This window comes from Desulforegula conservatrix Mb1Pa (assembly GCF_000426225.1).
GTDB lineage: Bacteria > Desulfobacterota > Desulfobacteria > Desulfobacterales > Desulforegulaceae > Desulforegula > Desulforegula conservatrix.
In genome coordinates this window covers 1-46082 of record NZ_AUEY01000027.1, presented here as the reverse complement: position 1 = coordinate 46082, position 46082 = coordinate 1, and the positions used below count along the sequence as shown (strand labels likewise).

44 protein-coding genes are annotated in these 46082 nt (G+C 41.6%); 24 read left to right on the top strand and 20 right to left on the bottom strand.

The features are described from left to right. From K245_RS27260 to gspG, 11 genes are all read right to left on the bottom strand, one after another. Positions 1-216, bottom strand: a 216-nt coding sequence (locus K245_RS27260; RefSeq protein WP_027358070.1) for a transposase, incomplete at its 3' end; no start/stop codon positions are given. A gap of 495 nt (positions 217-711) precedes the next feature. Then, positions 712-3030, bottom strand: a complete 2319-nt coding sequence (gene gspD, locus K245_RS24045) for a type II secretion system secretin GspD (protein WP_051284051.1) — start codon at positions 3028-3030, stop codon at positions 712-714. A 217-nt stretch (positions 3031-3247) separates the two neighbouring features. Further along, positions 3248-4138, bottom strand: a complete 891-nt coding sequence (gene gspC, locus K245_RS0111315; protein WP_027359380.1) for a type II secretion system protein GspC — start codon at positions 4136-4138, stop codon at positions 3248-3250. Between the two features lie 13 nt (positions 4139-4151). Continuing rightward, positions 4152-5003, bottom strand: coding sequence for a type II secretion system protein GspN (gspN, locus tag K245_RS0111310; protein WP_027359379.1), 852 nt, complete (start codon positions 5001-5003; stop codon positions 4152-4154). A gap of 7 nt (positions 5004-5010) precedes the next feature. Then, complete coding sequence (gspM, locus tag K245_RS0111305; protein WP_027359378.1) at positions 5011-5520, bottom strand: type II secretion system protein GspM; 510 nt, start codon at positions 5518-5520, stop codon at positions 5011-5013. Then, positions 5520-6977 (bottom strand): GspL/Epsl periplasmic domain-containing protein, encoded by a 1458-nt coding sequence (locus K245_RS0111300; RefSeq protein ID WP_027359377.1) that lies wholly within the window; start codon positions 6975-6977, stop codon positions 5520-5522. Before K245_RS0111300 ends, gspM begins: the two co-directional genes overlap by 1 nt. A 246-nt stretch (positions 6978-7223) precedes the next feature. Continuing rightward, on the bottom strand, positions 7224-8372 hold the full coding sequence (locus K245_RS0111290) for a type II secretion system minor pseudopilin (protein ID WP_027359376.1): 1149 nt from the start codon (positions 8370-8372) through the stop codon (positions 7224-7226). Further along, positions 8344-9114, bottom strand: a complete 771-nt coding sequence (locus K245_RS0111285; RefSeq protein ID WP_269545274.1) for a PulJ/GspJ family protein — start codon at positions 9112-9114, stop codon at positions 8344-8346. The genes K245_RS0111290 and K245_RS0111285 overlap by 29 nt, the downstream gene beginning before the upstream one ends. Positions 9115-9315: 201 nt before the next feature. Further along, positions 9316-9702, bottom strand: coding sequence for a type IV pilus modification PilV family protein (locus K245_RS0111275; protein ID WP_027359374.1), 387 nt, complete (start codon positions 9700-9702; stop codon positions 9316-9318). After that, the gene (locus K245_RS0111270; RefSeq protein ID WP_027359373.1) at positions 9703-10194 is read right to left on the bottom strand and encodes a type II secretion system protein; all 492 of its coding nucleotides are present in this window, start codon (positions 10192-10194) and stop codon (positions 9703-9705) included. It abuts the gene before it with no gap. 168 nt (positions 10195-10362) lie between these two features. Then, positions 10363-10815 carry a type II secretion system major pseudopilin GspG gene (gene gspG, locus K245_RS0111265; RefSeq protein ID WP_027359372.1) on the bottom strand — a complete coding sequence of 151 codons (453 nt, stop codon included), beginning with the start codon at positions 10813-10815 and terminating at the stop codon, positions 10363-10365. Positions 10816-11098: 283 nt separating this feature from the next. Here gspG and K245_RS0111260 point away from each other — a divergent pair, with 283 nt between their 5' ends. The 4 genes from K245_RS0111260 to K245_RS0111245 all read left to right on the top strand — a co-directional run bounded on the left by K245_RS0111260 (position 11099) and on the right by K245_RS0111245 (position 14949). Next, positions 11099-11728 carry a hypothetical protein gene (locus K245_RS0111260; RefSeq protein WP_027359371.1) on the top strand — a complete coding sequence of 210 codons (630 nt, stop codon included), beginning with the start codon at positions 11099-11101 and terminating at the stop codon, positions 11726-11728. A gap of 6 nt (positions 11729-11734) precedes the next feature. Beyond that, positions 11735-13396 carry a fatty acid CoA ligase family protein gene (locus K245_RS0111255; RefSeq protein WP_027359370.1) on the top strand — a complete coding sequence of 554 codons (1662 nt, stop codon included), beginning with the start codon at positions 11735-11737 and terminating at the stop codon, positions 13394-13396. Continuing rightward, positions 13363-14388 carry an NAD-dependent epimerase/dehydratase family protein gene (locus tag K245_RS0111250; protein WP_198013879.1) on the top strand — a complete coding sequence of 342 codons (1026 nt, stop codon included), beginning with the start codon at positions 13363-13365 and terminating at the stop codon, positions 14386-14388. Before K245_RS0111255 ends, K245_RS0111250 begins: the two co-directional genes overlap by 34 nt. A 213-nt stretch (positions 14389-14601) precedes the next feature. Beyond that, complete coding sequence (locus K245_RS0111245) at positions 14602-14949, top strand: flagellar basal body rod protein FlgC (protein ID WP_027359368.1); 348 nt, start codon at positions 14602-14604, stop codon at positions 14947-14949. A 30-nt stretch (positions 14950-14979) separates the two neighbouring features. On the opposite strand, the gene K245_RS0111240 is transcribed toward K245_RS0111245, so the two are convergent. Then, positions 14980-15408 (bottom strand): hypothetical protein, encoded by a 429-nt coding sequence (locus tag K245_RS0111240; protein ID WP_027359367.1) that lies wholly within the window; start codon positions 15406-15408, stop codon positions 14980-14982. Between the two features lie 351 nt (positions 15409-15759). Here K245_RS0111240 and K245_RS0111235 point away from each other — a divergent pair, with 351 nt between their 5' ends. The 5 genes from K245_RS0111235 (at position 15760) to K245_RS0111210 (ending at position 19249) form a co-directional block, all read left to right on the top strand. After that, positions 15760-16107 carry a phenylpyruvate tautomerase MIF-related protein gene (locus K245_RS0111235; RefSeq protein WP_027359366.1) on the top strand — a complete coding sequence of 116 codons (348 nt, stop codon included), beginning with the start codon at positions 15760-15762 and terminating at the stop codon, positions 16105-16107. 4 nt (positions 16108-16111) lie between these two features. After that, positions 16112-16903, top strand: a complete 792-nt coding sequence (locus tag K245_RS0111230; RefSeq protein ID WP_027359365.1) for a DUF1189 family protein — start codon at positions 16112-16114, stop codon at positions 16901-16903. A 90-nt stretch (positions 16904-16993) separates the two neighbouring features. Then, entirely contained in the window at positions 16994-17803 is an 810-nt protein-coding gene (locus K245_RS0111225) for a M48 family metallopeptidase (RefSeq protein ID WP_027359364.1), read from the top strand. Positions 17804-18081: 278 nt separating this feature from the next. After that, positions 18082-18345, top strand: coding sequence for a DUF4405 domain-containing protein (locus K245_RS0111215; RefSeq protein ID WP_027359363.1), 264 nt, complete (start codon positions 18082-18084; stop codon positions 18343-18345). 358 nt (positions 18346-18703) lie between these two features. Next, positions 18704-19249, top strand: coding sequence for a tetratricopeptide repeat protein (locus K245_RS0111210; protein WP_027359362.1), 546 nt, complete (start codon positions 18704-18706; stop codon positions 19247-19249). A 198-nt stretch (positions 19250-19447) separates the two neighbouring features. Here the strand turns inward: K245_RS0111210 and K245_RS0111205 are convergent, their stop codons facing one another. Further along, positions 19448-20110 (bottom strand): L-fuculose-phosphate aldolase, encoded by a 663-nt coding sequence (locus tag K245_RS0111205; RefSeq protein ID WP_027359361.1) that lies wholly within the window; start codon positions 20108-20110, stop codon positions 19448-19450. A gap of 186 nt (positions 20111-20296) precedes the next feature. Between K245_RS0111205 and rsmA the strand changes: the two genes are divergently transcribed. From rsmA to K245_RS0111185, 4 genes are all read left to right on the top strand, one after another. After that, positions 20297-21163 carry a 16S rRNA (adenine(1518)-N(6)/adenine(1519)-N(6))-dimethyltransferase RsmA gene (gene rsmA, locus K245_RS0111200; protein ID WP_027359360.1) on the top strand — a complete coding sequence of 289 codons (867 nt, stop codon included), beginning with the start codon at positions 20297-20299 and terminating at the stop codon, positions 21161-21163. Between the two features lie 104 nt (positions 21164-21267). Next, positions 21268-22698 carry a two-component system sensor histidine kinase NtrB gene (locus tag K245_RS0111195; RefSeq protein WP_027359359.1) on the top strand — a complete coding sequence of 477 codons (1431 nt, stop codon included), beginning with the start codon at positions 21268-21270 and terminating at the stop codon, positions 22696-22698. 129 nt (positions 22699-22827) lie between these two features. Further along, the gene (locus K245_RS0111190; protein WP_027359358.1) at positions 22828-23790 is read left to right on the top strand and encodes a tetratricopeptide repeat protein; all 963 of its coding nucleotides are present in this window, start codon (positions 22828-22830) and stop codon (positions 23788-23790) included. Between the two features lie 93 nt (positions 23791-23883). Then, complete coding sequence (locus K245_RS0111185) at positions 23884-24270, top strand: hypothetical protein (protein ID WP_156906775.1); 387 nt, start codon at positions 23884-23886, stop codon at positions 24268-24270. A 130-nt stretch (positions 24271-24400) separates the two neighbouring features. Here the strand turns inward: K245_RS0111185 and K245_RS0111180 are convergent, their stop codons facing one another. From K245_RS0111180 to K245_RS0111155, 6 genes are all read right to left on the bottom strand, one after another. After that, a complete protein-coding gene (locus K245_RS0111180) occupies positions 24401-25270 on the bottom strand; it encodes a bifunctional UDP-sugar hydrolase/5'-nucleotidase (protein WP_027359356.1) in 870 nt (289 codons plus the stop codon). Between the two features lie 48 nt (positions 25271-25318). After that, the gene (locus K245_RS27730; protein WP_156906774.1) at positions 25319-25459 is read right to left on the bottom strand and encodes a hypothetical protein; all 141 of its coding nucleotides are present in this window, start codon (positions 25457-25459) and stop codon (positions 25319-25321) included. Then, the gene (locus K245_RS0111170; protein WP_156906773.1) at positions 25456-27870 is read right to left on the bottom strand and encodes a hypothetical protein; all 2415 of its coding nucleotides are present in this window, start codon (positions 27868-27870) and stop codon (positions 25456-25458) included. The genes K245_RS27730 and K245_RS0111170 overlap by 4 nt, the downstream gene beginning before the upstream one ends. Positions 27871-27877: 7 nt before the next feature. Next, entirely contained in the window at positions 27878-28540 is a 663-nt protein-coding gene (locus tag K245_RS0111165) for a hypothetical protein (protein WP_027359354.1), read from the bottom strand. 154 nt (positions 28541-28694) lie between these two features. Continuing rightward, entirely contained in the window at positions 28695-30560 is a 1866-nt protein-coding gene (locus tag K245_RS0111160) for a hypothetical protein (protein WP_027359353.1), read from the bottom strand. A gap of 196 nt (positions 30561-30756) precedes the next feature. Continuing rightward, a complete protein-coding gene (locus K245_RS0111155; protein ID WP_156906772.1) occupies positions 30757-32169 on the bottom strand; it encodes a CAP domain-containing protein in 1413 nt (470 codons plus the stop codon). A gap of 287 nt (positions 32170-32456) precedes the next feature. Here K245_RS0111155 and K245_RS0111150 point away from each other — a divergent pair, with 287 nt between their 5' ends. From K245_RS0111150 to K245_RS0111090, 11 genes are all read left to right on the top strand, one after another. Continuing rightward, positions 32457-33053, top strand: a complete 597-nt coding sequence (locus K245_RS0111150) for a TetR/AcrR family transcriptional regulator (protein ID WP_027359351.1) — start codon at positions 32457-32459, stop codon at positions 33051-33053. Between the two features lie 297 nt (positions 33054-33350). Next, positions 33351-34346 (top strand): HlyD family secretion protein, encoded by a 996-nt coding sequence (locus tag K245_RS0111145; RefSeq protein WP_027359350.1) that lies wholly within the window; start codon positions 33351-33353, stop codon positions 34344-34346. A gap of 137 nt (positions 34347-34483) precedes the next feature. Beyond that, positions 34484-35413, top strand: coding sequence for an ABC transporter ATP-binding protein (locus tag K245_RS0111140; protein WP_027359349.1), 930 nt, complete (start codon positions 34484-34486; stop codon positions 35411-35413). 124 nt (positions 35414-35537) lie between these two features. After that, positions 35538-36506 carry an ABC transporter ATP-binding protein gene (locus K245_RS0111135; protein ID WP_198013878.1) on the top strand — a complete coding sequence of 323 codons (969 nt, stop codon included), beginning with the start codon at positions 35538-35540 and terminating at the stop codon, positions 36504-36506. Further along, positions 36503-37636 (top strand): ABC transporter permease, encoded by a 1134-nt coding sequence (locus tag K245_RS0111130; protein ID WP_027359347.1) that lies wholly within the window; start codon positions 36503-36505, stop codon positions 37634-37636. Before K245_RS0111135 ends, K245_RS0111130 begins: the two co-directional genes overlap by 4 nt. Positions 37637-37828: 192 nt before the next feature. Beyond that, on the top strand, positions 37829-38935 hold the full coding sequence (locus K245_RS0111125) for an ABC transporter permease (protein ID WP_027359346.1): 1107 nt from the start codon (positions 37829-37831) through the stop codon (positions 38933-38935). Between the two features lie 11 nt (positions 38936-38946). After that, positions 38947-40518: a TolC family protein gene (locus K245_RS0111120; protein WP_027359345.1), complete on the top strand. Its 1572-nt coding sequence runs from the start codon at positions 38947-38949 to the stop codon at positions 40516-40518. Positions 40519-40740: 222 nt separating this feature from the next. Next, positions 40741-41847: an NAD(P)/FAD-dependent oxidoreductase gene (locus tag K245_RS0111115; RefSeq protein ID WP_027359344.1), complete on the top strand. Its 1107-nt coding sequence runs from the start codon at positions 40741-40743 to the stop codon at positions 41845-41847. Between the two features lie 269 nt (positions 41848-42116). Further along, positions 42117-42734, top strand: a complete 618-nt coding sequence (locus K245_RS0111110) for an outer membrane protein (protein WP_027359343.1) — start codon at positions 42117-42119, stop codon at positions 42732-42734. Positions 42735-43087: 353 nt separating this feature from the next. Then, complete coding sequence (locus K245_RS0111100) at positions 43088-43513, top strand: GNAT family N-acetyltransferase (RefSeq protein ID WP_027359342.1); 426 nt, start codon at positions 43088-43090, stop codon at positions 43511-43513. A gap of 266 nt (positions 43514-43779) precedes the next feature. Then, positions 43780-45618, top strand: coding sequence for a M48 family metallopeptidase (locus tag K245_RS0111090; protein ID WP_027359341.1), 1839 nt, complete (start codon positions 43780-43782; stop codon positions 45616-45618). Positions 45619-45791: 173 nt separating this feature from the next. Here the strand turns inward: K245_RS0111090 and K245_RS24040 are convergent. Then, on the bottom strand, positions 45792-46082 hold a 291-nt coding region (locus K245_RS24040), incomplete at its 5' end, for a transposase (RefSeq protein WP_035276808.1).

The following is a 46082-nucleotide window of genomic DNA, read 5'->3' as shown; positions in this document are numbered from 1 at the left end:
GGCCTTTACCGACGCCTGATGGTGACACTTGTGGCATTGGTACAGATCTCTTGATTTGAGCTCGCAAAATTTCGAACCGCCGCAATTCGGACAACTAAAACCATGCGGCCATCTAAGTCTGAATAATGAGTCTTGGCACTTATCTTCGGTCCCATATTCGGACAGGAATTCGTGAATACTCTTTCCTTTTTGAAATTGGATCATATTTTTTGCCATGCTACACCTCCATCATATCTGGATAATCTTTCACATGCCTTAAGATAAGCATGGCGGAGTAAAAATGGTAATCAAATAAAATAATGTAGTTATGCCTCAGGCGGTTCGCTTTTTGAAAAAAGCTCCGCAAAAACTTTATGATTATGTGCTTAAAAAAACAAAAGTTCTGTTCCCCTTTAAGTGAGGAGAAGGATATATACAATAACCTTTTGATATTCAAATCTAAAAAGCTGACTCCGGCGGGTCGCTTTTTGGAAAAAGCTCGGCAAAAACTTTCAATGATATAAATAATGGGCTGTTATCATAAAAAAAACATAAAGTTTTTGAGGGGTTTGGGTATCTTTTTGCAAAAAGATACCCAATAAAATAAACTTAAAACAATTTATTCTACATATTTCGACATTTAACCAGATCAAGTCGGCATGACGCCGACGCCTTTTTTGGACTTTTTACGACCTTGTCATAAATAATCCGCTCGAAAATTTAAAAATCCGGCTACTCGTCCTTTTTGTTGTCCAGTATCTTTTGGTGATCTTTTTTCTTGCTCTCAAAAAGTTTCTCTTTCATTCCGGCTGCTTCTTCAAAGCCAGGATCAAGATACATCTCAATTTTGCCTCCCTGGACGTTATTTATATATTTTTTCTTTCTGTCATAAATGGCTTTTGCATCCTTGGTATCCCTGAGAATATGCGGAGTGAGGAACACGAAAAGATTGGTTCTTTCATTGCCGCTTGCAAGGGTTTTAAAGAGCCAGCCAAGTCCGGGAATATCACCAAGACAAGGAACCTTGTATTCGGTCTCAGAAAAACTGTTGTCTATCAACCCCCCGATTACGACAGTATTCTTATCCTCAACTATTACATTGGTATCAATTGTTCTTTTAAAAGTTGTCGGAGTAGTTGCCATCGTGGAAGACTTGGAAAGTTCATCAAGCTTTGTGACTTCCTGATAGATCTTCATTTTCACCCTGCCGTCCTTACTTATCTGAGGCTCAATCTTTAAGGTTATACCAACGTTTTTGTATTCGTAGTTTGCATAGGGAAGATCACCCTGGGTTGTTACCTTGGTCTGGTAAGGAACGTTTTTCCCCACATGTATTTCAGAAACCTGATTATCAGTGCCAAGCACATGTGGAGCAGAAAGAATATTAACATCCCTGTCCTTTTTATAGGCCTGGATGATTGCTGCTATATTCGGAAACTTTACGCCGCCTATGCTTACAAATTCCTCGCTGAAAATACCAAGGGAAGTTCCCTGGGGCAGAACGCCTGTTTTCACGGTATTGGTCAGATTATTATACCCTGCTCCTCCGAAACCGCCGCCTATACCGACCTTGTTCCCGTCTATGGATGTTTCTCCCATGACCATCCATTCGGTTCCAAGCGAAAATTCCTTTTCTACGCTCACTTCCATGATCAGACATTCGATGAGAACCATTGCCCTCGGGATATCTAACTTTTTGATGATTTCTTCAAGAACCGCGTAATCCTGCCTGTCTGCCATTATAATCAGACTGTTTGTGGATTTGTCAGCAGTTATCTTAACATCTCTTGATATGGGAGAACCGCCTCCTGATGCTGAAGCCGAAGAATTTGTGGAGGGTCTGTTAAAAGTCTGCTCTTTTTTCTCTTCGCCGTCAGTTGGAGTTGCGCTTGAACCGAAGGATGAAGTTCCTGAAGAACTGCTGCCTGATGATGAAGGCATGAACTGGAGAACCCTTGCCATCTCTTCTGAAGAGGCATGTTCAAGATAATATACATGCACTTTTTCGTCGCCTCTTGGCACCTCCTTGTCAAGCATGCTTATGAGCTTCCTGATCCTCTTGGTCTCAATCTCACTTGCCATGACAATAACCGTATTAACCCTCTCGTCTGCCACAAAACGGGGAGAATATTCCCCAAGTTTTTTTATTTGTGGTTGATTAGCTGTTTTAGGATCCTTGAAAATATTATCAAGGGTCTTTACAAGCTTGCCGGCTTCAGCGTTTTGAAGCGGAATTATGCTAATCTCCTGGCCAACGTCAGGAACATCGACATTATTTATTATCTTGAGGATTCTCTGGATATTTGAAGAAACATCAGTAACGATCAAAGTTCCTGTGGGTGGGTACGAAATCATGCTGGCGCCACCTGAAACAAGGGAAGCCAGAACCCTTTTAAGCTCCTCGGGGTTTGCATATTTGAGAGGAATTATCTGGGTCACGACCTTGTCTTCAGGATTTTTCTGGGATGTCCCCACAAGGGTCTCGACATTCTTGGTCCTTGCTTCGTTCACAGGGATAATTTTCAGATAATCACCATAATCCACCGTGGTATAACCATTAACCTCAAGAACGGATTCAAAAACCTGGTAAGCCTCATCCTTGGTTACTGGCTGGGGAGAATGAACAGTTACAAAGCCTTTGACTTTCTCATCTATTATAAAATTTTTACCGGTATGTTCACTAATGTATTTAATAAAGACCCTTATATCCGCCTTATTGAAATCAAGCTTCAGCTGTCCTTTGCTTTCCTTTACTGAAGCCGTGCCAGGCCCCGAGCTTTTTTCAATCGGAGCCGGGGTTGGCTGAACTGCCTTTGCTTCATCATTCATGACAGCTTCGGGAGGCCCTGCCGCATCAGGGTCTTCATTCACAACAGCTTCAGGCGGAATGGACGGTTCTTCCTGTATTTGCTTCTCATCCGCAGAAAAAGAAGTTCTATCAAGGAAAACCGAAGATGAAATCAGGACTATTAAAAGAAAAAAACATGACTTTTTCATCAAAAAAGCAAAAGCTCCTCTTTTGCCTATATTCCCACCGCAGAATTTATACATTGGAATTCATCTCTTTCTTTAATATTTCAAGCATGGAAAAAATTTGCTGTATATTTGACAAAGTCGCAAAAATCCGATTCCCGTCATTCCGGAGGGGCCTGTCCCTGTTATAACCGGGAGCCGGAATCCAGAAGTATCTATTAATACTAAAGATGCCGGGTCACGTTCGTCATGACGCTTACTTTTTTATGTGCATTTTTGCGAGGACTACATATTTTTATTCACTCAGATTGTACACAAGCGACACTGGTGTATCGCCTCTTTTGACCTGCATTTCAATACGGCTCGATGTTTTAAGGGATTCATACATTCCCATGACATCCTCAAATGTTTTTATTTCTCTGCCATCAATGGAAAGAATGACATCTCCGCTCTGGAGCCCTGCTTTCTTGAAGATGGAATTGGGCTGCACGCTTGATACAGCTATTCCGTCCGGCTTCCCGTCCGTAATATGCGGCTTCACGCTTATCTGGCGCATCAGGTTGTTGACATCTCCCATGGCTGACTCGACTTCTTTCCGATCAATGGGGATTTCTTTTCCATCACCTAATCTGGGCGGCATATCCAGCCGAATACCCGGCCTTCCTGAAGCAGTATCTTTTGAAGGGCCAGGGCTTTTATCAATTTTTTCCATCTGAAGGATTTCATCTGCGCCATCAACGGTCAGAACAACCTTTTCCCTTAAGATCATCTTTACAACAGAATTATTTATTTTGTCTCCTGTCTTGTATAACTGCTGGCTCTTGGATGATGAATCCTCAATTATTGCGCATGAATCACCATCAGTGGAATGGACCGTTCCCCAAAGTTTCAGGTTCAGCCCGGTATCCTTAAGATTTGAAACGTCTATTTTTTTATCGGTATTAGACTTTGAAGCAGCCTTAAAAAAATTTCTCTTCCCTATCTCAGAGTATGAAGTCAATGAGTCCATTTTTTTGGGGGCCTTTACAGCGGTCTTTCCAGAAGCATTTCCAGCCTTACTGTTTTTTGGGGCTTGATCACCGTAAAAACGGCTTTCAAAAAGGCTGTAGAAAGACTGAACTGAAAAAAAAGCCATCAGTGTTATAAATATTATGTTCAGGCCTATTTTGATGAATCTTTGATTCATAGCTCGCATTTCTTCAGTTAAATGAATATTTCGGATTGTCGATCGTTCCGGTCACAACAATCTTTTTTTTGCTTCCTGATTTAAAAACAGCGTCAATCATCATGTTTGGGGTGGAATCGGGATTGCTTTCCTTCCGGTTGATATTCAAAGTCAGATTAAGTCCTGACTTGCCTATATTGTTTGATATATTTATTTTCCCGATAGCATCACCGGAAAAATCACCGGCTGTAAAAACACATTTTTTAATATCTGCCACACCACCTGCTATTACTCCATCCGTAACCAGAGTGGCAGGGCTTAAATCAAGCCCGGACAAAAATGGAACAGAAATTCCGCCACCGCCCACATTAATGGAAAATTCACCGTCAAAGCCTTTTTCTCCTGATTGCAGAAGAATATCTGAGTCAACAATTCCTTTGACATCATATCCCTTGAAAACAGACTTCGGCATCTTTGAAAGATCCAGTTTTTTAATACTTGCCTTAGCTGCTTCAAGACTCTTTAAATCCTTGAAACCCGCATCTATCGACAAATTTCCGCCAAAAGCCGTGACCTCCGAATGGATTTTTTTTGAAATACCGATGATGGAAAGAATGGAGGGTCTTATTCGGACAAGTTCGGCATTTATTTCATCCATGCCCTTTATCGAAAAAACAGGATTAAGAAGCTCGATTCCGGGAGGAAAACTAATCTTTATCTTTTCTGCCGAAAGTCCTGATCCGGGAAAAGTTTCGGAGAACTTCTGGGTTACAAAAGAAGATACGATCCTGTCAGGAAAAAACAAAACAAGAAAAAAAAGAACCGCTGCCAACGCATAAACAAGATAAGGCCAAATACGTTTAATTTTATAGAAAATCCCTGACATCTTTTTCCTAATTAGAGACTATGAGCATGTTTGTATTAAGGAAGGCTTTTTCGCCTGTTGATCTTGTTACCGTAATATTTTCTATGACTCCCTGCCCTGATGTTTCAATTTTATGGAGAAAGAGAACAAGCTGATTAGCATCAATGGACTGAAATCTTACATCCACCCTCGATTTTTTCTTTCCGGTCTGGGGATCACTTATTTCAGAAGGATTGATAGACGCAAGACTTTCCTTGAGCCCGGTCTCCCTTGCGGTTTTCTCAACAAAGGAGAAGATGGATTCTCCGGTAATTGGGGCTTGATTGCCCTTTACTGAAAGAGTCCGGTATTTTTCCTGAAGTTCCCTCATCTCTCTTACAATGCCTGACTTGGCTTTTATTGCCTTGGCGGTCTTTTCCCTGTGACTCAAAAATGGTGAAATTATGGCGACCCAGAAAATAAAAATCAAAAAAGCACCGGCAGCTGCCGAAACAGCATATTTTTCCCTTTTGGCAAGCCTTGTCCAGAAAGCAGTCATTAAGTCTGAAGCCCCCTTTTAAGATTAAGTTTAAAAACAACCTTGCCGGTCTTGCTGTCGGAATTGACAGAATCAACTTTCACATCTGAAAATAGTTTTGACTCTGAAAGTGCTTTTCTTGCTGTTTCAGCCAGATCAAAGGAAGTCGCCTCTCCATGCAGCTGAATTTCATCAGAGAGTATAGTAACAGACGTCACTGTGATATCTATGTCAGTTTTTATTTTCAGGGATATTTCCTTTAAAATATCAAGTATCAGCCCTTTATCAGAATCTGCGCCCTGATTTTGCATAAGTGACTTCACTTTTACGGACATCTGCTGGTAAGGATCAACTATTTTTCTTGTATCAGGAAACGTTTCCATGAAAATGCTCTTGGTCTCTGCATCAAGTCTGTTAAGGGTCTTAAAGGCCGAGTATTCAGACACTCCAAGATAAAAAAACGACGTAAAAAAAGTAAGACAGGCGACAATAAAAGTATCTGACCAGCTTTTTCTCAGGCTTTTTAAAACCCCTGCCTTGAAAAAACCGGATCTTGCAAAATTAAGCAGCCCTTTTCCTGATGAATAGATAGACACCGCAGACAAAATATTCAAATATGCGGGAGATTCGGAGCATATTTTCCTGCATGAAAGCCCCCGGACAGAAAATGCCTGTTCAAGCATTTCCGTCCATGAGGCATCAAGCCATACAGGGTCAGTCATCCCTGATACTGAATACACAAAATCAGAAACTTCAAATTCTGAATCATGGTAATCACAATAATATGTGACGGTTCTAAACGACTCTTCGGAAATGAATGAAGGAAGAGGCATGCCTCCCTTTTTAATTGCAACTGATCTTACAAAAACGACTTCCCCTGATTTGATTATTGAAATTATTATGGAATCTGGGGAAGCATCAGCATAAACAAGACTTTTAGCCGAATTGATGCCAAAACCGACACCAAAATAATCTGACACCCCGCAAGCAAAAGCCGCGGCTGATGCATACCCGGAAACAGTCAAAGCGACAATCTCCATGCCATATTTCTTGAATAAATCAGTAACAGCATCAAGAAATTCACCGTCAATGCAGCACGCAAGAACGGAAGATGAATCTTTTCCTGATCCGGAAAAAAGCCTTACAAAGGACGACTGCATATTCTCTGTCTGAAACGGAACAAGAGTCTCCATTTCAAGATCAATCACCTGACGGATCTTGCTTTCTGATGTAAATGGAAGCTCAACCAGTCTGAATGAGGCCATAAGGGGTGAGATGGATAGTATGACAGGTCTTGGAACATGCTTAACGTCTGATAAAAGGTCCGGAAGAGATTGCTCAAGAATCTCAATGGAAAAAGAATCAGCAAGATCCAGAAACCTGTCTTCAATTATCTCGACATGGTTTCTGTCCGCTTCAATGACAGCAAGCCCTATTCTCTGCCGTCCGATTTCAATACCTATATATTCAGAAGTCATTATTCAGTTAGCTCATAAAGAAAACTTAAAGCAAAAATTGTCAGATAAAAGGATCAAAAGCCATAATCATTGATTGTCTATCAAAAAATCAGAAAAAGGCATAGGCGTCATGCCGGAGTTGATCTGGCATCCAGCATTTTCAGCCACTTCTGGATTCCGGCCTGCGCCGGAATGACCGAAATCGGACTTTTTGCGGCCTTGTCAATTCTATATTCACTTTTTTAAAGATGTGGATCTGTGCCTGTTTTAAGACTCGTCATTCTTTGGTTTAGCGGCTCCGTGAATCCACAGTGGCATGTCATGGCTGAACCATCTTGACAGAACGCGGCATTCAATTGAGCCCTGCTTATCATTGTTTTTTACTCTCTGCACGATGACGCTCTCGCACAATCCCTGTCCGCCTTCCATTTCTGCTGCTGCGTCTATCCTGAAAAAATCGCTTGAAAGTGTTATCAATTCGGGCTTTATGGTCAGATCTTCACATCCAGGAACGCTCTTGTACCAGTTTGCTTTTTCAAGATCATTTACAAAGCTGCCTTCTATCTTGTCATTCCTGAAAGAGGCAATCTCGGCTGCAAGCCCTTCCTTGCCTTCAGGAAGAATTCCGGCTATCACGACCTGGGAAGCTGTATTTATATTTATTTTTCCGTCAAAGGTCAAACCCTCATTATTCTGCCCAGGGATACCGCAATGGACTGAAAAAATTTCGGACGGATCAGAAAGCCCTGATTTCGTCAATTTTTCCCTCCCAAGATTCTTTACGAGAAAGATCTCGTCAACATAGGCAAGTCTCCCGTTCTTACAGGGATAAGGATTCTCAAGAGATCTGTAGTATGCATCCTCAGCTCCTTCAGTCCCTGTTATGGCCTCGTCATCTCCTGAATCCAGCCAGTCTTTGAGTGGCTCGATAAAACTTTCCGGTCTTGTTGATTCCGGGGAATCAGGGTCACTTTTAATGGCAAGGTCAAGAAAATGAATCCAGAATGCCTGTTGGGTCTCGTTGAAATACCTTGCCTCCGGATAATTAACAAGGGCGTTTACCTGAATCTTTGCCTTTTCATCCGAAATTCTGAGTCTTACCCTGCCCTTTTCAAAAGCCAGAGCCTGGGTCACGCCTTCAAGAAATTCCGGGTTTGCCCAATCCTCCTGAAGAGTGTCAATATTCGAATCCTTTCTGTCCTTGATAAGCAGAGCCATGGCAGCACTGATACCCGAAGATGTCATGGCTCGCATCTGTCCCCTTTCCTTGGAAACAGCGGCAGCTTCAAAATCACGCCTGACCTTGGTATTGATGAATATGGCCGCAGAAAGAATGGCAGCAACGACTGCAAGCGTTATGACAAGAGCGATGCCTTTTTCGTTATTTTTAAGGTTTGGATGTTTCTTTTTTTTCATTTTTTCCCGTTGTACTGCCCTGTACCGCATTCCCTCCGATATTATCAGGCTGCGCGATATTTTTCATTCTCTGCACCTTCACAGGGACAGATGCCTTAAAAAGAGCCTTTCCTTCCCCGGTTGACGACTCAAGCGCAACTGAAAAAAAAGCCGGAATCTCTCCATATCCTGATCCAGTTTCTGAATCGAATTGGTCTTGTCCAAGGCCTCTTGAGTCAATCGCCTCAATCTCAAATTTTGTAACATTTCTGCATAAAACAGGATCTCTTGGCGAATAGCCAGAACCATTATCAGGAAATCTTTTATCAGACCGTCTTAGTTCATATCTGCCGTCACTTGTCATGGAAACATATAAAATTATTTCTGACAGGACGCCCTGGCCCTCATCCGAGAATGAGGCATGGGCAGACGACACGAATTTTAAAGAAGAAAAACTTTTGCCTGAATACGTGGTTTTTTCGAGCTTCACAGCATAAGGATCAGGTTTGCCTTCTCTTTTCAGAAGATTGAATTCTGCTTCATGGGATACATAAAGACCATCAAGATCTTCGGATATCTTCTCGATGGCGCTTCTCCCCTGCTCATATGGCAGATCCCCGTGTTTTACCGTTTCAGCGCTTGTAAGTACCGTCCTGTAAGCACCGTAAATCATGGACATGACAAGCGCAAAAATGAAAATTGAAACAAGCAGCTCAATGAGGGTAAACCCCCTATCACTCCCAAGCTCTTGAACGCTTCTTATAGGCTGATAATACTCTTTATGGTTATAATTTATTTTCAGCGGGAAAGAGCCTCCGGCGGGTCGCTTTTTTAAAAAAAGCTCCGCAAAAACTTTATAATCATGGCAAATGCCTAAAAAATGAAATTTTCATTATTTTCTGATTCTTTGTTTTCTGCCCAGCCAAACATACCGAGGATAGTGAATAGCCCTGGCATTTTATACTCACTGATTCTGCACCATTTTGTAAAATACAATACGATAGTCCAGATTATCAGGAACAAATCTTACAGTTAAATCAATCTTTGACAGCATTTCGAACCAGACATATGTCTCATTACCGGACATTCTTGTAATATTGGCTGTCCATTTCCATCCCGAAAACTCATCTCCGAAATCACCTGACATTCCTGCCCTGTAACCATCTTTATCGAGTTTTTCCACGGCCACAGAAGCAAGGTAAGGAGCAACCGAATAAAATCTTGATACAGATCTGAGGGCAAGTGACTGGGAAACCATTTTAAGGGCAGCTGTAAATACAATGGAAATTATGGCAACCGCGACAATGACTTCAAGGAAGGTGAACCCTTTCCTGTCCGAAATATTTCTCAATCAGCCCTCCCATGATGCGTGGCCGCTGATGACCGGGACATCGTCAAGGAAAGGATCCATTCTGTAAGATAAAGATTTCCCGTCCTCGTTTGTGTGAATGATGACTCCGTCCGAATATCCGCCCCTAAAAAAAGCAATTCTAACAACGCCGGAATCAACCCTCAAACCGGAAATGAATTCCACGGATATTATATTGGTATCACCCTCAAGCTTCCTCGCATTCTTATTCTTTTCACCCTTGTCAGACCCTGTCCATACGGTCTCAGAATCAAGATCAATATACATATAAAACTCCGCACCACCGCCCTTTGATAATGTCTTGAAGTTTTTGGCATTTGCTATGAACCAGCTGCCAAAGGCAGTGTTTCTCTTTTCAAAACTGGTTTTCAGAGATGGAAGGGCAAAGGAATAAAGAAGGCCGAGAAGGGCAAGAACTGCCATCAACTCTATGAATGTGAAACCCTTTTCTGAGTTTTGTCTTTTAAAAAGCATTATCCTTGGGCATTACGGACTATAATGATGAAAATATTAGATTTAGCAGGTCTACAAAAGGGCCTCTTTAGCAAAAAAAACAATTCGTAGTAGGTCGGGTTAGAGCGCCCTTTGCTCGTAACCCGACCAAATCTTAAACAGGCAATATTGCTGAATTAAAGACTCCTACTACTGAATCTCCCAGCTGTTGATATCAGCATCAATGCCTTCTCCTCCGGGAACACCGTCTGCTCCGTAGCAGAGAATATCATATGGCCCGTGGGATCCAGGGCTCAAATATATATAATCATGTCCCCAGGGATCAGGGGTTATCTTTGATTTTTCCATATACCCTCCTTCCCTCCATTTTGAGGGAACAGGCGGGATTTCAGGTTTTGTGATCAAAGCATCAAGTGACTGCTCTGTGCTTGGATAGGTTCCGTTATCGACCTTATATAATTTCAGGGCGGTTTCAAAACCTGAAATATCAACCTTTGCCTTTGTTATTTTTGCGTCGTCCGTCCTTCCTATGAGGCGCGGCGCTGCAATTGCAGTCAAAAGAGCAAGAATAAAAATAACAACCATAAGCTCTATAAATGAAAAGCCTTTTTCGTCTTTAAAAACAAAATTTGTCTGATTCATAAAAACTCCATATAAAATTGCAAATATATTCCCATCAAGAGCAATAATCATTTACAGCATTTATCAGGTTATTACAAGCCAAGCCAGAATCCTTAACGAAATTATGATTCTTTTGAAACAGCTTGCATATAAAAGATTTTTTACACTTTTATCACTACTTGACATGCGACACGATAAAAAAGCATAATACCGCCTGAAAAATCATCGGCGCCATTATGAATTTTACAATTTAAGAACCAATACGTCCCGACCTGTCGGGACTGTCCTTTTTCGAAAGCCTTTCATGTCAAAAAAAGACAAAGCGAAACAAGAAATCCAGGCAGTCCATCCGGCCAAAACCGGATCCGCCAAAATAAAAAAAATAATCATCATCGCCGTGATTATTGTCGTTTGCGCTGCAATTGGCGCCGGAGCATTCTTTTTTCTTAAAAAAGGCAAAGAACAGATAGAATACTCAAAAAAAGAATACAAAAACCTGGCCATCCCTGAGGAGATGATAAAATTCACATTTGACGTGCTTCCAAACCTTTATGTAGAGCTTGGAAAACTCAATGATGAAGTTGACATCATGGATGCTGAAATAAAAAGGCTTGAAGAAATTGAAACCAAGTATCCAAAGCAGAAAAAGATCCCTACATCCGAGAAAAAAAACATCGAGAGGCTGAAAAAAAGCACCCAGACTGCTATAAGCAAAATAGAAAAAGAAATAGAGACCGCTTTTGTCATGTCCCTTGTTGAAGAGTCAAAGGGGCGTCAATATGCAAAGGAAAGACAGCCTGATCTTGAGCAGCTTGCAAAAGACTCTCTGGCCCAGATAAAAGGCTCTGAGCCTGAAAAAACAGAAGATGCCGAAGAAGAACCAAAGGGGTTCATGGGAAAAATCAAATCACTTTTCAAGAAAAAAAAGAAATAATTAATTATGAGTAGAGACGATTTATTCAATATTGCTTCTTACCTTCCTGAAACTGCAGCAAGACTTCCATTTAAAAAAGCTGTCATATACCCGCATTCCAAGGACAGATACGGAAGAATCTCATATACGCATTTTACTTTCAGGCAGCTTGACATGGAATCGGACGCCGTCGCAGCCGGTCTTATAAAAAATGGCATTTCAAAGGGAGTCAGAACCATCCTGATGGTCAGACCGAGCCTTGAATTTTTTGTTCTGACATTCGCCCTTTTCAAGGCAGGGGCTGTTCCTGTTGTTGTTGACCCTGGGATGGGACTCAAACGGATGCTGGAGTGCCAGATGGAAAGCAGACCAGAAGCGTTCATAGGCATTCCCCTTGCCCATGTCCTCAGAACTGTTTTCCCCAAATATTTCAGCACAGTTCGAAGGGCCGTGACAGTCGGAAAGAAATGGTTCTGGGGCGGTCTGACTTATAATGACATCAGAATCCCTGATACAGAACCTGTAATGACCCAGACAAGAAAAGATGACACCGCAGCCATCCTTTTCACAACAGGAAGCACTGGCCCTGCAAAAGGCGTAGTATATACACACGGAGTTTTTGGAGCGCAGATCAAGCAGATCCAGTCAATGTTCGAAATAGGGCCCGATGAAGTCGATCTGCCGACATTTCCGCTTTTTGCTCTTTTTGACCCGGCCCTCGGCATGACCGCAGTCATTCCTGACATGGATCCGACTAAACCTGCCAAAGTCAATCCTGTAAAAATAATAGAAGCCATCAACAATCACGGAGTAACAAACATGTTCGCCTCCCCTGCTCTCTTAAACAGAGTAGGAACATATGGAGAAGATCATGATATTAAAATTCCATCCATGCGAAGGGTAGTTTCGGCGGGAGCGCCTGTTCACCCGTCAAATATTGCAAGATTCAAAAAGATGCTGAATGAGGAATCAGAAATATACACCCCATATGGAGCAACCGAGGCTGTTCCCATAATAGCCATATCCAGTTCTGAAATACTTTCCGAAACAGGAATGCTCAGCGAACAGGGTTATGGCATGTGCGTCGGAAGACCAATTGGAAATGTGGATGTAAGAATCATCAAAATTACTGATGCCCCAATCGAAGACTGGTCTGACGATCTTGTGGTTGCCCAGGGAGATGTGGGCGAAATTACAGTCAAAGGAGAAGTTGTGACAAAATCATACCACAACAATCCCAATGCGGATAGAATCTCTAAGATTGAGGATCACGATTCGTTCTGGCACAGAATGGGGGATCTCGGCTGGATGGATTCGTCAGGAAGAATATGGTTCTGCGGCAGAAAAAGCCACAGGGTCGTGACAATAAGCCAGACCCTTTACACCATTCCATGCGAGGCTATTTTCAACAATCACCCTGCCGTATTCAGAAGCGCTCTTGTGGGAACAGGGCCAAGAGGAGCGCAAATTCCAATCATATGCATTGAGCTCAAAAAAGGCGTTGCCTCATCCAAAACCGAGCAGATAAGAAATGAACTGCTCGAAATAGGGTCTTCAAACCCGCTCACGGAATCAATAAAAACCATCCTTTTCCACGATGATTTCCCGGTTGACATAAGGCACAACTCAAAAATTTTCAGGGAAAAGCTTTCAGTATGGGCAGAGGAACAGACATGCACGAAAAACTGAATATTCTCGTAACAGGCGGCGCAGGTTTTCTTGGCAAGGCAATAGTAAAAAGACTCGTTTCCAGAGGGTATAATGTAACCAGCTTTTCAAGGGGGTTTTATCCTGAGCTTGAGAAAATGGGCGTCAGACAGGTTCAGGGAGATCTATCTGACAAAAAACATGTAACGGAAGTCTGTTCAGGAATGGACGGCGTTTTCCATGTCGCTGCCAAGGCAGGGGTCTGGGGATCTTACGAGGAATATTTTGATACCAATGTAAAAGGTACTGAAAACATAATCGAAGCCTGCTTTTTTCATAAAATCCAGAGACTTGTTTATACAAGTTCCCCAAGTGTGGTTTTCAATGGTTCAGATGTGGAAGGAGGAGACGAAAGCCTTCCTTATCCTGATAGTTTTCATGCCCATTACCCGAAAACAAAGGCCATTGCAGAAAAACTTGTGATTGAGGCTTCAAAAAAAGGGCTTAGATCAATTTCTCTTAGGCCCCATCTTATCTGGGGGCCTGAAGACAATCATCTGGTTCCGAGAATTCTTGCAAGGGCAAAAAGGCTTGCAAGAGTTGGAAATGAAAACAAGCTAGTTGACACTATTTATGTCGATAATGCAGCGCATGCTCACATGCTTGCCTTTGACAGACTCGATGAAAACCATGATTTGTCTGGAAATGTTTATTTCATAAGTCAGGATGAACCTATTCCATTATGGGATATGGTCAATGCGATTCTTGCAGCTGGTGGCAAAGAACCTGTAACAAGAGTTGCCCCTGCGTCAGTGGTTAAGGCTGCGGGTATTATTTTTGAAAGCGTTTACGGTTTTTTTAAAATCAAAAAAGAACCTCCGATGACAAAGTTTGTGGCTGAAGAGCTTGCAACGGCACACTGGTTCAATATTTCAAGGGCAAAAAACGACCTCGGTTATGCACCTGAAATCAGCACAACAGAAGGCTTGAAAATACTTAAAAACTGGCTTGATAAAAACAATGTTCGCAATTAATTATCAAACCTGAACTTGACCTTTAATATGCTGATGATTATAATAAAAATGCTGAGCAAGACTCTAAATAAATATTATTAATCAGAATAGATATTCGGCCAATTGAACGAATAATGTTTAGTAAAAGTGACTGGTAATTATCCCATTCAGCATTCAAAATAACAACTATGTTACCACTTGAATGAGAATCGGGATTCGGAATAAGGAGGCAACATGAACGTAATAGGAAATAATATCTCAGCTTTATCTGCCTTTGGAACCCAGATGAGCGTCACCTCCAACAATATTGCCAATGTCAATACGGACGGCTTCAAAAGAAGCAGGACAGTACTTGAGGAAGGCCAGAACAGCTCGGTAACTCCAAGGGTTGAAAAAATCAACACCCCTGGGCCACTAGTCCAGGAAAGCAGTGAAACAGGAGAAATGCGGGAGCTTTCCAATGTTGACCTTGCCCAGGAAATTACCAGCACAATTCCGACACAGCGAGGCTATGAAGCCAATCTTAAAATGGTGCAGACAAAAGATGAAATGCTTGGCAAAGTAATAGACATGAAAGCTTAAGGTCTACTAAAAAAGCGCCCGATTGGGCGCTTATTTACCGGCTTTGCCAGTACCACCGCCTGATTCCGGCCGGGTCTGTCTTGTAACAGAACGATAATCCCTGTATTTTACTGTACCGCCCCCCTTTATATTTCCTCCCTGCCTGTTTGTGGAGTATTTCCAGGATTCTGAATTTTTCTTTGCGTCTTCCATAATCTGATATCCAGGGTATTTACTTCTGTTAACTGGAGGAACCCAGTCTGGATTTGTAAGTATTGGGCCATCTGACTGGGCATAAAGATTCTGAGTAAAATCCCTTTGACCATTATAACAAATTACAGGGCGTTTTAAAAAATGTGTAAAAACCGAAGAGTTCAAGCCTTCCTCAGGTGTAAAGCCCTGAGCATGCAAACATATTATTGAAAGCGCAGCCGTAACAATATAAACAGAATTCGATTTAGTATTCTTTATCAGATTCATATATTTCCACCTTCAATCAATATGTTCTCAATCCCTGTAAAAACATGCAATCAGATTTGACAGTGAGGTTAAAAACATTTAGTAGCATTTATATTGTGTAATCTTTTAAGCGGCAAATAACAAACGCCGCCCGGAAAAGAAATATAATTAATTCCGAAGATTATAATAACATTAGGGCGCCTCTAAAAATTAGAATTTTTGATGTGTTAGCCCAAGGGAATCAGCAGCGTCGCACGGAGAACCGGAGTTTATGCTTTATAAATGAGGATTCGAGTACGACGCTGACGCAGCCTGACTAAACTTTGGCAAAAAGGCAATTTTTAGAGATGCACATTATTCAAGGAGCCATCCATGCCTGTAATACGTATTGAAACAAGTATAAGACTTGATGATGATAATAAAAAGATTTTTGCTGAAAAAATATCTTCATTTGCTTCTGAAATCCTTGGAAAACCCGAGGCTGTTATGATGATAACCATTCTTGACGGACTCGTAATCTGCTTTGCTGCGACTCATGAGCCATCCGCCTATCTGGAGCTTAAAAGCGTCGGACTTAAGCCAGGAGACTGCGGAGAGCTGTCTGCAAAGCTGTGCGATTTCATTCACAAGGAATTGGGAATAAATCCGGCAAGGACTTATATTGAGTACAAGAATCTTGATCCGGCAATGTTTGGATGGAACAACAAGGCATTAGCATAAAAAAATGAAATCTGACTTTTTCAAAATACCTGTAAAATCTTTCCATGACTTCAATTTCTACAAAGAAGTAATATTTGAATGGAAAGGCACAAATCTTCTTTATATTCTTGTTCTTGTTGCGGTCTGCTGGCTTCCAATAGCTTTCAGACTTCATTTCACTTTTAATGATTTTGCAGAGAAATACGCCCCTGAACTGATAGGACAAATCCCTGAAATCAGCTTCAATGAAGGATTAGCCAAAAGTAGTAATGAACTGCCTGTATATGTAAAAAATAGTGATACAGGTGAAATAATCGGACTAATAGATACTAAAAACAAGGCAGGAACCATTGGGAACCAGCAAAATTTTTCTTTCATACTGAATAGTGACTCAATAACAATACAGAACAAATACGGCTCTTATCAGACATGGCAAATCAGTCAACTTGGAATTGATGGCTTAACCCTCAACCAGACAGTTCTGGAAGACTGGATATCATTTTCAAAAAAGTATTTTGTGCCTTTTCTTTTCCCATTCGCTGTTTTTCTGACATTCGCGTTCAGAATGCTCCAGATATTCATTTACAGCGCAATGATTCTTCTGCTTTCAGGACTTTCAAAAACGGGGCTTAAATTTGAAAATGCATTCAGACTTGCCACAGTCGCCATTACTCCAGGGCTGATTTTCAAAGCCGTGCTTGAAGCATTGGGCCTGTCCTTCCAGTTTGATGAGGCAGTAATGAGCATTGTAACACTTGCTCTTTCAGCTGCCGCAATCAAAAGCATCAAAAACAGTTTACCGGAGGCCGAGTCCTGAGGGTTAATGCAAATGACTCTCCAGAATCGACATCGATTTCGGAGAGTTTATATAAAGAATTAAATTCTCTTAATAAATCGGAGATACAATATGAAGCTATCAAAAAGAATCATCACCATGTCCCTGCTGCTCTTTGTAATTCCGGCATGCGCGACAGTTCCATTCTCGGGAAGAAGCCAGCTTGACCTCATACCTCAGCAGACCATGCTTGCAACAAGCTTCAGTCAGTACGACGAATTTTTGAAACAGAACAAGATAAGCTCAGACAAGCAAAAAACTGAACAGGTCAGAAATGTTGGCAGAAGAATCCAGGCAGCTGTCGAGGATTATTTCAGGGAAAAGAACATGACCAGCGTTATTTCAGGCTATTCATGGGAATTCAACCTTGTTGAAAATGATGAAATCAATGCCTGGTGCATGCCTGGCGGAAAAGTTGTGGTCTATTCCGGAATTCTTCCAATAACCAAAAACGATGGCGGACTGGCTGTTGTAATGGGTCACGAAATAGCCCATGCAGTGGCAAAACACGGCAATGAGCGCATGAGCCAGGCGCTGATGGCCCAACTTGGTGGAGTTGCGCTGAATGTCGCCATGCAAGATAAACCGGCTGAAACAAGAATGCTTTGGACAGCTGCATATGGTGCAGGAACCCAGGTTGGCGTACTCCTTCCTTTCAGCAGGCTTCATGAAAGCGAAGCTGACCAGCTCGGACTCATTTTTATGGCCATGGCTGGTTATGATCCTGAAACAGCCGTGGATTTCTGGTCAAGAATGGCAAGCAAACAGGGAGGAAAAACTATGCCTGAATTCTTAAGCACTCATCCTTCGGATGACACGAGAATATCAAAAATTAAAGCAATGCTTCCAGAGGCGAAAAAATACTACAAAAAGCGCAATTAACAAAAAAAAGGCAATGGATCATAATCATATATTGCCTTCATTCCGGCGGAGCCTGCCCCGGTGAAAGCCGGGGGCCGGAATCCAAAAGAATCTGATAATACAAAATGCTGGATCAAGTCAGGCATGGCGCTAATGACCTTTTTTGATTTTTTGCGAGACCATCACTACTGTTTTTTATCAAAAACCCATAATCATGTTTGACTGCCCTGGAACATTGGGATAATTTGACATGCGAGCGTAATTCATAATAGATGTTCAATAAACCCAAAGGAGGCGGCATGTCGCAGAAATCTACTTATTACTGGTTTATAAATGTTGTTAACATGATTTTATTTGTATTGCTTGCTGTAACGGGAGTTATTAACTGGCTTCTGCCACCTGGACATGGAGGAGAGAGCTTTTTGATTTCCATCAAACATTTCATGCGCGACATTCATGAATGGGCAGGCTTTATCTTTATTGTTTTTGGAATAATACACGTTGTTGTACACTGGACTTATATTAAAAATAATCTGGCAAAATACGGCATATTTAAAAATTAGGCTCAGTTCACTTTAAATGTATAAGTTTATATTCTCAGATAACAATATTTAATGCTTTCGCAAAAAGTCAAAATAAGGCGTCAGCGTCATGCCGGACTTGATCCGGCATCTTTGTATTTTCAATTACTTCTGGATTCCGGCCCCCGGCTTTCACCGGGGCAGGCTCCGCCGGAATGACTGAAATTGGATTTTTTGAGACCTTGTCAATATTTTATTTTAACTAAGAACAGCCCATCTTTTTTATTTTCAACACTGGCGAGGTCGCAAAAAGGCATATTCCCATAATTCCGGTTAAGGCCTGTCCCAGCAAACCGGGCCCCCGGATTCTGTCAGCTATTATTTTAGACCAAGGGACATAATGATTAAATTTATTTTTATATGCATCGTTCTAATAATGCCGCTTTCAGGATGTGCATTAAAAAACGGCGCAGAAGTTCAGGACAAGATTTACGAATGCGACGAAGAAGCCGATAACTGCCTCATGTCAGGAGATATTGAAAAAGGAGTCAGGCTTCATGAAGAATATGTTAAAACACACCCTAAAAATGCAACCGCATTTTATCATCTTGGCTATGCACTTGGGCTAATGGGAGCCAAAGAGGCCGAAATCTTTTATTATGAAAAATCAGCTGCACTTGGCTACAAAAAAAACGGAGATCTTTACTTCAACCTTGGTATGGCATACTCTGAAACCGAAAATTATGAAAAAGCAGAAAAAGCGTTCCTGAAATCCATAAGCATACAGCCAGGAAGATTAGAAGCCAGGCTGAATCTTGCGAGACTGTATATTGAATACTTCAAAACACCTGATAAGGCAGAGGAACAGCTTATTATTATTCTTGGAATAGACCCGGAAAATCAGGGTGCGCATGAATTGATGAGAAACCTTGCAGCGCCTGAATAGACTTCATTGGCTTTCAGTTTTGACAAAGCCTCAAAAGTATGATTCCCGTAGTTCCGGCGGAGCCTGCCCCGGTGAAAACCGGTGGCTGGAAACCAGAAGTATATGAGAATACTGGATGCCGGATCAAGTCCGGCATGACGCCGATGCCTTTTTTGGACTTTTTGCGAGTCCGTCATTATTGAAAATAATTCCTGATCGTTATGCGACCGACGGCTTACCATATGTTTCAAACTTTTTAATTACCCTGTCCATCTCATCATCATCAAGAATAAAAGGTCTGCCAATGGCGAGGGACTGATGATAAATCCTGGCTGTATATTCTACCTCAAGCGCGACATTGTAAGCATAGGCAAGGTCCTTGCCTATGGCAACGAGTCCATGATTTGCTAAAAGCACGGCATTTCTGTCCGATATATGCTCGCCGACTGAAGCAGCGAGTCCATCGGAACCAAAAGTAGCATATGGAGCAACAGAAACTTTTTTACCGGCAAAGCCGACAAGATAATGTACCGCAGGGATTTCCATCCTGAGGCAGGCAAATGTGGTGGCAAATGGCGAGTGGGTATGCACAACGGCCGAAACATCTGGCCTTGCCCTGTAAGAGGCAATATGGAATCCAAGTTCACTTGATGGTTTAAGCCCCGGCCTTATGGCCCTGCCATCTCCATCAAGAAGTACAACGTCATCAGTATCCATTTCCATGTAACCAAGACCGCTCGGAGTTATTGCGATGATATTGACATCCCTCATATAAACGCTCAGATTCCCGCCCGAACCGGCTGTGAGACCGTCTTCAAGCATTTTTCTTCCGAACGTGACTATTTCTGCCATTATCTTTTCAAGCTCAGTGCTGATTATCATCTTTCCATCCCTGATTGCCTAATCTTTATTTTAGTGTTATTGATTGAAGGTTTTTTGCAGCTTAGATCTAAAAACATAAATTTTTACAGGGCTTTTTTCAAAAACTCCAAGCCCTCACAAAGAAATCATGATCTATTTGCTGAAATCACTTTTTACTTTAACAATATATACATGGCAACTTAAAGAATGACCTCACCCAAAATGCTTCTTGGATCTTCCGGTCTCAAGGCAAAAAAACAGCTGGGACAAAATTTTCTCTCAGATCCTTCAACTTCAAAAATGATTGTGGAAAGGTCTGGCATAACTGATCAGGACACTGTTTTTGAAATAGGCCCCGGGCTTGGAAGCCTGACAATCCAGATTGCCAGGTGCGCATCAAAAGTTGTGGCCATTGAAAAAGACACGACAATTATTCCAGTTCTTAAAACCGAACTCGAAGCAGCTTCAATATCGAACGTGGAAATAATAAATACAAGTATTCTTGATTTTGAACTTCCTGAGCTTGAAAACGGTCATGATACTAAAGACCAAAGATTTATCATGATGGGTAACCTGCCTTATAATATCTCGTCACAGATTCTTGCGGTTCTTGTGGAAAACAGAAAAAAATTCAAGAAAGCCGTTTTCATGCTCCAGAAAGAACTTGTCCAGAGAATCACTTCTCCGCCAGGATCAAGAAATTATGGAAGGATATCGGTACTGGTTCAATATTGCGGAGACATAAAGGTTCTTGCAGAAATCAAGAAGCATCTATTTTTCCCTGCTCCTGATGTGGATTCTTCTGTTATCGAGATAACAATACCTGAAGAACCTCAATACATGCCTTTAAATGAAAAGTGCTTTTTTGACACAGTAAGATCTGCCTTCGGACAAAGAAGAAAGACTCTCAAAAACTCACTTGCAGGTGGTTTTGTGGGTCTTGACCACGGCCAGGCTGAAAAAGTGCTTATCAAATCAGGAATAGACCCTGTAAGGCGGGCAGAAACACTTGCTGTGGCAGATTTTGTAAGACTGTCCGATGAAGTACACAGACTTTCTGAAAAACAGATTTGACAAAGTCGCAAAAAGTCCAATTCTCGTCGTTCCGGCGCAGGCCCCGCCGGAATGAAAAAGATCCGAGTTTGCCAGAGTTGAAACCATTATTCAGGAACTCCTAAATGATACATAATAAAGCCCTGCTCAAGTCATTCATCGTCTTCATGACTGTTTTCATCTGCCTAATGCTCACAAAAGCATACAATCACATCATCCCCGATCACAATACTGACATTTATATATTCAGGATCATGGTTCCTGAGTGGTTAATCAAATCGATACCGGCTTTTTTCTCTCTGCCAATTTCGTTTCTCTCTGGCCTCTTGTCATACATAATGCTGGAAAAAACAGACAGACTTGCAGACGCTAATAAAAAAATGTCCGAAATAAACCGTCTTCTTGAGATGGAAATAAACCAGAAAAACAAGGTACAGAAAGACCTCGAGGACAGCGAGAAAAGATTCAGGGAAATGGCCGACCTTCTTCCCTCCGTCATCTGCGAGGCAGATCTCAACCTAAAGGTCACATATGCAAATGAGTTAGGACTTAAAATGTTCGAAATTTCAAGGGAGGAGTTTGAACAAGGATTTAATGGGCTTGCACTTATTCACCCCGAAGAGCTCGAATTAACAAGCGAGAGAATTGCAAGAGTTCTGCAAGGAGAATCTATAGACACGATTGATACAAGGATGTGCACAAGAAATGGCCGAGTCATGAACGTTATAAGAAATACCAATGCCATTAAAAAAGACGGAAAAGTTTGTGGTCTCAGAATGTGCATAACCGATGTTTCAGAACAGAAAGCCATGCAGAGGGAGCTTATGCACACAAGCAGGATGAAATCAGTGGCTATTCTTGCTGGTGGTATTGCCCACAAATTCAACAATCTCCTGAACATCATAACCGGACATCTTGAACTTATGCAGCTCGAAAACGAGGAAAATACCTCTGTTTTAAAAAGCATTCCTCCTGCATTTGATGCAGCAAAACAAATGGTAAAGCTTACTGATCTGCTTCTTAATTACTCCAAGGGAGGTCAGCTGAATCTTGACTCAATAGACATGAATTCGCTTATTGAAAAAATGCTCCTCAGATTCAGAAACCAACTGTCAGATACCATCAGTATTTTTTTCGAAAACACCTCTCCTGCAATTTTTGCTGAAGCAGACAGAATGCAGATTGAGACAGTAATTCAAAGCGTTATACAGAATTCCATAGAGGCGATTAATAAAAACGGGAAAATTAATATCAGGATAGAAGAAATAATATCGCCTTCTGATATAGGGCTAAAACATCCTGAAGCAGATCCTGATAAAAAATTCATAGCAGTAAAAATTGAAGATAATGGGCAGGGCATGGAGCAAAAAACCCTGGACAATCTATTTGATCCTTTCTTTTCCACCAAATTCCCGGGCCGGGGGCTTGGCATGGCAGCAGCCTACGGCATTATCACGGCCCATGGCGGCTGGATAGACGCATTTTCTCATCCATCCAAAGGAACATGCATCAGCGTATACATCCCTTCAGCAGACAAATCAGACCGGAAATATTAGAACCCCGAATATAGCTGGAACATATACGATATAAGACACAATACTATTTTTTGATTTGTATAATGGGTTTCTATCATATATATATATTCGCCTTGAAGCACCTATAATCACCATGAAATGGAGTAAAATATGAGATTCACTTTTTTTAAAAAAATTAATTTTCTTATAGTTTTTTTTGTTCTTAGCACCTCACTAAACGCATTTGCAGCTGAGCCAGATACTAAACAGCTCATGATTGAAGCCGGGAAATATACCCAGGAAGGAAATTTTCAGAAGGCCAGGGAAACCTATGAAAAAGCGGTAAAGATTGACCCCAGAATCAAACCTCTGATGCACCAGAATATTGGTATTGGATATGCCACAAAAGGAAGATACCAGGAAGCAATCAATGAGTTCAATACCGCAGTGACCTTGAACCCCAAAGATATCATGGCAAGATACAATCTTGCCCAAGCTTATCAATTAACAGGCAACAACGAGGCTGCAATAAAAGAGTATAAAAAAATAATAGAAATAAATCCTAAGCTTGACTGGGCACATTTTAATATGGGGTCTATTCTAAGCACTACAGGCAAAAAAGATGAAGCCATTGATGCCATGACAGCAGCGGTTAAAATAAACCCAAGCTTAGGGCCAACAGCATATTTTGAAATTGGTAAAATATACGCTGAACTTGGTGTTATTGAAGCCTCCAAGCAGTCATTTGAAAAAGTCGTATCACTTAACCCCAAAAATACCGCAGCATATAATGAATTAGGGCTTATTGCCATGGGGATGAACGACGAAAAAACGGCAGTTGAAATGTTCAATAAAGCCAATGAAATTGATCCGCTGTTTGCAGAATCCTATGCAAATTTAGGTGCGCTTCATATGGCAAAAAAGGAACCTGAGAAAGCTATTCCTCTGTTTGCCAAAGCTCTTGAGTGCAAGCCTACCCTTGATAATGTAGTAATAAACCTTGCAACAGCATACAGAGATACAAAAAACTATAAAACAGCTCTTGAATACGCAAAAAAAGCTCAGACAATGGGTAACAAGAACGCGGCTACTCTCATAGAAAGCATTGAAGCCAGGTTAAGAGGTGAAGAATAGATGCCAGACTTCAAATTTAAAAACAAAAAGTTTCTTTTATTATTAGGCTGTCTTCTGTTGTTAGTAATTATTTCGACTTCTTTGTTTCTTTTAATGAAAAAACCTGATGATTCAGCTCTTAAAACCGCCCTTGAACTACAGGTAAATAAGCTATGGCAGGCTAGAATCAATCATGATATGAAAACCATTTATATGATGGTTGATGAAGAGTACAAAAAAACGATCACTGAGCAAATGTTTCTAAGGAAAAAAGAATATCAGATTTCGGGCGGATTCAAGGTAACCAGCATAGATATTGCGCCTGACAGTAAATCTGCAAAAGTATTGGTGAAATATGACGCAATGCAGATGGGCTACAAATTTGAGCCCGAAATACTTGAGCACTGGCTTTTTGAAAGTGGCGAATGGCATGTGAGCTTTACCAAAAGAAAGAATCCTTTCACAATGACTCAGGAGCCAGACGTAAATAATAAAAAATAATAAGCGCTGGCTTCTTTTTGTAAAAAAAACGAAGTTTTAACTATAAAAAAGTCGGATTAAGGCAATTTGCCTTGATCCGACTTTTTTTATCAAAATTCTTTGCTATACTTGCTATAAAAAATGATAGTTTTTAGTCCAAAGGCACTGTCTGACCTTCTTTACCCTTCATCTTTTTAACAAATTCCTCAGGTTTAAGATCAAGCACTTTTTTCAAGGCTTCGGCCTCTTTGACTTTATCCTCTGTCTTGCGGGATTCTTCTTCTATCTTGATACTCTCAAGGTCAAAATTCTTTACAATCTGTGCTATTTTAGGCTCCTCAGGCAGGTCCATAGATAAAGTAACGTCATTATACGCAAGAGAAACCGGGACATTCTTATCATTAAACCTGACCTTAATAACTCCGAGATGTTCTCCTGACGCGCTGTTCTGGACAAAATACGTTTCTTTGATTTTGACAGCGTCCGGTGAAAGAAATCTGCCATGTCCGCCTATAGCCAGAGAAAGTCCTGGTACGTCATTTAGCTGTAGAAAATTTCTTGCCGCCTCATTAGACATATGAGTAAGAGCAATGGTGAAATCAGCGCCTTCTTTTTTCATCTCTGCCACTGATGAGGTTAGAGCTTTATGAATATCCTGGTCAATAATCAGATTATTTTTATCTGAAACGTCCCCTTTAAAAAAAACTTCGGGAGTAACACCGGTTATACCTACTTTAAGCCCACTGAGGCTCTTGACAATGATAGTTTTTAGCAACTTACGGTCTGTTTCCTTTTTAAACTTAACATTTGCAGAAACCATGGGCATATGGAATTCAGTTGCTGTTTCAGTAAAAAAAGAAAGTCCCATATTTACTTCTTCATCCGCAAGATTGACTGCGTCATATTTCATTAGATCCATTGATCTTGCAATCGTTTTTGCTCTTAATTCAGACGGTTTTTTCGACTTAGTAAACATATCGCCGCAATCAAGAAGAACAACATTCTGGTTTTCCTTACGCAAACTATCTATATAGGCGGCCCGCCGGGCCAGTCCTCCTTTTTTGGGACTTCAGCCGCATGGTTCGACATAACCAGCTGTGTCTCCTGTAAAAACAACAACAAGCTCTTTTTCAGCCGCTTGCGGCGCGTTTACCGAAAGAAAAGTCAGAATGATAAATGAAAAAAAAGAGGTTATATTAAACAATTTCATTCAAGCACGCCTCCTGCGATCCTGGTTACCGTGTTATTGGCAATACCAAATAAGCCGTAAATATTTTTATCAGATATAATTTTTATATATTTTACAGCCTCCTGATTTGTACCAAAAATTTCAGAGACTGTAAGAATCTTTTTACCGTGCCCGGGAACACTACAGAACGAATTCAGTGACCCTATATTCTCACCGTTTGAGCCGAATCCATATATCTGAACATTTGATTCTGAATCATTCATATTGCATAAAGTGATGCCAGTCCACCAGTCATTATCTGACGCACTATGTGGCAAGATCAATTCTGTCCTGCTTGCGCTCTCGTCAAGTAGCGGGTAAGAGATATAATCATAAGGCGTATCATATGTAAAATATCCGGCGATGTTTCCATCTGCCCTTATCGAAATTATTGACGAAGAAAAGATATCATCACTTGCTGAAAATAAACTTCTTATATCAATGTTTTTTTTCTCGTACGGTGCAAGTTGCACAGTTGTCGTCTCAGTGGTTCCACCATTAATAATTGATACATCAGTGTTTACAGGAACAGATAATACGTTGATCAGTGTGACCTTGGTTTTCCAGAAACCATCCGATACAGCGTGGGGAATTACAAAATTATTTCCGGGCTTGACGAGTTGCAGCATTTCAGCCTTCACGCCGCCGCTATCCATCCACTGGATATAGCCTGATACCGGAGCATCTGCTTCAATCAATGCCCAACCACCCTCAACTGATGTGCTGTATGGCATATTTACGCCTTCAGCATAGTTTTTCATTTCTTTAGGAGAAAGAGACAAATTTGAAGTTGAATTTAAAGATCCGGTACTTTTAAATAGCTTAATACTTATCCCTGATGAGCCAGATCCGGGATTGTACAATCCCCAGTTAATATTCTTTATGGGAGTAAAGCCTAATCGCGTGTCAGGAAGGACAAGAATTCCGGATGAAGATGAATCCTGAAATGAGAGAAAATTCCTGTTGGCATTGCCGGCCATATAAGCTACATCAAGCTTTGCCGGTGAAGCAACTTTGAGTCCGGTAAAATCCTGTCTGTCTACATTTCGTTGGGTGAAGTCAGACATGAGAACAGTCTTTTTTTCTCCCGGATTAAGTGAGAATGGCCCAAGATAAGTCTGAAGAGGGTCACCATTATCCTTATAACCGGTCACAATGACATCATCTACTGTATCAGTTCCACTATTTACTATCGCGACGCCTCCCCAGTATGTTCCCTTATGTATATGAGGATTGGCAAATTCGAAAGCTTTGAATTTATCAAATTTCAGTTCATATAAACCGAAGCTTGAATAATCATTTTGCCTAAGAGTGACAACATAGGGTGCTCCATCAGAATTAAGAGTAATATTTTTTACTTCACCGCTCAGACTATCACTCCCAATAATAGAACCTTGAACGCTCTTTATTTCATAAGTGATGTCCAGGGAGCCTTCTTCTTTTTTTAATGAAATTTTTGCAGATTCACCATCTTTCAGATTAACCACATACTGATCTTCATTGAGAAGAAGAAGCTTGTACGTGCCGGGTGTCATCTCGACGGGGAAATCAGACTCAAGCTCATCGTCTACCTTTGAGGCAATTGATTTCACCTTGTCGTAATTCAATGAAGGGAGTGTTGATTGGGGAGACAAAGGCATTACAAGCAAATCAGGATGGTTTAAAACACTGTTTCCTGTCCACTCTCCCCCGGTTATTTCATCTCCTGACATAAATAGGGTATATTCATAATAGGAGGTTCTCTCATCTGTTCCTGTGTAGTCAGGAGAAACAAGGTCATTGGCGTACCAGATAGTACATTGGACATTTACGCCGCCAGAAGTCGGAGTGATCTGCATTTTATATTTATAGATAGGATAATTCCAGACTTCATAACTGTGATCAAGATCGGCAACAATAGCTTTGCCTTGATCCCTGATATTTGAAAGAAGCCAGAAATGCAGGATATCAGGTGTTTCACAACCCTGCCTTATGCCCATTATCCAGTCATTGTCATGGCTCATGGAAATGAGACCTTTTTTATCACCGGTTCTGAATAATATATTATCTACGACACATGGGCTAAAATCGAGGTTTTCTGTGGCTGCTGCAGCTGCATAGGCATGGCACAGTCCTGACCACGATGATGCATTAGGGTCGTAATGCTGTGCCGTATATTCTGTTATTGTCGGGCCATTATAAGTGGCATTATAGAGCATTTCATATTTCTGTAAAGGCGCTGGCTGGCCTTTGTAATCAATGCCGGTCGCAAGTCCGCCATATATATATGGCCACCAGTACCCTGACCATGACTGCCATGCTGAGGCAGTTTCAGTATATGCGCTTGCAGATACCGGAAAAAACAGTAAAATGAATAATACAAATTTTGCTGCTGATTTTTTTATTAAACTCATTTTCAAATCACTTACCCATCAAATATGATTTTCTTAATCCAGTCTCCTCATACAGCCAGAAAAAATCCTCGTCCTGCCATAGCTGCTTAAGAACTGTCTTGCCATTATCCGTAAGTGTAAAAAGCGTAAATGTCTTGGATGTATCAATATATCCGGAATTATCATCAATCAGATAACCAGACTGGAGAGCATCAGCATATGTAAGAAACTGAACTTCCTTTTTTACCCTTCTCGCAAATTTCGTAGCACCACTCTGCGTGCTCACTTTAATCTCACCGGAAATTTTTGAGTAAGGATCAATCCAGTCATATGGAACAGGATGGCCCGAAGATAAAAAAACCATGGTTTCGTTATCAGATTTTCCTTTTTTAATAGTCTTTGCTAAAGGATTAAGATTATCATGCAATTGTTTTTCAAATGCTATCGTGGATGCCTGTTTCGTCCCTTCAAGTATCTTAATACTAACGACTCTTGACTGATTCGTGTCATAGAAAACAATATCAGAATCTGTTTTCTCAACAGACCACACAGCAGAACCGGATTTACCTCCGGGCCCTCCTGAATAATAGGATTTAATCTTAGCTGTAAATGCCTCACAATTATAAGGCTCACAAAAAATTGCTATGAATAAAAGTATAAACAGAAATTGTATGGTTTTGTTAGAGTTCATAATAAAATCTCAACTACTTTATCGGTACAGAAATAATAAATAGATATTATAAATTTGACTAAAAAAATCAGGGAGACCCTGTTGCCAGGATCTCCCTTTTTGTTCATCGATAATCTAAGATTTCACTTAACATTATGTTAAGTCAAAACACATCTTAGAGGAATCTATTTGCATCATCAACATATGCTGTGTAGCTTGCTGAAGCTTCAGGGCTGCTTACGAAAGCAAAGCCAGCTGCATGGTCAAAACCGCAGAATGCCTTGATGCTGTAGTTCTTGGCTGTGTTGAAAGTACCGGTACCAGCAGTAAGCTGATCAGCAGTAATTGCGGAACCGTTGAACTGAGCGCCAACTGCGATGCTTGGAGTTGTATAGGTCTTGGTTGCGCCGGCTGCATCTGCGTAAACAAGGTTTGCAGTACCAGCAATTGCGCCGCCGTTAACGATTACATAACCACCCCACCAGCCAGGAGCCGCTGCAGGATCCATTGGAGGGAAGAATGGGAAAAGAAGAACTGAAGTAGAGGTTGTAGCTGAGCTACAGGTTGTAACGAAAGTACCGATTGTTACAGTGCCTTCAAAAAGCTGTCCGCAAGGTATTTTAGCAAGGTTAACCTTGATTTTTGCTTCAACGCCGTTTCCAATGATTCCGGTGTCATAGATCATGTTTGGAAGGTCAACACGGAAAACATTGTTGTTATCAAGGCTGAAACCAGACTGCTTTACGCTGTCGAATCTAGCTGTGGTCTGAATGGTACATTTGTTGTCAGTCTGATAAGCTACGGTTGATGCAGTATTAGATACATACTTTGTTGTTGTGGTAGCAGCCTTAGCTATACCAGCAACAGTTTTTGAGCATGCGTCTGCAGTTGCAAGATAACCCCAAAGATTTGGGTTAGCGCCGAAATATACGCCGCTTGTCATGCTTGTGGTTGTAACTTCATACATGTCACCAAGTTCACCGAACTGAGATGAGGTCTGGATGAGAAGGTTGTCGTTGAAAAGGGTATGACCTGTACAGCTGTATGCATTGGTGTACAGATAGGTAAAGCTACATGCTGAGCTCTGGCCAGAAATGCTGATCTGGTCAACATCTGCGCTCTTGCAGTTCTTGAGAGTTATTGAAGCAGCTCCGCCAGTATGTGCGATCTGGGAGTCACCAGTGAAGGTGAACTTGTCAGAAAGTGAAGCAAATGAAACGAATACAAGGTCACTTGTAAATGCAGGGTTAGATGCATTTATACAAAGTGTGTTTTCAACTGCTGGCTCTGTTGCTGCAACTGAGTCATCAAGACCGATAACTTCGTCAGAAGTACCAGTGTAGTTTGACTCACCAAAAATGAATGGAGAAGCTGTTTCATCTTTGTTGATCATGATAAGGTTTCTGTTAGCGCCATTTACGTTCCACGCTTTTCCGTCCATGATCTTGAAGTTCATCTTGTAACCGTTGGTTACTTTAAGAGTATCAGTAGCTGCGGTACCAAGAGCGTATACTGTGATACGGCGGCTTCCTGCAACACCAACAACTCTGAAAGTCATCTTGTCAGCTGTAACTTCACCGGCGTCAATAATAGCGTCAGCATTCGCGTCAACCCAGTTTGAACCAACACCATATCCGCCTGCTGTACCAGGAAGGCCTGTTACAGAAACTGTGATTGGGCCGGTTACACCAGTAGCAGCACTGCTTTCCTGAAGACGAGCTGCAAGACCAGATCCAACTGCGAAAGTCATGAAGCCGGTAGTGGTATTGAATGACTGACCACCAGCTGTGGTTGCCGCACCTATTGTATAATCGTATGATTTACAGAGAGATACGTTAACCGGAAGGTCCATATACCACCAGTCGCCTGCAGTAATGGTTGTACCAGCGTCAAATGCGAACTGGATTGAACCGGCTTTTTCACAGCCAGCTTTAACGATTGTTGGCGAGGTAAGGGTTACCTGCACCTGGTTTGCGGCAAAAGCTGCGCCAGCGCTGAAAAGCGTAGCTGCTGCAACCATGCCTGTGAGGAATTTTTTCATCTTTTTCTCCTGTTTAAATGTTGGTCTTTGTTTTTTGGTTTTGGCCAAAACTAAATAACAGAAACTATACTACTAAATTTTACCGATTTCAGTTGTTTTATAAACCACCTCCCTGGTAAACTGTTATTTCATTAAATTATGCTGTTTCAGTTTATTACAGTTGCGTACCGTTTTATACATGGTCTCGTCTGCAAAACTACTGATTAATTGCATTCAAATCAACAAGCGAAAATCCATTAAACTCATTAATTTTGTTAGGATGTATGACAAGGCCTTTCTCTTCATCAAATATCACAAGCCAGAAAGAAGGATCATCTATATTCAGATAATATCCGCCTGATAAATCTGTTCTTGCATGAATGCCTTTGTCAAAAAACAATATCTGCTCAAGGCTTTTTTCCTCACCTGGATCATAGAGGTTGTCTCCATCCGCATCCACGAATATTACTCCAGCTGAGTAATACTGTTCCGATATTTCGTTCCACGCGGAAAGATTCAGAACTATTTCAGACTTTATGTTTTCGCCTTCATTTACCTGATTGATATTTGACTCGGCATATACTTTGTTCAGATCCTGGTTCAGAATAATTGTTTTTTGATTTTCCGGCGAAAGATCTGATTTCAGCAATTCTGAGAAAAACTCTTCCGTGATCATGTTTACATTATAATGATTTAGGCCTTGAGTTCCTGATGGTTCGGTATTTTGACTAATATCTTTTATTAGCGAGGTCCTGAAATTGACTATGGGTTCAATATTTATATTGTTTTTGCTGATACCATAATATTCGGATTCAGGCAACCTATTTATACCATATTTAGTAAATTCATCTGCTTTATAATCAATTTTAAAAAGAGAAGGAAACGATTTTTCATAACTAAGGGTTTCTACATATGAGCTAATATCCATGCCATGACTTTCCATTATTTTCAAAGGCTTCTGTCTTGCCTGATTAATAAGGACAATAAGCTTTGAAGCAATTTCCATACGTGCCGTATTATTATCAGATTTTATTCCGTCCATCACCGCGATGTATGAATTAAAAAAACGTCCCTGAACTTTATATGTTGAGGATTTGACAGAAACCGCCATATCTGTGATCGCCGAATTGAATACAAGAGTATCGCCCAAACTTTGCTTTGAAAGCTCATATTTTATCAAAGTTGTAAAAACAGAGTCTTCGGCAAGTACAGGGTCTATATAATTTCTGAAGAGCACTATACCAATTGATTCTCTTGAAAGCTGATTATTGATTCCGGCAGCCCCAAGTCTTTCAGATACCCCGACGCCCTCCGGGCTTCTTTCTGAAAAATAATTTCTGTTCGCCATATCATCTATATGAGCAGAGGATGTGCCAATCAGCTCCGAATTAAAATTCAACCTGGGAAGACGCGTTCCGTTCAACCCTTCAACCCATTCCGGGAGCTTATCTGCAATTCTTTCCTTTTCGGCGAACTCCTTAATTTTTTTGTATGGCTCGTCCCTGAATTCATTTATTTTTTTAAAGATCGAAGCAGACATGGGTGCTGACAGAGCCGTGGTTTCACCAGCAAGGGCGACACCATTAATGGTCAGCGTTATAAAGATTAAAAAGAATATTTTATTTGCCATGCCTTTTTTCATGCCGAGTTTATATGCAATCGTGATGCCACAAATACAGCTCAATATATTTTATTTAAAAATATTTACATTTTCAGCTATTTATGAAAAATAGAATTATTAGCCAGCGCACAAGATCTCTATCCCATGCTCCTGTCTGGCCAATCATGACCATTGCCAATGGCTAAATTTAGCCAATCATTTTAAAAAAGCTGCCCAAATTCATTTCTGCCAATTTTCGGCCTTGACATTCTATTATCTCAATTTTATAAGTGAACAAACATTCACAAAGGACTTTCATGAGCCTGGAAAAACTCGACACAGAAACCAGAAAAAAGCAGATCGCTTCCGCAGCCTTTGAAATAATAGCCCTCAAAGGCACAAAGGGTCTTAGCATATCGGGTATATCAAAAAAGATCGGTCTTGTGCCGTCCGCAATCTACAGGCATTTCAAGAGCAAGGAAGAAATCCTTGATGCAGTGATTGATCTCGTAAAAGAAGGACTTACCGGCATTGCAAAAGAAGCTGGAAACGAAGAACGCAATCCCATTGACCAGTTAAGGAGGCTTGTCGCTCTTCATGCAGGATTCATAATGTCCAATAAAGCCTTGCCAAGAATCATGTTTTCGGAAGACGTGATAGCCGGGAAGAACCACAGAAGGGACAAGGTTTATGAAGCCCAGTCAGCCTATATCACAGAGATAGGGGAAATTATCTCAAGTGGCCAGAAAACCGGGGAAATCAGACCTGAGATTGATCCTTCAGCCGCTGCCGTAATGTTCATTGGCATTGTTCTTCCAGCAGGTATATTCTGGCATATGAGCTCTGAGCAGTTCGATATGCTGAAGCAGGTTGAAGCATCCTGGAAAATGTATCTTTCGGCTATAAAGGCTTAAAAATTATTATTCTTTATTCAAAGCATTATCAACTGGGGCCTGTCTTTACGTAAGCCGGGAGCAGGAATTTGCCAAAACATCATATTTGATGGAATTGCAAAAAGTCCAATCCTCGTCATTCCGGCGCAGGCCGGAATCCAGAAACATCTGAAATTACTGGATGCCGGATCAAGTCCGGCATGACTCCGATGCCTTTTAGGACTTTTTGCGAGTCCATCAAATTTGCAAGAGCATCGTTTTTATCAAAAAAAATAGCCTCAATATATTTGTGAATAAAAATTCACAAAAGGAGCCTAAATGAACAAAAAAAAGATATTGCCGTTGGTTGTCATCATAATTGCTGTTTCATACTTTTCATACAAAAAAATAGAGCTTAACAGATACAGAAACAGCGGTGTGGTAAAGGTTTCAGGCAATATCGAAATCACAGACGCTGATTTAGGGTTCAAAATACCGGGAAAAATTTCAAAAAGACTGGTTTCAGAAGGCGAAAAAATCAAGGAAGGCCAGGCAGTTGCCATAATGGACAGTTCTGACCTTGAAAAAGAAAAAGCCCTGAGGGAAGCCGAGGTCGAACTTGCCAAATCCCAGCTTGCCGAACTTGATGCAGGGTCAAGACCTGAAGAGATCGCCCAGGCAGCGGCACTTGCCAGATCTGTAAAAGCTGATGTTGAAAAGCTTAAGTCGGATTTTTCAAGACAAAGCGAACTTTTCAGGAAAAAGGTCATATCAGACAAGGAATACGAGGCAAGCAAGGCTGCCTATGATTCGGCCCAGGCTCGTCTCAAGGAAGCCCAGGAGAGGCTCTCTTTATATGAGCTCGGCCCAAGAAGCGAGAAATTAGATCAGGCAAGGGCAAATCTTCATCATGCGGTCGCAGCTTTAGAACTTGCTGAAACAAGACTTGGATATGCATGCATTTATTCTCCCCTTTCAGGTATGGTTCTGTCTCACCACGCCGAGCCAGGGGAATATGTCGGAGCAGGAACTCCGGTCGCAACTGTCGGAGATCTTGAGCATGCGTGGATAAGGGCATTTATCAGCGAGACAGATCTTGGCATGGTAAAGCAGGGGCAAAAAGCTGTTATAATCACCGACACATGGCCTGACAAAAAATTTGAGGGCACTGTCTCATTCATCTCTTCCCAGGCCGAGTTTACGCCAAAAACAGTCCAGACTGAAAAAGAAAGGGTCAAGCTTGTCTACAGAATCAAGATTGATGTTCCGAATCAGGATATGGAGCTTAAGCCTGGGATGCCTGCGGATGCTGAAATACTTACGAAACAGGATTAAAGGGGCGTCATGCCGGACTTGATCAGGCATACTGTTATTTCAGAGGCTTCTGGATTCCGGCCTGCGCCGGAATGACGGCAATCTGATTTTTTACGACTTTATCATTTATTACATTGCTAATAGGCAACTATATCTAAATGGACACGATCATTACAAAAGGCCTCACAAAAAAATTCGGGGATCTTGCGGCTGTTGAAAATCTGTCCATCAATGTGGCAGAAGGCGAATGCTTCGGTCTTGTCGGGCCTGACGGAGCAGGAAAGACAACAACTATGCGGCTTCTTACATCCATCATGGATCCGACATCAGGAGATGCATGGATTGACGGGTTACACATAGTTAAAGACAGCGAGGCAATCAAGGGGAAAATAGGATATATGAGCCAGAAATTCGGACTTTATCCTGACCTGACTGTAATGGAAAACCTCAATTTTTATGCCGATATTTACTGCGTGCCCCAAAAAGGCAGGAAAGAAAAGATCGAAAACCTTCTTTCCTTCAGCAATCTGACACCTTTCAAAAAAAGACAGGCAGGCAGGCTTTCAGGAGGAATGAAACAGAAACTCGGACTTGCCTGCGCACTGATCCATACTCCGAGAATTCTTTTTCTTGATGAGCCTACAAATGGGGTCGATCCGGTTTCAAGACGCGATTTCTGGAAAATCCTTTACCAGCTACTCAAGCAGAAAGTAACGATATTTGTGTCCACATCCTATCTTGACGAAGCTGAAAGGTGCAACAGACTGGCTCTTATCCATAAGGGAAACCTTATTGCGTCAGGAACCCCGGCCCTGATCAAAAAAATGATGCCGTCAAAAATACTTGAAATCAGCACGCTTTACCCAAGGAAAACGGCTGGGGTGCTGAAACAAAATTTTACCTGCGCTGATATAAGCCTATTTGGAGACAGGGTGCATTTTTCAGGAACGAATATAAGCGGTGATGTGGAAAACATAGAAAGTTTTCTTTCTAATTCAGGAATCGAAATCAAAACAATCAGAGAAATTGAACCGACTCTTGAGGATGTTTTTGTTTCAGCTCTCAAAAATGGTAGCGAGAATTATTAAAAAATCGACCCGTTGCAGGCATTCGGTTTAACGTCGGATTACGGACAAAGGACGCTCTAATCCGATCTACGAATGGCCTACGAATCGGCCTTTTTTAATGGCAATTTAACCATACAAGGCAGGCATGATGAATGAATTTGCTGTGCAGGTTGATCATATTGAAAAAATTTTCGGGGATTTCACGGCTGTGAACAGAATCAGCTTTAAGGTCAGAAAAGGTGAAATTTTCGGATTTCTTGGGCCAAATGGCGCTGGCAAGTCAACAACCATAAGAATGCTCTGCGGGCTTCTTGTTCCGACGTCAGGCACAGGTTCTGTTGCAGGTTTCGATATAATCAAAGATGGTGAAAAGATAAAAGAGAACATTGGCTATATGAGCCAGAAATTCTCGCTTTACGAAGATCTGACTGTCGAGGAAAATATTGATTTTTACAGCGGCATTTACAAACTTCCCAGGAGCAAAAAAAAAGACAGAAAAGACTGGGTTCTAAAAATGGCGGGGCTTGAAGATCACAAAAAAACAAAAACATCAGTGCTTTCAGGAGGCTGGAAACAGAGACTCGCCCTTGGTTGTGCAATTATACATGAGCCACCCATCCTTTTTCTGGACGAACCGACTTCAGGCGTCGATCCAATAAGCCGCAGACAGTTCTGGGAACTTATCAACGGTCTTTCGGAATCAGGAGTTACGGTATTTGTAACTACGCATTATATGGACGAAGCCGAATACTGCGACAGGATAGCGCTTATCTACAGGGGAGATCTTATTGCTCTCGGAACGTCGGGCAGTCTTAAAACCGAATTCATGAAAGAAGACATAATAGATATAGACTGCTCCCTGCCCCAGGATGCAATGGAAATACTGGAAGGTCTGAAAGGTATCAAGGAAGTAGCTCTCTTTGGGAAAGGCCTGCACGCCGTTGCAGAGGAAAATGTGGAAAAACTTGTGCCCAGGATCAAGGAGCTTCTTGGGACGAATGGATATGCTGTAAACCGCGTTGAAAAAATAATGCCGTCGCTGGAAGATGTTTTTGTTTCCATGATCGAGGCATATGACAGATCCCTTGAACCCCAGAAAGGGGTGAGCCTGTGAGATATTCAAGAATAAAGGCAGTCGCTGTAAAGGAATTCATACATATCATGAGAGATCCGAGAAGCCTTGGGATGGCAATTTTCATTCCCATGCTCCTGCTTCTCCTTTTCGGATACGCGCTAAGTCTTGATGTTGACAGAGTTCCCCTTGCTATCTGGGATCAGGATCAATCTCCTTTATCAAGGGATTTTATAAGCAGATTTGACGGCTCTCCGTACTTTAAAATAAATTCATACGTTTCGAGCTACAGAGATGCTGAACTTGCCATTGATAAAAGGGACGCCATGGCTGCGATCATTATTCCATATGATTTTTCCGCAAAAGCGGGCAAATCCGCCAAAGGGTCGGTGCAGCTGATCCTCGACGGCAGCGATTCCAACACTGCGACAATTGCCTCTGGATATGCGGACATGATCACATCCTTATGGTCTGAAGATCTTATACTTAAAAAAATACAAAAAGCCGGAGGCCGGCCTGTTTTAAATCCTGTGGAGCTCAGGCCAAGGGTCTGGTTCAATTATGACCTCGAATCAAGGAACTACATCATACCAGGCCTTATTGCAGTAATAATGATGGTTATTTCTGCACTTCTCACATCCCTTACAATAGCCAGGGAATGGGAACAGGGCACAATGGAACAGCTTATTTCAACTCCTGTAAAAGGCCATGAACTCATTTTTGGCAAACTTCTTCCATATTTTATCATTGGAATGACGGACGTAGCCATAGCTGTCATCATGGGAGAATTTCTTTTCCATGTTCCAATGCGAGGAAGCCTCGTGATGCTCTTCTTCATGTCAGGAGTCTTTCTTGCCGGAGCCTTAAGCCTTGGAATCCTGATCAGCATAATTGCCAAAAACCAGTTCCTTGCAAGCCAGGTTGCAATGATAATGACTTTTCTGCCGTCGTTCCTTCTTTCCGGCTTCATGTCTGCAATAAGCAATATGCCAAAACCTTTGCAGATAGCGACCCACGTAATACCGGCGAGATATTTTGTTACAATACTCAAAGGCATATACCTTAAAGGAGCCGGATTAAGGGTTCTTGCGGCTGAAGCAAGTCTGCTTGCGGTGTTTGGAATTATTGTGATGGTTGTTGCAAACAAAAAATTCAAAAAGAAACTAGGATAAATAGTTGACAAGGTCACAAAAAGTCCGATTCTCGTCATTCCGGCGCAGGCCGGAATCCAGAAGTATTTGAAAATACTGGATGCCGGATCAAGTCCGGCATGACGACACCGCCCATTTTTGACTTTTTGCGAGGACATCAATAGTTACGCTGAAACGACCGTCTCGGCCACAACAGGTGTTATAGGGATCATCATGTTTGAACGCATTTTAATAATGCTAAGAAAAGAGTTTATCCAGGTTTTCAGGGACCCAAAAATGACGAGGGTAATCCTTGTTGTGCCTGTGGTTCAGATGATGGTTTTTGGCTATGCTGTTACGACTGATGTCAAACATGTTTCAACAGCCCTCCTTGATCTGGATAACAGCGTAAAAAGCAGGGAATATATTTCAGACTTCAAAGGTTCCGGGCATTTTGATTTTACGGCTTTCCCTGAAAATGATTCTGTTGCCTCAGACCTTCTTGACAAGGGAAAGGTTCGCGCTGTCATAAGGATAAACAGAGGGTTTGACGAGGATATCAGGGCTGGAAGAACATCAGAGGTACAGCTCCTGCTTGATGGTACTGATTCAAATTCCGCAAGGATAATAGCTGATTACAGCATGAAAATAACATCAGAGTTTTCAAAAAAAATGACGGGCACTACCGGAAAATACGAAGGTATAAGCCTTGAAAAGCGGGCATGGTTCAATGACAATCTTGAAAGCAGGAACTTCTATGTCCCAGGAGTAATGGCCATAATGGTCATGCTCATAACTCTCATGCTGACAAGCATGGCTGTTGTCAGGGAAAAAGAGGTTGGAACCATAGAGCAGATTCTGGTCACGCCTATAAAAACCCATGAATTCATTATAGGAAAAACCATTCCCTTTGCAATAATCGGATACATAGACGTTCTCATAGTAACACTGGTTGGTGCGTTCTGGTTTGAAATACCAATAAGGGGCAGCCTGTTCCTTCTTTTCGGAGGGTCAACTCTTTATATAATGACAGCCCTCGGTATTGGCCTTCTTATTTCAACGGTCAGCGAAACCCAGCAGCAGGCCATGATGAGTACCTTCTTCTTTTTTTTCCCTGCTGTTCTTCTTTCAGGCTTCATGTTTCCCATAGCCAATATGCCGGAAATTGTTCAGTGGATAACACTTTTAAATCCTCTGAGGTATTTCCTGATAATTGTCAGGGGGATTTTTCTGAAAGGCATTGGCATTGAAATTCTCTGGCCGCAGTTCTGCGCTCTTGGTCTTATGGCAACAAGCATGCTTTTTGCTTCGATAAAAGCATTCAAAAAAACAGTTTCATAAAGAGGCTTTAAATGAAAAAGATCATTAAATATTTAAATTTAAAGGACTCGCAAAAAGTCCAAAAGAGGTATCGGCGTCATGCAGGACTTGATCCGGCATCCTGTATTTTCAGTAAGTTCTGGATTCCGGCCTGCGCCGGAATGAAGGGAATCGGACTTTTTGCGACCTTGTCAAATTTATTCTATATCATATCAGTATGTGCTATCTTTTTTTCAGGGTGTTCATCATTAAATGCACCGCCCCAGCCACCATCCATTGATTCATATTCAGCTCCGGACTCAGTCCCGATCACTGAAAAACAAGGATTACATCAGCCGGGCGAAAACAAAACCTCAGTCCCTGAAGCAGGCTACAGCGAACTGACTCTTGATGAATGCGTTAGTATCGCCCTTGAAAAAAACCCGGCGAGGCAGTCTGCCGAAGCCACAGTGAGCATGGCCGAAGAAAACGCTGGCATTGCCAAAGCTCCTTATTACCCTGAAGTATCAGCTTCAGCAGGATATTCAAGATTCCAGAGACATGCATTTTTGCCAGGAAATCTTCCCATAAAATCAGACTCGACTTTAATCGGGCCAGAAAACGACTGGACAAGCGCCATAAGCGCAAGGCTGACCATTTATGATTTTGGTGAAAGAAGCGCGAGGCTCGGTTCAGCACTCGCAAGAAAAGAAGCAGCGTCTGACGAGGCCGAAAAAATCAGGCAAGAAATAATAACAGGAGTTAACAGATCTTTTTACGGTCTAATGGCTGCCAGCCAGGCAAGGGAAGTTGCGCTTAAAAATCTTGAAAGAAATGAAAGCCAGCTCAAGAGCGCGGAATCACGATACGAAGTTGGCGCTGTGTCCCGTACCGATGTTTTGCGTGCAAGGGTTGGGGTTGCAGACGCCAAACTGAGTGTTGTAAAGACAGAAAGCTTGATATCCATGGCATCAGGAGATCTTAACACTGTGATGGGCCTGCCTGTTGAACGACCCATAAAAATCCGGGCATCCGGACCAGAAATACAAATGCCTGAAAAAAAGCTCCTTGATCAAGCCTTTATTCAGGCAAAAGAAAAAAGGCCCGAGCTGAAAGCAGCCATGCAGAAAATATCAGCGGCAAAATTTGGCGTCGAAGAGGCAAGGGCCGGATTCGGGCCAAAACTCAAGGCCCAGGCAAGCTATGGCTGGGAGGATGATACATGGACACCGAATGATAAAACATGGCTTGCCGGATTAAGTGTTGAAATACCTGTTTTCACAGGATTTGCCAAGACACATAATCTTGCAGGAAAAAAAGCTGAGTTAAAAAAAGAAGAAGCGGAAGCGATCCGCCTTATTCAAAACGTAAGACAGGAAGTTTGGAAATCATATACAAAACTTAAGGAATCATTTGAGGCATTTCAGGCATCTGAAAGCATGGTTAAGGAAGCCGAGGAAAGTCACAGATCAACAAAGGAAAGATATGAGGCTGGCGCAGCTACCATAACAGATCTTCTGGATGCCCAGGTTTCCCTTACCAAGGCTGACGCTAACAGGGTAAATGCAAAATGGGATTATTATGTTTCCGAAGCTGAATTCAAAAAAGCCTCTGGCGGGTTGTAAGGCATATATGCGGGGCTTGACCTGTCACCTGCGGGTCGCTTTTGAAAGATGGACTCACAAGAAGTAAAATAAGGCGGTGGCGTCATGTCGTACTTGATACGGCATCCAGTACTTTCAGATATTTATGGATTACGGCCTGCTCCAGAATGAAGGTAATCGGACTTTTGCGACCTTGTCTTGAAAAAAGCTACGCAAAAACTTTGATGATTGGGAATGTGAAATTTGAAAAAAAAACTGATTCTTGCAGGAGGCGGACACGCCCATCTCCTCACGCTGGCCCACATGCGCGAGATCACTTCAAGTGGTCATGAAGTGACCCTTGTCAGCCCATCTGAATTTCATTATTATTCGGGCATGGGGCCTGGAATGCTTGGAGGTATTTATGAACCTGAAGACATAAGTTTCAATATAAAAAAAATGACCGAGGCAGGTGGAGGATCTTTCGTAAGGGACTCGGTGGAAAAAGTTGACCCTATGGAAAAAACTCTTTTTCTAAGGTCAGGCAACAGACTGAAATACGATATGGTCTCTTTTAACACGGGAAGCATGGTTTCCTTTAAAACAACAGTTTCAAATTCTACCGATATATTCACCGTAAAACCTGTTGAAAATCTCTTTATTGCCAGAAACAGACTGATTCAACTTTGCAGAAACAAAAAAAAATCAGTGGCCATAATAGGAGGAGGCCCGGCCGGAGCAGAAATTGCCGGAAACATTCATTCGCTATGTAAAAAAGCGAATCTCATTCACCCGGAAATCAATCTCTACTGCGACGGATTCATGTCGAGATTTTCTTCATATTTTTCAAGCCTTGTAAAAAAATCGCTGGTGGAAAAGAATGTCAGGATCAATGAGCAGTTCTCTGCAACTTATATTGAACAAGGCTTGATAAGATTTGATAACGGTAAAACCGTAAAACCGGATCTTATTTTCATTGCAACAGGAGTAGCCCCCTCCCCTGTTTTTAAAAACTCTAATATGGAAACAGGTCCTGACGGAGGACTTTCTGTAAACAGGTTCCTTCAATCCATAAACCACCCTGAAATTTTCGGAGGCGGAGACTGCATCCATTTCAAAGATCTACCACTTGACAAGGCTGGTGTTTACGCGGTCAGAGAGGCGTCAGTCCTGCTAAAGAATATTCTTGCTTTCCTTGGCAATAATATTCTGCAACCATTTTATACAGACAATGACTATCTTATGATCCTTAACACTGGGAACAGAAATGGAATCCTTAAAAAGGGAAGGTGTGTATTTGAAGGCAAGGCAGCCTTTATACTCAAGGATTATATAGACAGACGGTTCATGAAAAAATTTGGCTCGGGGTAATTCCCTGCGCTAATTTTGAACATATTTTTGAATATGCGGCATGAACATTGATGGCTTCGCAAAAAGTCAAAAAAAAGGCGGCGGCGTCATGCCTGACTTGATCCGGCATCCAGTATTTTCAGCTACTTCTGGATTCCGGTCTGCGCTGGAATGACGAGAATTCGAGTTTTTGCGGTTTCATGAACATTGACATAAATTGAATGAAATGGGAAAATCCGTAAAAAAGTCAGCTCAGCCAACCAAATTCAAAAAAATGAAAGGCTTTCAAAATGAAAACCATAAACAAACTGATAGGATTAAGCATTTTAACGGCAGCATTGTTTATTTCCAGCCCTGTATTTGCCCTTGAATGGAAGGGCGGAGTGGATTTCATGTTCGGGAAAAAAGAGCTGGACAGCGACTGGACCCCTGTGGATTCATGGCAGGAATTCGGAGTCATGCTTTCCTTCACCGAAGCTGATCTGCCATTTGGCATAACATTGGGATATCTTACAGGCAACGATGACAGTCTGTCTGTTTCTGAAGGCAGGGGAATCAATATTGAGGGCCAGACAGACGAATTCCTGCTTGGTCTTAGAAAAGAATTTTCGCCTCCACAAGCAGATTTCTTCAGAGTTTATATAAATGGTGGCTATACTGCAATCAAATGGGATATCGAAACTACTTACAGTAACGCTGGAGCTGTTTCTGGCTCGACAGAAGAGGATGACTGGGCCCATGGTTTCTGGCTCGGAGGCGGAATGTATTTTATTTTCGCAAAAAATGCGGCAATAGGCATTGATTACAAATATACTGACGCATCCTCAGATATTAATACTGCTTTCGGAGAAAGAACCCTTGAAGCAGGGGGCTCCCATTATTCTGCCTTTGTGGGCTGGAGATTCTGATTTCACCGGTTAATTATCTGAAATTTTTTGCGGAGCTTTTTTCAAAAAGCGACCCGCAGGAGGCATGCTGATAAATGTCGGATTACGAGCAAAGAACGCTCTAATCCGACCTACTAATTAGACTTTTTGCGACCTTAACAAAATTACGCCTATTGAATCCACATAATGACTGAATCGACTATTTCTGCTTTTCTAAATTTGATGGACTCGCAAAAAGCCCCAAAAAGGCATCGGAGTCATGCCGGACTTGATCTGGCATCAAGTAATTTCAGCCACATCTGGATTCCGGCCTGCGCAGGAATGACAGTAATCGGACTTTTTGCGACTCTGTCAAATTTCAAAGTATTACCACTATGAATATAAAACTTATCGAAACCCATGAATCAGTTGACTGGGCCATACTTGCGGGCGTCTATGAGAAGGCTCCGCTTGGCACACGCGACCCTGTGAAGCTTGAGGCTGTTTTTAAAAACAGCGAACACAAATGCTTTATTTTTGATCAGAAGAATATAATTGGAGCCGCCCGGGCAATATCAGACGGATTTGACTGTGCAGTAATATGTGACGTGGCGATTCTGCCCGAATATCAAGGTCATAGACTAGGCAAAATGATGCTGGATCACCTGATGAAAAAACTTGGGGGACATAACAAAATACTTCTTTACGCAGCGCCAGGAAAGGACGGTTTTTATCTGAAACTTGGTTTCAGAAAGATGAAAACCGCAATGGCAATATTTTCTGACCAGGACAAAGCCTTTAAGGGCGGATTTATTGAATAATCATAAATATTCACTTTTGATGATCTCGCAAAAGGTCAGGAAAGGGGTTCAGCGTCATGCCGAACTTGATCCTGCATCTTTGTATTTTCAGACAGTTCTTGATTCCATATCAGGAAAGTTTTTGCGGAGCTTTTTTTAAAAAGCGACCCGCCGGAGTTATTCAGGATCAATGTCGGGTTACGAGCAGAGGGCGCTCAAACACGACCGATGATTGGCCTACAATTGGCCTTTTTTACAGCAATTCAACCAACACCGGAATTTATTTAATGTTCTCCAATTTCATATATTTCATTGCCGCAATACTCCTATTCGGCGCATATGAGCAAAACGCCATTCCTGGTGAAAATAGCACCACTTGGCTTCTTTATCCTTCGTTTGGGATATTGTTTTTTTTCTTTCTTATCGAATTTTTCTTTTTCAGGAATCTTTGTAAAAGAGTGGATCATGAAAATATTGAAAAATCAGACCATGATTTTACAAGGGCATCAGGATTTTTCTCCATAGCCGTACTTATTATTTACGGAGCCTTTATCTATTTGCTGAATATCTCCGAATATGTTCCTGATTTTAGTAAGCACCCGGACATACAGACATTCAAGAATCTCGTTGTTCTGTCATTCTTTATCATCCTTATTTCAGCGCACTGGTCTGCATCATACCAGGCGTATAAAAGAATCTATTCTGAAAACGAAGGCGTTTTAGCCTATATAAAATCGCAATTGATGTTTTCTGTGCCTGTAATTTTCCCTTGGCTTATTCTGTCCATTTTTTCAGATATTATTAATGTATTACCTTTACCCGATTTAAGAAAATGGCTCGCATCAACTGAAGGTGAACTTTTTTTCTTTGTCTTTCTTATTATAGTAATGTCATTTGCAGCACCTTTTCTGATCATGACCGCATGGAAATGCAGACCATTAAAAGCAGACAGAAGCCATGAAATAATTGAAGGCATATGTAGGAAAACAGGGATCAAATTCAGAAAGATTCTGGAATGGCCTCTTAAAGGAGGCAACGCGATTACCGCCGGAGTAATGGGCGTTTTTACAAGATTCAGATACCTGCTAATTACACCCGGCCTGATAAGAAGTATGACAGATGATGAACTTGGCGCTGTGGTTGCACATGAAATTGGCCATGTAAAATACAGACATATGATACTTTATATGGTGGTCATAGGGGCTTTTTCCTTTACATCAATAATCCTTGCGCCGAGCCTTGAGGAAATACTCGCCTTTTCAGGTATTCTCACGACATCACTCGAGCCACATGCCATGGCAACAAGATACATTTCCTTCATTCCTGGAATCATATCCGTAATTTTTTTCATAGCTTTCATACGGTTTGTCTTTGGATTTTTCATGAGGAATTTTGAGAGACAGGCTGATTCCTTTGCCGCAAGAATCATGGGAAGCCCAATGCCTCTGGTAAGGGCCTTTTACCGGATCGTTTTGCTGTCGCGTCAGAACCCTGAAAAACCAAGCTGGCATCATTTCAGCATAAAGCAGAGAATAGATTTTGTACTCAAATGCGAAGGCTCTCCAAATGTCATAAAAGCACAGGACAAAAAGGTTTTTATGTCACTTGCAGCCTATTTTTCAATTCTTTTGATTGTAATTATGTCGACAGGCATTTACGAAAAATCAGATTTCAGGGACACGCTTTTTAGAAAATTTCTAACAGATGTCAGCAAGGGAGAATTAAAGCAGCATGAAATGGATCAGATAATGGCCGATTCATATTACATGAAAGGAAATATTGAAAAATCGGCTTTTTTTTATGAACAGGCAGATCAAAAAAACCCGGACAACCCTGAGGTTCTCAATTCGCTCGCATGGATTTATGCGACATCTGAAAAACCATCTTTAAGAAACCCTGTAAAAGCTGTCGAACTTGCAAAAAAAGCGGTCTTATTAAAACCAGAGTCCCCTCATATTTGGGACACACTTGCGGAAAGCTGTTTTGCATCCGAAGATTACTCAAATGCCATAAACTATGGGAAAAAGGCGATCAGCCTGGCCGAAGAAAAAGACCTTGACTACTATAAGGAGCAGCTTGAAAAATACGGTAAAAAAGCAGGGATGGGCCAAAGTGCCTGGAAATAGATCCATTAAAGTTGGCTATGTTTAAACCGAAATAATGAATTTTTGTGTATTTCTTCATCTTGGGGAACTATTTGTAAAAGGTGCTTAAAGTCCCCTCAAAAACTTTATGAATATTTAGCAATAACAGGCTGATGCCATATATTATCATTCTTGTTATTTAAAAGTTTTTCTGATTACCACTCTGCTTCAGCCATAGAAAGCATGGTTGATGGCATGGGTGGAGTCCTAAGAGCAACATAAATCAGTCTGTGAATCATGGACGGCAGATCATATCGGCGATTGAATCTGTACTGAAATTCTGCCAGGTACCGCGGAACATGCTTGCGATTAATTGCATGATAAGTACCTTTGAGCGCATTTTTTAAGTTACCAAGTATTATATTGACCCATTTGAAGGATGGATGCTCTACAGCTGCTTTACCACCTCCAGTAACATGGGGTTCGTGCTGGAAACCAGCGAGCTC

Bases quoted from the DNA above. Each gene is read 5' to 3' on its own strand.
- K245_RS0111255 (WP_027359370.1), top strand. From the start codon at position 11,735: ATGAGTAGAGACGATTTATTCAATATTGCTTCTTACCTTCCTGAAACT.
- K245_RS0111225 (WP_027359364.1), top strand. From the start codon at position 16,994: ATGAAGCTATCAAAAAGAATCATCACCATGTCCCTGCTGCTCTTTGTA.
- K245_RS0111300 (WP_027359377.1), bottom strand. From the start codon at position 6,977: ATGACTTCTGAATATATAGGTATTGAAATCGGACGGCAGAGAATAGGG.
- gspN (WP_027359379.1), bottom strand. From the start codon at position 5,003: ATGTCAGGGATTTTCTATAAAATTAAACGTATTTGGCCTTATCTTGTT.
- K245_RS0111170 (WP_156906773.1), bottom strand. From the start codon at position 27,870: ATGAGTTTAATAAAAAAATCAGCAGCAAAATTTGTATTATTCATTTTA.
- K245_RS0111205 (WP_027359361.1), bottom strand. From the start codon at position 20,110: ATGATAATCAGCACTGAGCTTGAAAAGATAATGGCAGAAATAGTCACG.
- K245_RS0111160 (WP_027359353.1), bottom strand. From the start codon at position 30,560: ATGAAAAAATTCCTCACAGGCATGGTTGCAGCAGCTACGCTTTTCAGC.
- K245_RS0111270 (WP_027359373.1), bottom strand. From the start codon at position 10,194: ATGCTTTTTAAAAGACAAAACTCAGAAAAGGGTTTCACATTCATAGAG.
- K245_RS0111250 (WP_198013879.1), top strand. From the start codon at position 13,363: ATGGGCAGAGGAACAGACATGCACGAAAAACTGAATATTCTCGTAACA.
- rsmA (WP_027359360.1), top strand. From the start codon at position 20,297: ATGACCTCACCCAAAATGCTTCTTGGATCTTCCGGTCTCAAGGCAAAA.
- K245_RS0111150 (WP_027359351.1), top strand. From the start codon at position 32,457: ATGAGCCTGGAAAAACTCGACACAGAAACCAGAAAAAAGCAGATCGCT.
- K245_RS0111140 (WP_027359349.1), top strand. From the start codon at position 34,484: ATGGACACGATCATTACAAAAGGCCTCACAAAAAAATTCGGGGATCTT.
- K245_RS0111190 (WP_027359358.1), top strand. From the start codon at position 22,828: ATGAGATTCACTTTTTTTAAAAAAATTAATTTTCTTATAGTTTTTTTT.
- K245_RS0111155 (WP_156906772.1), bottom strand. From the start codon at position 32,169: ATGGCAAATAAAATATTCTTTTTAATCTTTATAACGCTGACCATTAAT.
- K245_RS0111100 (WP_027359342.1), top strand. From the start codon at position 43,088: ATGAATATAAAACTTATCGAAACCCATGAATCAGTTGACTGGGCCATA.
- K245_RS0111185 (WP_156906775.1), top strand. From the start codon at position 23,884: ATGAAAAAACCTGATGATTCAGCTCTTAAAACCGCCCTTGAACTACAG.
- gspC (WP_027359380.1), bottom strand. From the start codon at position 4,138: ATGAATCAAAGATTCATCAAAATAGGCCTGAACATAATATTTATAACA.
- K245_RS0111125 (WP_027359346.1), top strand. From the start codon at position 37,829: ATGTTTGAACGCATTTTAATAATGCTAAGAAAAGAGTTTATCCAGGTT.
- K245_RS0111090 (WP_027359341.1), top strand. From the start codon at position 43,780: ATGTTCTCCAATTTCATATATTTCATTGCCGCAATACTCCTATTCGGC.
- K245_RS0111165 (WP_027359354.1), bottom strand. From the start codon at position 28,540: ATGAACTCTAACAAAACCATACAATTTCTGTTTATACTTTTATTCATA.
- K245_RS0111290 (WP_027359376.1), bottom strand. From the start codon at position 8,372: ATGAAAAAAAAGAAACATCCAAACCTTAAAAATAACGAAAAAGGCATC.
- K245_RS0111195 (WP_027359359.1), top strand. From the start codon at position 21,268: ATGATACATAATAAAGCCCTGCTCAAGTCATTCATCGTCTTCATGACT.
- gspG (WP_027359372.1), bottom strand. From the start codon at position 10,815: ATGAATCAGACAAATTTTGTTTTTAAAGACGAAAAAGGCTTTTCATTT.
- K245_RS0111145 (WP_027359350.1), top strand. From the start codon at position 33,351: ATGAACAAAAAAAAGATATTGCCGTTGGTTGTCATCATAATTGCTGTT.
- K245_RS0111110 (WP_027359343.1), top strand. From the start codon at position 42,117: ATGAAAACCATAAACAAACTGATAGGATTAAGCATTTTAACGGCAGCA.
- K245_RS27730 (WP_156906774.1), bottom strand. From the start codon at position 25,459: ATGAAATTGTTTAATATAACCTCTTTTTTTTCATTTATCATTCTGACT.
- K245_RS0111215 (WP_027359363.1), top strand. From the start codon at position 18,082: ATGTCGCAGAAATCTACTTATTACTGGTTTATAAATGTTGTTAACATG.
- gspD (WP_051284051.1), bottom strand. From the start codon at position 3,030: ATGTATAAATTCTGCGGTGGGAATATAGGCAAAAGAGGAGCTTTTGCT.
- K245_RS0111260 (WP_027359371.1), top strand. From the start codon at position 11,099: ATGTCAAAAAAAGACAAAGCGAAACAAGAAATCCAGGCAGTCCATCCG.
- K245_RS0111240 (WP_027359367.1), bottom strand. From the start codon at position 15,408: ATGAATCTGATAAAGAATACTAAATCGAATTCTGTTTATATTGTTACG.
- K245_RS0111120 (WP_027359345.1), top strand. From the start codon at position 38,947: ATGAAAAAGATCATTAAATATTTAAATTTAAAGGACTCGCAAAAAGTC.
- gspM (WP_027359378.1), bottom strand. From the start codon at position 5,520: ATGACTGCTTTCTGGACAAGGCTTGCCAAAAGGGAAAAATATGCTGTT.
- K245_RS0111245 (WP_027359368.1), top strand. From the start codon at position 14,602: ATGAACGTAATAGGAAATAATATCTCAGCTTTATCTGCCTTTGGAACC.
- K245_RS0111135 (WP_198013878.1), top strand. From the start codon at position 35,538: ATGATGAATGAATTTGCTGTGCAGGTTGATCATATTGAAAAAATTTTC.
- K245_RS0111210 (WP_027359362.1), top strand. From the start codon at position 18,704: ATGATTAAATTTATTTTTATATGCATCGTTCTAATAATGCCGCTTTCA.
- K245_RS0111235 (WP_027359366.1), top strand. From the start codon at position 15,760: ATGCCTGTAATACGTATTGAAACAAGTATAAGACTTGATGATGATAAT.
- K245_RS0111230 (WP_027359365.1), top strand. From the start codon at position 16,112: ATGAAATCTGACTTTTTCAAAATACCTGTAAAATCTTTCCATGACTTC.